The sequence below is a fragment of the Devosia subaequoris genome (assembly GCF_014197055.1).
Taxonomy (GTDB): Bacteria; Pseudomonadota; Alphaproteobacteria; order Rhizobiales; family Devosiaceae; genus Devosia; species Devosia subaequoris.
The window spans coordinates 284,069-339,055 of sequence record NZ_JACIEW010000005.1 but is presented as its reverse complement, the minus strand read 5'-3'; the positions used below and the strand labels follow the sequence as shown (position 1 = coordinate 339,055).

The window sequence follows — 54,987 nt, the reverse complement described above, 5'->3', positions numbered from 1 at the left end:
CATATCGGAGTCGCACAGGCCCGATCAAGCACGCGCCTGTGCGTAGCTGCATTGCAGCGGCAGACTAATTGCTGCCGTCATTCGGGCGCGATTTGCGCCCGCCGTCGCGGCGGTCTTCCTTGGTTTTGGCATCGCCCGGCGCCTGGCCGAAATGCGTGCCGCCCAGATGCCCACCAGTGCTGACATTTTCCAGCTTTTCGTCCACCGGCTTGTCGTCGGCTTGCTGATTTTGATCCTGCGTGTTTTCACTCATGGCTGTTCTCCTCTGTCAGGAAGCCAATGTGCGAGATGCACGATCGTTCCGTCCGCCCGCTATGCCGCTGGCGCGAAACGCAATGACAATCCATTGATGCAGTAGCGCAGCCCGGTAGGCGGCGGACCGTCTTCGAACACATGCCCCTGATGTCCACCGCAATTGGAGCAGTGCACCTCGATCCGGGTCATGAACAGCGAGTTGTCTTCCTTGGTGCCAATGGCACCTGGAATGAAATCCCAAAAGCTTGGCCAGCCGGTGCGGCTGTCATATTTCTTGTCGGCCTCGAACAAGGCCTGGTCACAGCCGGCGCAATGGAAAGTGCCGGCCCGCTTTTCGTCATTCAGGGGTGACGTATAGGGGCGCTCGGTATCTTCATGCCGCAACACCTGATACGCGGCGGGCGAGAGGCGCGCTTGCCACTCTTCATCGCTCAGCATGAAGGGAAAATCTCCCTCCACGGCGTTGGCCGTTCGTCCCAGCCCCAATGCAGCGCCAAGCGCCAGCAGCGAGCCGGAGAACAACATCGTGCGTCGATTTAGGGTCACGGCAACCTCCTTAAATCGGTAATGCCCGACAATCGCCGGGCAGTACCAAGTCAGCAAAAACGTGACCACAAACGCCCACGGGCGTCCATCGGGGTCACGTCAAGGTGAGGCTCCGCACATCGGGACGGGCGCGTGCGGAGCCCCTGTTCCTGCACTATTCGTAAACGTGCAGGGTTTGGTTACATCGCGGGAAGCAGAACCGCGTCGATGACGTGGATCACGCCGTTGGACTGGTCAACGTCTGCAATGGTCACAGTGGCCATGCCGCCATTGGCGTCGGTGATCTTGACCATCTCGCCATCAAGGCTGAAGGTCAGTTCGCCACCCTGCACGGTCGCAGCGCTGTATTCACCACCATTGTCGTTGATCATCTGCACTAGGTCGCCTGAGTGAATGTCACCGGCAATCACGTGATAGGTCAGGACAGCGGTCAGCTGATCCTTGGCTTCGGGAGCCAGCAGACCTTCAACCGTGCCTTCCGGCAGGGCTTCAAACGCAGCATTGACCGGTGCGAACACGGTGAACGGACCTTCGCTCGAAAGGGTCTCGACCAGGCCGGCGGCTTGAACGGCGGCGACGAGCGTGGTGTGGTCAGCCGAGTTTACGGCGTTCTCGATGATGTTGTTGGTGGCGGGCATGGCAGCGCCGCCGACCATCGGAGCGTCCTGGGCGATAACACCACCGGCGACCGAACCAAAAGCAAGTACGGCAGCGACGGAGAGGGCACGAATAGAAATGGTCATTATAAAGTTCCTTCCTGTGTAATTCTGTTCCCATTCATCTCGATGGGACACAGGAAGATACGGGCCCGCTCTCAACCCAGTTTCGCTGGTGTCGAAAAAACTCAAAAATCTTCACGGACTTGAATTACGTTGTTTATCAGCCACTTATAAGCTTTAAGGGCGCCGAACCTCGCCCTGCAAAAAAGAAATATCTGCGGTGATCCAACCGGATAGCGCGTGCGTAAAAGCGTCAATTTCGGTCCCGGTTCCTGCCGCAATAAAAAAATCCCTCCGACCAGCGGAGGGATTTCAATCAGGCTGCCAAAGAAAGCGGCGTCAGGTCCTCAGGCCCGACCAGGCCGGGTCCGAAGCATAAGTTTCCGTCGGCACGGTCTGAGCGGCGCGCCCCCAGATATCCACGCTCATCAGGCGCGGGCCGTCATTGCCGCCCGGATCCTGGTAGAACATGATCACCCGTCCATTGGGCGCCCAGGTCGGCCCCTCGGCATGATAGCCCGAATAGAGCAGGCGCTCTCCCGAACCATCCGGGTTCATGATGCCGATATGGAATTGCCCGCCCGACTGGCGGGTAAAGGCGATCAAGTCGCCATTGGGCGACCACACCGGCGTCGAATAGCTGCCTTGTCCGAAGCTGATGCGCTGGGCATTCCCGCCCCCGGCGCCCATCATGTAGATCTGCGGTGACCCGCCCCGATCACTCTCGAAAATGATCCGGCTGCCATCGGCTGAATAGGAGGGCGAGGTATCGATCGCTGCGCCCGAAGTAAGCTGTATGGGCTGACCGCCGCCGGTCGAGATCGCATAAAGGTTGGTGCTGCCGCCCTGCTCCACCGAAAAGGCTACCGTGCCGCCATCCGGGGAGAAGCGCGGCGCAAAGGTCATCGCACCGACATTGGCCAGGCGCTGCTGCTGACCGGTTGAAAGCTGCAACAGATAGACCTGCGGGTTGCCCTCGGCAAAGTTCATATAGGTAACCAGGTCGCCATTGGGCGAAAAGCGCGGCGTCAACGCCATGGTCTGCCCATCAGTGAGATAGCTCACATTGGCCCCGTCCTGGTCCATGATCGCCAGGCGCCGAACGCGATTTGCCTTGGGGCCACTCTCGGCGACGTAAAGGACGCGGGTATCGAAATACCCCGTGCCGCCCGAAAGCTGCGAATAGATCGCATCCGAAACCAGATGCCCGATACGACGCGCCGAACTGGGGTCGGTGGCATAGCTGTTGCCAACAACTTGCGCGGCCTGTTGCGTATCCCACACCCGCACCGAGGCGCTGATTTGCCCGCCCCGCTCCACGGCGCCCATTACCAACCCGTCGACATTGGCGGTGCGCCACACGTCGAAATCGGGCGTTGCATTCACATCGCCCACCGCGATTGGCAGCGAGGCCGGATCGAGCGGCAGGAACAGGCCGGAGCGCCGCAGATTGTTGCGCACAATATCGGCAATTTCCCGCCCAAAGGCCGGGTCCGAAGAGGCAAAGTCGGGAATGGCGATGGGCAGTGGCTGGAAATTGGCGCCCTCCACCACGATGCGCAATTGCGCAAGCGACATCGGGGCGGTGGCCAACATAGCGCCGCCGGCCAGGCCAAGCTTGAGCGCCGCGCGTCTAGTGAACAGGGTCATCGGTCCTATCTTACTCCGGTCTTGCCGTTTGGCCGCAGTTTGGCCAGCAAACTGGCAAATTCAAGGTCAGGGTCTTAGTTCCACTTCAATGGAACGCCATTGGTCGTAGGAATCGGCAGATAGATTGAACGGCCCGTCCTGCGAAGCTGCCATGACAGCCCGAACAGCGGCGCGTGCGATCTGGCCCCCAGCCGGCGACGGGTCGGCAGCAATGACCTGCGGTGTCCCCGCCAGCGTGCCATCGCGATTCATATTGATCCGCAATGTCACATTCATCCCGCTATTGAAGTCGCTCGGCAACAACTGCCAATTGTTCTTGATCCGCGAGATCAGCCCGTCGATCTCGTTCTGGCTCAACCGCGCCGACGTTCCCGTCGTGTCACCCAGAGTGGGTGAACCACCCTGCCCGGTGGTTGCGCCAGTGGTCGGAGCGTTGTTGATGATCGAGGAAATCTCGTCGGCCGTCTCCGAGCTGATTTCGGTTGGTGGGGCCCGCTCGGCAGCCGCAGCTGCAGCCTGCCGCTGACGTTCCTCTTCTTCCCGACGACGGCGCTCCGCAGCCAATGCCTGCTCACGCACCTGCGCCAGATCGCTCGGACGCGAGGTCGGCAAGGCAACATCGACCTGGGGTGGTGTCGGCTCGGGTTCGGGTTCGGGCTCAGGCTCCGGCTCAGGTTCCGGTGTCGGCTCCGGTTCCGGTGTCGGCGCCGGCTCCGGTTCGGGCTCCGGCTCTGGCGTTGGCTCGGGCACGGGTTCCGGTTCGGGAGCAGGTTGCGGTTCTGGATCCGGCGGCGGCGCCAGATCTTCTGGCCGCGTCTGCGGCAGGACGACCGGTGTCGGCGCTGGCTCGGGCGCTGGCTCGGGTTCCGGTGTTGGCTCCGGCTCAGGCTCAGGCGCTGGCTCTGCCTCGGGGGCGGGAGCAGTTTCGGTTACCGGAGCCGGCGTGGGCGCGTCGGCCGCCGAAGGTGTGACCTGATCCTGCTCGGTATTCCCCGTGGGCTGTGCCAGTTCGGCTGGTTCCTCGCTCTCGACGATTGACGGCGTATCGGTCTCCACCACCTCGCTGTCGAGCTGCCCCATTCGAATATTGGAATATTCCTCGATAGGCACCAGTTCGACCGCAATAGACTGCACGTTTGGCTGCAGCGGCTCGGTCAGTCCCAGATTGACCAGACCCAGCACCAACAGCAAAACATGAACAGAAGCCGATACGACCAGGCCCGTACGCATATGCCTGGCCTACCTCTCGCGCTCAGTGACGAGCCCGATCTTGGTATAGCCAGCCGCCGAAAGCATCCCCATGACCCTCATCACCGTGCCATAATTGACCGTGGTGTCGCCGCGCAGATAAATGCGGTCCTCCACCGTCGCCAGGTTGCTCATGGTAGACACCAGCTCCGTCTCGGCCACCGGCGCTTCGTCGACGAAGATCGCGCCCTCGGGCGACACGGAAACGGTGATTGGTCGCGTCTGGCTGGGCAGTTCGCTGGCCGCCGTACGCGGCAGGTCCACCGGCACTCCTGACGTCAGCATCGGCGCGGCCACCATCATGATGATCAGCAACACCAGCATGACGTCGACCATCGGCGTCACGTTGATTTCACTCATCACCGCGCTGCGCTTGCGCCGCCTTCGGCGCCCGCCGCCACTTCCGCCGCCCGATGCGACACCCATACCCATGTCAGCGGCCCCGCGCTTCGAGCTGACGGGACAGAATGGTCGAGAATTCGTCGGCAAAGCCTTCCAGCCGCCCGGTCAGCTTACCGGCATCTGAGGAAAGCTTGTTATAGGCAATCACCGCCGGAATAGCGGCCACCAGACCGATGGCGGTGGCAAACAGCGCCTCGGCGATCGGCCCGGCCACCACGGCCAGATTGGTGTCCGAAGACGCCGCAATATTGGTGAAGGCGTTCATGATGCCCCAAACGGTGCCGAACAGCCCGATAAAGGGGCCAGCCGAACCCACCGTGGCCAGAAAACCGAGACGCTTTTCGAGATATTCGCTTTCCCGCGCAATGGCGACGTCAAGCACCTTGTCCAGCCGCTGCTGCATGCCTACGAAACTGGCCGCATTCTGCTCGTGGCTGCGTTTCCATTCCTTCATGGCCGCAACGAACACCGAACCGAGCCCGCCCGAGGGTTTTTCCGCCTGCTGCTGATACAATTCCTCGAGCGACTGGCCCGACCAGAATGTGCGCTCGAACCGGTTCATCTCCGAATGGGCGCGCCGATAGGTGATGGTCTTGTCGATGATGATCGCCCAGCACCAGATCGATGCCGCCAACAGGCCCAACATCACCGATTTGACAACGAAGTCGGCAGCCCAGAACAGGCCCCAGATGGAGAGGTCCGCATGCGGAGCGACTGCTCCCACTGCATCCATGGCTTCCATGTCGTGATCCCTTTTGGCCGGCCCGTGCATCAGGCCCCATTGCTGCTGCGATGGGGATGAATTCTGTCAAAATTAAGAGAAATGCCCGCAATTCCGGGCGCAGGGTGGTCCGGCGCGGCGCAAATCTGCCAATGCGCCAATTATGGTCACCAAAGAGTTAAAAAAGAGAGTCCGACGCTATGCCCCTGGCACCAGCCGCGCCCGCAGATGAGCCGGTAAGCGCGCCGGGCCGCCGCTCATTTTGATCGCCACAACGGTCACCCGGGCCGATGTGATCACCTTGTCGTCACGCAGTATTGTCTGGTCCAGCACCAGCCGAACCCCGCCAGTATCTGCTACCTCGGTCGTCACCGTCAGCAGATCGTCGATCCGCGCAGCGGCCAGAAACTCGATCTCCATCGACCGAACGGCAAAGGCAACACCCTGCTCGGCCAGTTCCACGTGATGCACACCCAGATCGCGCAGCAGCTCGGTCCGTCCACGCTCGAAGAACTTCAGGTACGCCGCGTGATAGACATTGCCCGAAAAGTCGGTGTCTTCGTAATAGATGCGGACGGGTATGCGATGCGTGCTCATTGTGCCTTGTAGTCCAGGCCACGCGCTTTCACCGCCGGGTCCAGCTCGACAAAACTCTTCGGCCCGATACCGTGCAGCTTGGCGATATCCTCGCGTGGCCAACGCGCCAGATCGGCAAAGGTGAAGATCCCGGCTGCTGCCAGCGCCCGCTGAGCCGGGCGGCTCAACTTGATCGTCGCAGTAATGGAATCGTCTGCCGCGCTCATGTCTGCCCCCGTTCATCATGAGCCATATGAACGAGCCTCTCCGGCAAATCACGCAGGAATGCCGGCAACCAGCGTGGCATCAGATTGGCCGTCTCCAGCGCGTCTCCCGCCAGCGGCACCCAATCGAAACTCAGAATGTGCCCCTCATCGGGCCGCTGCAGCCAGGGCGAAGAACCATTCGGCGACTGCCCCGGCAGTTCGGCCGCATAGAAAAACCCCAGCTCGTGGAAATCCTCATCATCCCGGCGATAGAAGCTTTCTGAGGTCGCAATCATCGCCCCGACATTGGCAGGCATCGCCAATTCTTCTTCTATCTCCCGCTCCAGGCTCAGCGCACTCGGCTCGCCCAGCTCGATCCGCCCGCCGGGCAGCATGCAATAATTATCGTCATCCTCCCGGCATACCAAAACATGCCCATCGGCGATGATGATCCCGGCCACCCGAAAATTGAACCGCTGCCCGCCAATGGGGAAGCTGATGACATGTCGGTCACTCAATCCCCCTCCTCCTCGAACAGGCTCGATTGCAGCCCGACAAAGCCCTGTGGAACCACCTTGCCCATATGCTGAAAGGCAATCGAGGTCAGCATGCGGCCGCGTGGCGTGCGCTGGATAAAGCCTTGCTGCAGCAGATAGGGTTCGACAATTTCCTCGATGGCGTCACGCGGTTCGCTCAACGCCGCCGCGATGGTTTCGATACCCACCGGTCCGCCATTGTAGAAATCTGCGATCTGGGTGAGGTAGCGCCGGTCGAGCTGATCGAGTCCGCGCGCATCCACGTCGAGCCGCAACAGCGCCTTGTCTGCCACCGCGCGATTGACCTCGGTCACGCCATCCACCGTGGCAAAGTCGATCACCCGGCGCAGCAACCGGCCGGCAATGCGCGGCGTCCCGCGCGAGCGGCGCGCGATTTCCATTGCCCCGTCTGGCGCCATGGCCATGCCCAAAAGCCGCGCCCCACGGGTTACGATCTGCACCAGTTCCTCGGGGGTATAGAAATTGAGCCGCACCGGAATACCGAAACGATCGCGCAATGGCGTGGTCAAAAGGCCCGCACGCGTCGTTGCTCCCACCAGGGTGAACTTGGCCAGATCAATGCGCACGGAACGCGCCGCCGGCCCCTCCCCGATAATCAGGTCGAGCTGGAAATCCTCCATCGCCGGATAGAGCACTTCCTCGATGGCCGGGTTGAGCCGGTGGATTTCATCGATGAACAACACATCGCGTTCTTCCAGATTGGTCAGCAGCGCCGCAAGATCGCCCGCCTTGGCGATTACCGGGCCGGAAGTTGCGCGAAAACCCACCCCAAGTTCCTTGGCAATGATCTGCGCCAGTGTGGTCTTGCCCAGGCCCGGCGGTCCCACGAACAGCACATGGTCCAGCGCCGCCCCGCGCTTCTTGGCCGCCTCGATGAACACCTCGAGATTCGCCCGCGCGTCGGCCTGCCCGACAAAATCGGCAAAACCCGAGGGCCGGAGCGAAACGTCGAGATTGTCGTCACGTCCGGCATTTGGGGAAGTAAGATCGGTCACGCGAGAAGTTCCATTCCGGCAATGCGTTTGGCGGCGTTCTTGTCGAAGGTCACGACTTTGCTCGCTCCTGCGGCAATCGCGCTCAAGGCGATGAGGCTATCGGCGAGGTCGGAACCATGCTCATGGGCCGCCGATACGGCCGCTTGCACCATGTCTGCGTGTTCGATCTCGATATTTTCGCTTTCGAGTAGCGAATCGACGGCCACCAGGATGGCATTGTCATCGAACCCGTAGCTGCGCTTCAGCACCCAGGCCAATTCAACCAGCACGATCGTACCAACAAACGCCGGATTGTCCTGCGACAACCCGCTGAGAAGTTGCAGCGCCGCGCTGGTCTGTTCCGGCGCTTCGTCGACAAACACCCGCACCAGGACATTGGTGTCAATGCCGATCATCTGGTTGTCTTGCGCCGGAAACGGTCTGCGGCCTCATCGAGAACGGCCTCGTTCATCTCTTCGATACTTACGCGCCGGCCATTGGGCGGCTTGCCGAGCAGGCCCGCAAAATCCTCCAGCCGTTTGGTTTTGGCCGTCACGATCAGCACACCGTCCTTGAGCCTCCACCGCAATGGCGTGCCATCCTTGATCCCAAGAGCATCGCGAACCGACTTCGGTATCGTCGTTTGCCCCTTGCTCGTCACGGATGAGGACGCCTCAAGCTGGGTGATCTCATTCATCGGAATGACTCCACGAATTCCTTACCAAGTCAAAGTAGTAAGGAATCCTGTCTCAAACAAGGCTACTGGCTCAATTCCCTAAGTCCCAGCCGGATCAGCTTTTCGGTTGGCGTATCCTCGCCTTCCTTTGCCACCACTCGTGCCAGGGCAGATGATGCCTGCGCGCTCGAATAACCCAGATTGGTCAACGCAGAAACCGCGTCACTGACATTGGAGGACGCGACACCGTCACCCAGCGCGCTCTGCAGGCCCAGCGTTCCCGCATCGATGGCGCCAATGGCGGGCACCTTGCCCTTGAGCTCGGTTACGATGCGCACCGCCAGTTTCGGCCCCACGCCATTGGCCCGCCCGATCATCGCCTTGTCCTGCAGGGCAACCGCGCTCGACAACTCCGATGGCGAGAGCACCGAAAGGATAGCCAGCGCCACCCTGGCGCCGACCCCCTGCACGCTGGTCAGCAGCAGGAACCAGCTCTTTTCCGCCTCATTGGCAAAGCCATAAAGCTTGATGAAATCTTCGCGCACAATGGTCTCGACAAAGACCACGGCCGACTCGCCAACCCGGGGCAGGGCCTGCAGCGTCCGGCCCGAACAAAACACCTCGTAGCAAACCCCACCACAATCGATCAGCACGACATCGTCGCCAAAACTGTCGACCAGACCTTTGAGCTTGCCGATCATGCCAATGCTCCCATACGGCGCGCTGAGACACGGTGGTGCGCATGGCAAATCGCTACCGCGAGCGCGTCGGCGGCGTCCGCGCCCTTGACCACAGCCGAGGGCAACAGCGTTTTGACCATCAAGCCCACCTGGTTCTTGTCCGCATGCCCGGTCCCCACCACCGACTTCTTGACCAGATTAGTGGCATATTCGGCCACCACCAATCCGCGCAGCGCCGGCACCACCAGTGTTACCCCGCGCGCTTGGCCCAGGATCAGCGCGGAACGGGGCCCGGAATTGACGAAGGTTTCTTCCACCGCCGCTTCATCGGGCCGATGCAAATCCAGAACTTCCCCTAGCCCTTCGGCCAGTGCGGCAAGCCGATCAGCCAGTGCGCCTTCCGTTGGCGGCGTCAACGTTCCGCCCGCCACAAAGCTCAGCCGATTATCCACAGCTTCGATAATGCCCCAGCCACATCGCCGCAGCCCCGGATCGATCCCGATGATTCGAACAGCCCTTGTCATGGTCTTCCTTGTAAAGGCGAGACCCGACCTTACCAAGGGCGAAGTGAACAAATAGGCAACAAAATGCAGCAACTCGGATGGTTCGATAAACTTTTAGCGTTTCGGGAAACCACCTGTAGAGGGCCGAACTCTACCCTTGTGCACGGGAATGCATGGCAATGGGGCGCAAATGTCAGGGCTGAAACTTCGGTTGCCCCGCAGATCAATGCTGCGGATCTACCGCGTAACCGGAATTTTGACGGCTGTTTCTGTCATCGCTTCGGTTGTGGTCACCAATCTCATCATGGAAACCTTCTCGGCGGGGATCAATGTCCCGGGTCTGATGACGGCCATCATCATGCCCGTGCTATTGGGTACCCCGGCTCTTGGCATCATCATGTTCAAGCATGAGCAATTGCGCGTCGCCAACGAACAACTGCAGCTGTTGGCTGCCACCGACTGGCTTACCGGCTGCCTCAACCGCGGGGCATTCACGCGCCAGGTCTCCCAGGCGCTGGACGCTGCGACCGCCGGCGGAGCTCTGCTGATCATCGACATCGACCACTTCAAGACCATCAACGACAACCACGGTCACGATCAGGGTGACGACGCGCTCCGCCTGATCGCACATACCTTCACCTCGTTATGCGCTTCGCCAAATCTTGTGGGTCGCCTCGGGGGCGAAGAGTTCGGCATCTTCTTGCCTGGAGCCACGGAGACCGAGGCCGGCAATTGGGCAGAGACCATCCGCGACGCCGTCGCGCAATTGTCCTTTTGCGCCAACGGCAGCCATTGCCCTCTCTCCGTCAGTGTCGGCGTCGCCGGGTCCCAGGGGCGCACCGATTTCCGCACGCTCTATCGCCGCGCCGATACCGGCCTTTATCGAGCTAAATCCGCGGGACGGGATCGTATCGAGATAGCGGCCGCCGCTTGATCACTACCGTTTGCTGGCAGTGACAATCCACCTGCCATTTGAAACCGAGTTATTTGCAATGCTGCTTTTTAGGACCATCGCAATACCGGGTTTGTCCAGCGTCGGGCGCTGGACGATATTTGGCACGTTGGCCTGCGTCCTGGCCTCTCTCAGCCTGACCTGGCTGCTGATCCTGGACATCGACAGCACTTTGGCGCCTCGCATTCTTCTGGTCTCGACCACCCTTCCCATTCTGATCGGCGCGCCGCTTTTTTTCTTTTTCAGCCTCAAGCTGCGAGGCTTGGCTATTGCCAATAAGCGACTGGACCGCGTGGCGCGCACCGACAGCTTGACCGCCTGCCTCAATCGCCGCGCCTTCACCGCCCGGGTCAACGCCTGGCTGCAGGGGCCCTCTTCTCCGCCCTGCGGCGCCCTGCTGGTGATCGACGCCGACAATTTCAAATCGGTCAACGATGTATATGGCCACGAAAGCGGAGATGAAGCTCTTACCATCATCGCGCGCGCCATTCGTTCGGTGCTACGCGTCGACGATCTGGTCGGACGCATGGGTGGCGAGGAATTTGCCGTATTTCTCCCCGGTGTCACCTCGCGTCAGGCACAGACCGTCGCCGAACGCATACGGATGTCGGTGATTGTGGCTTGCTTCGCCCCCACCGGAGAGGCCTACCCGCTTTCGGTAAGCATCGGCGCCGCCAGCTTCACCGGAAAAACCAGCTTTCCTGACCTGTTCCGCACTGCTGACCAGCGGCTCTATCGTGCCAAGCGTGCCGGCCGCAACGCCGTCGTGGTGGCTGACGCGCCCGCCCATCCGGCCACTGGGCTGGAACGCGCTGGCGCAACGACAAAGGGCGGCCCAACGGACCGCCCTGATTTCTGCGTCAAGCAAGATAACGCCCGTCAGCCTTCGAGCTTGGCTGCGTCTTCATCGCTCATGTCGAAGTTCGAATAGACGTTCTGCACGTCATCGTCTTCTTCGAGCGTATTGAGCAGCTTCATCAGGGTCGCCCCCTTTTCCGCGTCAATCGGCGTCTCGTTCTGCGGCTTCCATATTGCCTTCACTGACTCGGCCTCGCCGAGCACCGCTTCGAGCGCCGTGGAAACTTCGGCCATGTTCTCGAAGGTGGTGTAGATATAGTGGTTATCCTCGTTGCTCTCGACGTCTTCGGCACCAGCTTCGATGGCCGCTTCCATCACCTTGTCTTCCGAGCCTACCGAGGCCGGATAGGTGATCTCGCCAACCCGGTCGAACATAAAGCCCACCGACCCGGTTTCGCCCAGCGCGCCACCATTTTTGGAAAAATACGAGCGCACATTGGACGCAGTGCGATTGCGATTGTCGGTCAGTGCCTCGACGATGACCGCCACGCCACCTGGGCCATAGCCCTCATAGCGAATCTCGTCATAGTTCTCCGCATCGCCGCCGGAGGCCTTTTTGACGGCCCGCTCGATATTGTCCTTGGGCATAGACTGGGCGCGGGCATTGGCAATGGCCAGACGCAGGCGCGGATTGAAGGCCGGGTCGGGCTGGCCCATCTTGGCTGCCACGGTGATTTCGCGCGCCAGCTTGGAAAAGATCTTGGACCGGATAGCGTCCGACTTGCCCTTGCGGTGCATGATGTTTTTGGCGTGGGAATGGCCAGCCATGAAGAACCTCGGATATGCAATTTGCGAATTTCGCGCTGCTTATAGGGGGCCGGAGCGCAAAAATAAAGCGCCCGCCCGGCGCTCGACCGGACAGGCGCTGCCAATCGGCCCTATCGATTAACCCGGATCGTGCTTGTTCCAGATGCTTTTGTCGATCTTGCCGCTGAGTTCAGGATAGTCCGCCGCATGGAACACCGGCTCCTTGCCGGCCTTGCGCTGGGCACGGTAATCTTTGGTCAGCTTGGCCACCGTGCCCGAAAGCAGCACAATGGCGATCAGGTTGACCGTGGCCATCAGCCCCATCGAGGCGTCCGCCGCATTGAACACCGTCGCCACGCTCTCATAGGCGCCCCAGATCACCATTGCCAGCACAGCCAGCCGCAACACGGTCAGCCCCGGCGTGTTTCCGACCTTGAGGAAGGTCATGGCGTTTTCGGCATATGAGTAATTGCCGATGATCGAGGTGAAGGCAAAGAACAGGATCGCAATGGCAATGAAATATTGCCCGGCCCCGCCGATGTGAACCGTCATCGCCGCCTGCGTCAGCGGCGTGCCGGTCAATTCGCTGCCCTCGACCATCACCCCTGAGAGCAGGATCATCAATGCCGTCGCCGTGCAGATCAGGATGGTGTCGATGAATACGCCCAAGGCCTGCACGAAACCCTGCGAAGAGGGATGGTGCGGATCAGGGGTCGCCACGGCCGCAATATTGGGCGCCGAGCCCATGCCGGCCTCATTTGAGAACAGCCCGCGCTTGACGCCGTTGAGCAGCGCCCCAGCCAGCCCGCCTCCAGCCGCATCGAGCCCAAAGGCGGACTGCACGATGTAGCCCAGCATGCCCGGCACTTCGCCGATATGGATCGCCACCACGTAAAGTGCCACCAAGAGGTAGAGCACGGCCATGAACGGCACGACAATTTCGGCGACGCGAGCAATCTGCCTGATACCTCCGAAAATCACGATGCCGGTCAGGATGGCCAGCGCCACCCCCACCCAGATTTTCTCGAACCCGAAGGCCCCCTGCATGGCATCGGCGATGGAATTGGCCTGCACCGCGTTGAACACCAGCCCGAAGGCTATGATCAGGCAGACCGAAAAGACAGCGCCCGCCCACGGCGCCCTGAGCCCCTTGGCGATATAGAAGGCCGGACCACCGCGATACTGGCCCTCATCATTCTTCGTCTTGTAAAGCTGAGCCAGCGTGGATTCCGAATAAGCCGTAGCCATCCCGACCAGCGCCACCATCCACATCCAGAAGATCGCACCGGGCCCGCCCAGATAAAGCGCCACGGCCACCCCGGCCAGATTGCCGGTGCCCACTCGGGAGGCCAGACTGATCGTCAGCGCCTGGAAGGGCGATATACCGGCGCTGTCACCCTGGCGAGAGCCTGTAACCACCCGGAACATTTCACCGAAATTGACGAACTGGATAAAGCCCAGCCGGATCGTGAAAAACAATCCGACCGCCAACAGGCCGTAGATGAGGACATAGCCCCAGAATATATCGTTGAGAAAATTGATGACCGGATCGAGCATGGCCCCACTCCTCGCATGCGTGGACGATTGATCGGCATTTCCTGCCGCGTCCGGGGCCCGTTATCGTGTCAGCCTGCCGTCTATTCTGCGCCCCAGGCGCAACATGTTGATCGGAACCCAATTTGCGAGATCCGGCAAGGGGGAAATCTACCGATCAGGGCTGATGGTCAGAAGTCCGGGATGACCTGCGCCAGTACGCCGCCAATCCGGAGCGGCGCAATCTTGGCGCAAAGCCCGGTCACCGGGTCGGTCTCCACCGCCACGCCGCATAAAGTCGCCTCGCCTTCCGAGGGCGTGAACCGTCCACCGGGAATACCGGTCAGAAACCGATTGAGCGGTTCGTCCGTGTCCGTGCCGATAATGCTGTCGAAATCGCCGCACATGCCTGCATCGGCCATGAAGCCGGTACCGCCCTTGAGCACGCGATGATCGGCCGTGGGGATATGGGTATGAGTGCCCACCACCAGCGTCGCCCTGCCATCGAGATAGTGACCCATGGCCTGGATTTCTGAGGTCGCCTCGGTATGAAAATCCACGATCACCGCATCGGCCACATCGCCCAGCGGACAATCGGCAATCGCGGCTTCCACCGCCCGGAACGGATCGTCGATCGGCGGCATGAAGACCCGGCCCTGCGCATTGACCACCAGCACGCGATGGCCCCTGCGGCTTTCTACCAGCATGGCCCCGCGCCCCGGCGTGCCGGGCGGGTAGTTCAGCGGACGAATGAGATGGGGCTCGCGCTCGATATAACTCAGGGCCTCGCGCTGATCGAAGGCATGATCCCCCAATGTGACGATATCGGCACCAGCATCGCGCAAAGCATTGTAGTGGTTTTCGATCAGCCCTTTGCCGTGACTGGCGTTCTCGCCATTGACGACGACGAAATCGAAGCCGTGATCAGCAATCAGCCCCGGCAGACGTTCGCTCACCGCGTCCCGGCCGGAGCGGCCCATCACATCGCCCAGAAACAGTAATCTCATGCGTCCGCGCCAAAAAAGCGGATGCCCGCCTCGGTAATCACCATGTCGAGCGGCACGTCATGGGCGTCACGCGGGATGTGCGCCAGTTCCTGGGCGGCAAAGGCCAGGCCGACCAGCAACGGCTTTTTCGGCAGTACCGCCAGGGTCCGGTCATAATAGCCGCCGCCATAACCGAGCCGCGTGCCCTCATTGTCGAAGCCCAACAGCGGCATGAGCACCAGGTCCGGCACCGCGCGCGGCGCCAGATCCGACGGCGCCAGCGTGCCAAACCCCGCCTCGTATAGGGGCGCATCGGCCTCCCACACCCGCATGTCGAGCGGCTCATCATCGCCCTGCACGACCGGCAGCAGCACCTTCTGGCCGCTATCCATCAACCGCACCAATATGGGCTGACAGTTCAGTTCATCCCTGATGCGCCAATATCCGGCGATCACATCGCCGGGTCCGAAGGCAACCGATTCAAAGAAATGTTCCGCCACCGCCTTGGCCGCCTCGGCACGGTCCTCACTGGACAGAGCCGCGCGGGCGGCATGAGCCTCCGTCCGCAGCGCGGCCTTTTCCTCTTCGAATGCCTGGTCCGCCATTAGCCCTCATCACCAACAAATTCAGTGCCGCCCTGGCCGTGGGTCTACTGATCCCGGGAACCTACTTACGTAGGTGGGCGCCGTATGTCCGAGCCCACGGGCCCGGTCAGGGACAGCTCCCTTAGGATCGATTAAGGCCCCGGGGATATGTGAGTCCTCACGCGCCGGGCAGCGAGACGAGATATAGGCGCATGCGGGCGCCAGTGCAAAGCGACAATGCGCTCTTTTTCAATCTCGTGAACGCGCCCCGCCTAGGGCAGCGGCACCGCCCCATCCAGCGTCTCGGCGACATCCTCGAGCGCCTCGGCCGCTTCGTCCAGTTTCCGGGCAAACCGGGCCTCGGTGCTTTCCAGTTCCTCGGCGATATCCTGTCCTGCCTGCGTCAGTTCGGCCACCTGCGCTTCAAGCGCCTTGACCTTGCGCTCAGCTTCAGAAAGCTCGTCGAGCACCGCAATACCGGCCATGACTGTCAGCCTGTTGTCACCAATTTCGCCAACCGCCCCCTTGAGCCCTTCGACCTGGGTATTGAAACGCTCGGCCAGCCCGATCAAATGCGCCTGCTGCCCCTCTTCGCAGGCCATGCGATATTTGCGGCCATTGATTTCGACATTCACCTCGGGCACGCGATCACTCCGCCTTTGCCAGCACAGAACGCACGGTTTCCATCGCCTCGACCAGGCGCCTTGAAACTTCATGCGCACTATCGTCGAGCCGTTTGGCGCGGGCAGCGGTCTTGTCGAGCTCGGTGGCCAGACGCGCGCGCTCCTGCACCAGCCGCTGTGTATCCACTTCCATGCGCTGCTGACGCTGCAGCCGGGTGTTGAGATCGCGGGTACTCGTGGCCAATCGCGCCAAAGCCCGGTCGAACCGGGCCGAGGCCGAGCTCAGTCCATCTTCAAGTTCCGTCTCACTCATGGCCGCTACTGCCCTCAAGACGCGACGATTCCAACTTGTGCCAGCCTGCCCCAGCCCTTGTGTCAATGCAACTGCATTGCGGGGCGAACCCCCGGAATTCCGGCCTCGGACCGAACGCTTACGGCCCTTGGTGACATTGACAGGCAAAACGAACCTGTTATGCCTCAACCCCGCCTTTGGGAGGGGGGCGCCCAGCGCCCGCTCCCGCCAGTTTCAAGCCTTTTTTAAGCGAGCGGTCCCATGACGAACACAGCCCAGCAGAACGATTTGGCCAATGCGATCCGGTCGCTCAGCATGGATGCGGTCGAGAAAGCCAATTCCGGCCATCCCGGCCTGCCCATGGGCTGCGCCGACATTGCCACCGTGCTGTTTACCAAGGTGATGAAGTTCGACCCCGCTGACAGCAATTGGGCTGACCGCGACCGCTTCGTCCTCTCGGCCGGCCACGGCTCGATGCTGCTCTACTCCTCGCTCTATCTGCTGGGCTACGAGGACATGACCATCGAGGAAGTGAAAAACTTCCGCCAGCTTGACTCCAAGACCGCCGGTCACCCCGAATATGGTTTTGCCAAGGGCATCGAAACGACCACTGGTCCGCTGGGTCAGGGCATTGGCAATGCCGTTGGCATGGCCATCGCCGAAGCCAAGCTGGCCGCTGAGTTCGGCTCTGACATTGTTGATCACTACACCTGGTGCCTGGCAGGCGACGGATGCCTGATGGAAGGCATCTCCCAGGAAGCCATCGCGTTGGCCGGCCACCTCAAGCTGAGCAAGCTGGTGGTGATCTGGGACAACAACAGCATCACCATCGATGGCGCTGTCTCCAACGCCGACAGTACCGACCAGATCGCGCGTTTCCAGGCATCGGGCTGGAACACCATCGAGATCGACGGGCACGATCAGGTCGCCATCGAAAAGGCGCTGCTCGACGCCAAGAAATCCGACAAGCCGACCATGATCGCCGCCAAGACCACCATTGGTTTCGGCGCCCCGAAAAAGGCAGGCACCAATAAGGTCCACGGCTCCCCGCTTGGCGCTGAGGAACTGGCGGGCGCCAAAGAGGCGCTCGGCATCACCTATCCGGCATTCGAAGTGCCCGGCGAAACGCTCGAAGCATGGCGCGCCGCTGGCCGCCGCTCGCAGAATGTGCGCGGAGAATGGCTGTCCCGTCTCGGGGCGTCGGCCAACAAGGCCGAGTTCGAGCGCCGCATGGCTGGTGATCTGCCCGCCGGTTTTGCCGACGCGATGAACGACTACAAGCAGCAGCTCAGCGCCGACAAGCCCAAGGTCGCCAGCCGCAAGGCCAGCCAGATGGCGCTCGAAATCATCAACGCCATTGTGCCCGAAACCCAGGGTGGATCGGCCGACCTCACCGGGTCGAACCTGACCAACACCAAGGAAACCCTGCCCTTCCAGGCCGACAATTACTCCGGCCGCTATATGATGTACGGCATTCGCGAACACGCCATGGCTGCCGCCATGAACGGTATCGCGCTGCATGGCGGCTTGATCCCCTATGGCGGCACATTCATGTGCTTCACCGATTATGCCCGCCCCGCAATCCGTCTCTCGGCTCTCATGCACCAGCGCGTCATCTATGTGATGACCCATGACTCGATCGGCCTGGGCGAAGACGGTCCGACCCACCAGCCGGTCGAGCACATGTCCGCCATGCGCGCCATCCCCAACCTGCTGGTTTTCCGTCCGGCCGACGCTGTGGAAACCGCCGAGTGCTGGCAGTTGGCGCTGGAAGCCGACAGCACGCCGTCCATTCTCGCCCTGTCGCGCCAGAACCTGCCGACCGTGCGCACCGAACACACCGCCGAAAACCTCTCGGCCAAGGGCGCGTATACCCTGGTCGGCCCCGCCGACGCCGATGCGGTGATCTTCGCCACTGGTTCGGAAGTCGCCATTGCCGTCGAGGCCCAGCAGGAGCTGACCGAGAAGGGAATTTCCGCCCGCGTCGTCTCGGTGCCCTCCATGGAGCTCTTCAACAAGCAGTCCGATGCCTACAGGGCCGAAGTGCTCGGTTCGGCCAAGGCACGTGTCGCGGTTGAAGCCGGCATCGAGATGAGCTGGAACAAGCTGCTGGGCGACAAGGGTCGCTTTGTCGGCATGAACTCGTTCGGCGCTTCGGGCAAGATCGATGACCTCTATGCCCACTTTGGCATTACGTCCGATGCCGTTGTTGAAGCCGTCACCAGTCAGTTGTAAGAGAGCCGCGCCTCCCTTTTCTCCTCCCCTCCCGCTAGGAGCACAAAAACATGGCAGTTCGCGTCGCCATCAATGGATTTGGTCGTATCGGCCGCAATGTCCTCCGGGCCATCATCGAGTCGGGCCGCACCGACATCGAAGTGGTGGCCATCAACGATCTCGGCCCGGTCGAAACCAATGCCCACCTTTTGCGCTTCGATAGCGTGCACGGTCGTTTCCCGCACAAGGTAACCGTCGAAGGCGACACCATCGACGTCGGCCGCGGCCCCATCAAGGTCACTGCCGTCCGCGATCCGGCTGAACTGCCGCACGGTGAGATGGGCGTCGACATCGCGCTGGAATGCACCGGCATCTTCACCTCCAAGGAAAAGGCCAGCGCGCACCTCAAGGCCGGCGCCAAGAAGGTGGTCATTTCGGCGCCCGGGGACGGCGCAGACAAGACCATCGTCTATGGCATCAACCATGCCAGCCTCACCAAGGATGACGTGGTCATCTCCAACGCCTCGTGCACCACCAACTGCCTGGCCCCGCTGGCCTATGTGCTGCACAAGGAGTTCGGCATCGAAAAGGGAATGATGACCACCATCCATTCCTATACCGGTGACCAGCCCACCCTCGACACCATGCACAAGGATCTCTATCGCGGCCGCGCGGCTGCGCTCTCGCAGATCCCGACCTCGACCGGCGCTGCCAAGGCCATCGGCCTGGTGCTCCCCGAACTCAAGGGCAAGCTCGACGGCGTCTCCATCCGCGTGCCGACCCCCAACGTCTCCTGCGTCGACTTCAAGTTCATCGCCAAGCGCGATGTGACCGCCGAAGAAATCAATGCTGCGATCAAGAAGTACGCCGATAGTGAACTCAAGGGCGTGCTCGGCTACACCGAGTTCCCCAACGTCTCCATCGACTTCAACCACGACCCTCACTCCTCCACCATGGCGCTGGATCAGACCAAGGTAATGGACGGAAACTTCGTCTCGGTCCTGAGCTGGTATGACAATGAATGGGGCTTCTCCAACCGCATGGCCGATACTGCCGTCGCGCTGGGCAAGACGCTCTGAGCGGGTTGCGAAGCTGACTTGGAAAGGGCGTCCCAAGGGGCGCCCTTTTTGTTGACCCGGCCTATCCTCAACCAATGTCACCCCGGCCTTAAGCCGGGGCCCAACCGGAGATCTCAATTTGGATCCGGGCTCAGGGCCCGGGATGACAGCCGGCAGGTGCTGATGCAATGTGCCTGAAGAGCGGATCACCCTGTGGTGCCAAATGATTCTCAACCGATCCATCCGCTGGCGCGGCCTTGATTTCGAAACCCTCGAGCATTGCCACATCATCGCCAATGGCCGCGACACCCGCATTCGCGGCACGATAATCGGGCCCGATTTCGGCCTGTTCTATCGCCTCAAGCTCGATGAGAACGGCCACGCCCGCACGGTCAGGATTGAGCGTGCAGACGGCAAGTCCCTCGAATTGTTCGCCGATGGCGCCGGTGGCTGGTCCGACGACCGCGCCGAACCCATCCCGGCCCTGCGCGGCTGCGTCGATGTCGACATCTGGCCCACCCCTCTAACCAATTCACTACCCATCTGGCGCGGTGACTGGGCGGACAACAAACCGCTCTCCTTCACCATGGCCTGGATCGACGCCACCGACTTTTCCTTCAAACGCTCCGAGCAGATCTACACCCGCCTCGACGCAAGCCATTTCCGCTACCAATCTGCCAGCTTCGAGGCCGTGCTTGAGATCGAGGCGGACGGCCTCGTGACGAACTATCCCGGCCTCTTCACGCAAATCTGATTCACGCCCTTGTCACCAAATCGGCCTAATGGCTGCACTGTGTCGGCAACGGAGCAATGAATAATGTTCCTCCTCACCAAGCGCATCTCGGCGACCTTGCCCCTGATCTGGCTCTTGCTCGGCATGATGCAGATGCCCTGGCTGATCCCGCTGCCCGCGGTTCTCATGCTGGGCTTTCTGACCTGGCGCCACCGCCGCATTCTCACCCAGGTCGGCTCCGCGCCCCTCGCCAGCGATGGTTTCGCCAAGCATGTCATGGTCGACGATCTATTGCGGCTGGGCGGGCAGATGCTGATCTCGCCCTTGCTCTACATGGCGGGCGCCGCACTCGTTTCGCCCTTGGCTGGATAGCCTGCCGGGGACAAAAGGCATTTCTTTGTCGTCACGAGTTCTTCGACTTATCCCCGTTCCAAATATCTCCCGCATACTCCCCCCATCCCCGTCACGCACGCGGCCCCGACGCAGGGCCGGACGGGGAGGCCGGGAAGAGGGGCGCCTCTTTACGCGGGTAGAAGCTCGGCAGCCGGACCTGCAAGAACGGTACCGCCTGAATCCGGACCCGTGGAAAATCCGTGTTTCCGTGACGAACGGCCAGTGGCTCTTGCACTTGAACGTTCATCTTTCTGGGCCACTGGCCGTTCGTTACCGTGTATCCGCAAGCCGAAGGGCCGGGCGGCTTCGAACCATGCCCGACTGGCGGACGCCATGCCTTAAGAGAAATTTGCTGTCCCTGCTTCCGCCAAACGTGGCACTCTGCTACCCACGGCGCGAAAAGAACTGACCCGGAGGCAGCACCATGAGCATCAGCTTCAAGACCCTGGACGAACTCGATCTGACGGGCAAGCGCGTGCTCCTGCGGGCCGACCTCAATGTCCCTGTCGCCGACGGCAAGGTCACCGATGCCACCCGCATCGAGCGGCTGGTGCCCACCATCCGCGAAATCGTCAAGAAGGACGGCAAGGTCATCCTGCTGAGCCATTTCGGACGTCCCAAGGGCCAGGTGAACCCCGAATTCTCGCTCGAACAGGTTTGTTCGGCCGTCGCCCAACAAACCGGCCATCCGGTCGGCTTCGTTGCCACCGACTGGATTGATGTCAGTGCGGCCCAGGCCGCTATCGACGAAGCGCCCGCCGGCTCGGTGCTGGTCATGGAAAACACCCGCTTCCATCCGGGTGAAGAAGCCAATGATGTAGAACTGGCCCGGCGCATGGCGAGCCTGGGCGATGTATACGTCAACAACGCCTTCTCGGCCGCTCACCGCGCCCATGCCTCGACCGAGGCGCTGGCGCACCTGCTGCCTGCCGCAGCGGGCCTTGCCATGCAGGCCGAACTCGAAGCCCTGGAATCCGGGCTCGGCAAGCCGAAAAAGCCCGTCGTCGCCATTGTCGGCGGCGCCAAGGTATCCTCCAAGATCGACCTGCTCGAAAACCTGGTCACCAAGGTGGATGGCCTGGTCATCGGCGGCGGCATGGCCAACACCTTCCTCTTCGCCCAGGGCTATGGCGTGGGCAAATCGCTTTGCGAAAAGGATCTGGCCGACACCGCCCGCCGCATCATGGACAAGGCCGACAAGGCCAATTGCGCCATCATCCTGCCCATCGACGCTGTGGTCTCCTGGCACTTAAAGGCCAATTCGCCCACCCGCCTCTATGGCGTGGATGCCATCGACCCCGATGGCATGATCCTCGATATCGGCCCGTCCTCCATCGAGCGCATCAACGCCGCCATTGACGACGCCCACACCGTGGTCTGGAACGGCCCGGTCGGCGCCTTCGAAATGCAGCCCTTCGATGCCGGCACCGTCGCCATCGCCAAACACGTCGCCAAGCGCACCCATGACGACCTGCTGGTCTCGGTCGCCGGCGGCGGCGACACTGTCGGCGCGCTGGCCCATGCCGGCGTCAAGGACAAGCTCAGCTATGTCTCGACCGCTGGCGGCGCCTTCCTTGAATGGATGGAAGGCAAGCCCCTTCCGGGCGTCGAAGCGCTGAAGAAGTAATCAAAAAAAGGCCGGGTCACCCCGGCCTTTTCATTTTCTAGAACGTCGCCGACATCGGGTCCGAGCCGATCCGGCCATCGGCAGTATCAAGCCCGGCAATCGCCGCCTTGTCTTCCTCGCTGAGCGCAAAGTCGAACACCTCGAAATTCTCGACGATACGGCTTGGGGTCGCCGATTTGGGGATCACCACCAGACCCAGATCGAGATGCCAACGGATGATCACCTGGGCCGGGCTCTTGCCGTGCCGCTTTGCGATCTCGCCGATCACCGGATCGGCCAGCACATTGCCCTGCCCCAGCGGGCTCCAGCTTTCCGTCACCACGCCCAGACCAGCATGCTTGTCGCGCATCGCCTGCTGCTGGAAACGCGGATGGAGCTGGATCTGATTGATTGCGGGGGTAACTCCGGTTTCGCGGATCAGGTCGTCGATATAGGTGCCCTCAAAGTTCGACACGCCAATGGATTTGACCTTACCCTCTTCGCGCAGACGGATCAGCGCCTTCCAGGTCTCGATATATTTACCCCGGAAAGCTGACGGCCAGTGAATCAGATAGAGATCGACATAATCGGTCCCCAGCCGTTTAAGGCTCGCATCCATAGCCCTGAGCGTTTCGTCAAACCCCTGGTCCTCGTTCCACACTTTGGTGGTCAGAAAGATATCCCCCCGGTCTATCCCAGAGGCGACAATGCCCTTGCCGACACCTTCCTCGTTTTTATAGACGGCAGCGGTGTCGATATGCCGATAGCCGGTTTTAAGCGCAGTGCTCACGATCTCGACGGCAACATCGTCCGGGGTCTGCCAGACGCCCAGCCCCAGTTGCGGGATTGAGCGGCCGTCATTGAAGCTCACATGCGGTTGCGTGCCCATTATTATATCCTGACTTTATGTGATTTTCGGCGCCCGGGACGCCTGGGAGATATCGGCAATTTACGATGAACAGCGGTAATCGCCAACCCCTGCAACAGGTTCCATCCCCAACTTCCATACAAGATTAGCCTTTCGTCTCATATCCGGAGGTCTAATCGAATCCCGGCCAACGAAAGTCTAATCTCCAAGGCAGTTCACATCCGAGGTTTCACTGCCATGACCAAGTCGCTCAATGCCATTGCCCAGAAATTGATGACCCCCGGCATGGGCATCCTGGCCGCCGATGAATCCGAAGGCACCATCGGTAAGCGCTTCGACAAGATCAACCTGCCCAACACGCTCGAATTGCGCCGCGATTACCGCGAAATGCTGTTCGGCGCCTCCGAGGCGATGAAATCCTACATCTCCGGCGTCATCCTCACCGAGGAAACCCTCAAGCAGGAGGCCGCTGACGGCACGCCCTTCCGCGCCATCCTCGCCGATGCCGATTGCATCCCCGGCATCAAGGTCGATCGCGGTGCGTTTCCAATGCCCGGAGAAGGCGGCGAGAAGATCACCGAAGGGCTAGACGGCCTGCGCCAGCGCCTGGCTCACTACGCCGAATTGGGCGCCGGTTTCGCCAAATGGCGCGCTGTCATAACCATCAATGACATCGCCCCCACCCGCAACAATATCCGTGCCAATGCCCATGTCCTGGCGCGCTATGCCATGCTTTGCCAGGAAGCAGGCATTGTCCCCATCGTTGAGCCCGAAGTGGTCGGCGATGGTGAACCGGGTAATCACTCTATCGAGCGCTGCGCCACGGTCACCGGCGATGTGCTGGAAAATGTGTTCAAGGAACTGCGCCTGGCTGGCGTCGATTTGGCTGGCATGCTTCTCAAGCCCAACATGATCCTGCCCGGCATCAATTCGCGCGAGCGGCCCAGCGTCGAAGAGGTCGCCCGCCGCACCGTTGAAGTGCTCAAGGAACATGTCCCCGCCGCCGTCCCAGGCATCGCCTTCCTTTCCGGCGGCCAGACCGACGAGGAAGCTACAGCGCATCTCTCGGCCATGAACCGCATTGCTGGCAAGCCCTGGCCGATGACCTTCTCTTATGGCCGGGCCCTGCAAAATGTCGCCTTGCGCACCTGGGCTGGTCGTCGCGAGAACTTCCAGGCCGCACGCCAGGCCTTCACCCACCGGGCTCACATGAACTCCCTCGCTGCCACTGGCGAATGGACCAATGATGTGGATCGGGCCGCTTAGCCCCTTCCTTCTTGCCGCGAACCCAACGTCGTGGCTGGCGCGCACTCCCTCCCGGGGTGCGCGCCTTTTATCTCCGGTGGAGCGCCATTGCCTATGATGGGGTCAATCCCCTATTGAGGCATGTCCCTTTCTTGCCAAAATGGCACCTTAGGGACCACGCCGCGAATATCGGGAACATCATGGCTCCGCAGCTCTATCTCATCACACCGGAAAATCCGCAGCTTGAGCAGTTTCCGCGCCAGCTCATGAGCGTGCTGTCCGGCCCGGAAATCGCAGCCCTCCTGGTGCGGCGCGCTGGCCAGGACGATGCCGGATACACCGCCCTTGCCGAGCGCGTCATCCAGATCGGCCAGGCCGCTGGCGCCGCCGTCCTGCTTGAGGATGACGCCGAACTCGCTCGGCGCCTCGGTGCCGATGGCGTGCATGTCACCAGCGGTGGTACCGAGGCCATCCGCGAAGCCATCTCGCTGCTCAAGCCCGAGGGAATAGTCGGGGTCGGCAATGTCCGCTCGCGCCACGACGCCATGAGCTTTGGCGAACTCGACGTCGACTACGTCATGTTTGGCCCGCTGGGCGGCAAGCCGGATTCCGCCGCAGCAGATCTGGCGGCATGGTGGGCCGAAACCTTCGAAGTCCCGGCAATCTATTCCGATCCGCAGATCGAAGCTGGCGCCCTCGACCAGACCGGGGCCGAGTTTGTCGCCCTCTCCGATTGCATCTGGGCGGCCGACGATCCAGCCGCAGCGCTCAGCGCCATCGACGCGGCCGCCAGGGCAGACACATGAAGCACGCGCCTATCCTGCTCGCATTGATGATGGCTGGCGCGGTAGTGCCCGCCTTGGCGCAGAACAATGTGGCCGACCAGATCAACGATTCTGTGTTCGGCCCTCGCGCGCCCACCGACTATGCCTTCGGCGCCTATCAGCGCGGCTATTTTCTGACTGCGCTGGAGCTGGCCCTGCCGCGGGCCGAGCAGGGTGATGCTGCCGCCCAGACTTTGATCGCGGAAATCTATGCCCGAGGCCTGGGCGTGGCGCAGAATACCGAGCGCGCAGCCGGCTGGTATCAGTTGGCATCCAATAATGGCGACCGGCTTGCCACCTTTGAATTGGGCATGCTGTATCAGGACGGCGTCGGCGTCCCTCGCAACCGCCAGCGCGCTGCCGAATTGTTCACGGCCTCAGCGGAGGCTGGCTATATCCCGGCCAAGTACAATCTGGCCCTGCTCCACGTCGAAGGGGTTTATGCCGACCCGAACCTGACGCGTGCAGCCGAGTTGATGAAGCAAGCGGCAGACGCCGAACTGCCCGAGGCCCTTTATGATTATGGCGCCATGCTGCTCGAAGGCGCGGGCCTTGCTCCCGATATCGAACAGGGCGCCGACTACATCCGCCGCGCCGCCGAAGCGGGTTTGGCTGATGCGCAGGTCGATTATGCAACCCTGCTTTATCTCGGCCAGGGCGTCGAGCAGGACATCGAGGCCGCCGCTTTCTGGTATGGCGTTGCCGCGAGCGCAGGCAATGTCGTGGCCCAGAACCGCTATGCCAAGCTTCTCGCCGTAGGCGAAGGCGTCACCCTTGATCTTGAAGAAGCGGCCATGTGGCGCGCGCTGGCGCGTCGGCAAGGCCTCACCGACCCCGATCTCGATCGCCTGCTGGTATCAATCCCTGCCCAAGCGCTGGAACGCGCCGAAGAACGCGCCCGCTTCTGGCCATCCACCCCGCTCAGTATAGAAACTGTCGCCACCGTGCCGACCGTGGAAGGGCCCGTTCTGCCCAGCCCCACGGACGCCGACAATGCTCCCACCCAGGTGGTCGATCCCAATCCCGCGTCCCCGGACGCATCCGAAACCGGAACCTCCGCTGAGGGCACGGAAACGCAAGCCCCTTGAACCAGCCTCGGTTCTGGGGCAATAAGCGCGCCACACTTCAATCCAGCGGCGGGGCATCTGCCCCTTGGCCGGCCGGCAGACCGCTCTGCCCGCCCCGGTCGACCCGCATGAGCTAGCGAGCAATCCACGTCATGGCCCGTTCCGCCCTTCTCAACGTCATGGTCAGTGCGGCCATCAAGGCCGGCAAGTCGCTGGCACGCGATTTCAACGAAGTCGAGAACCTGCAGGTCTCTCGCAAGGGCCCCGCCGATTTCGTCTCCAAGGCCGATCTGCGCGCCGAGCAGATCGTCTATGACGAACTGCGCAAGGCCCGCCCGACCTACGCGTTTCTCATGGAAGAGGGCGGCGAGGTTGCCGGCACCGACGGTCAGCACACCTGGATCATCGATCCGCTCGATGGCACCACCAATTTCCTGCATTCCATTCCCCTGTTCGCCGTCGCGATCGCCCTGCAGCGCGGCGACGAGATTGTTGCCTCGGTGATCTACAATCCGATCATGGACGAGCTCTACACCGCCGAAAGGGGCGGCGGTGCCTGGCTGGCCGACACCAAGCGCCTGCGCGTCGCCGGTCGCCGGCATCTGTCCGATGCAGTGGTCACCACCGGCATCAAGACCCAGGGCACCAGCAATGACACGCTGCAATTGCGCCAGCTCGCCACGATCAATCCTGCTGTCGCCGGCATTCGTCGCTCCGGCTCGATCGCGGTCGACATGGCCTGGCTTGCCGCCGGGCGGTTCGATGCGCTCTGGGAAGCGGGGCTGAAACCCTGGGACGTCGCGCCGGGCCTGCTGATGGTCAAGGAAGCCGGTGGCCTTGTGACCGACTTTGCGGGCCAGCCCGGCTCTGTCTGGAACGGCCAGATCGTGGCTGGCAACGAGACGTTGCAGGGTGCATTGCTCAAATCCTTGCGCAAGGTCCAGTAGCGCTGCCGCATTCCTGTCACTGCGTGCCGCTAACCTTTTTAATTGTCACGCCTTTCCACCGCCTCTAGACTCAGGGGCGGTTGATTTGCGCGCGCGAGGGGCAAAGGTTCGGGACAGATGACGCAGACTTACGACCCCTATCACCTCTCCAGCCCGACCGTTTATCTGGTCAAAATCGTCATTTTTCTGGTGCTGGTGGGGCTGGTCGCCGCCATTCTGGCTACCAACATCGTTTCGTTCTTCTGGGCCAACCCGTTCATCAATTCGATGATCTTCTTTGCCCTGTTCATCGGCATTTTCCTCAGCTTCCGGCAGATTTTCCGACTGTTCCCGGAAGTCAAATGGGTCAATTCCCTGCAGGATGGCGATGCCAGTTCGGCCCGCCCGCCCGTGCTGCTGGCGCCGGTCGCCGGCATTCTGCGCGAACGGATCGGCGAAGCCATCATCACCCCGGCCTCCATGCGCTCCATTCTCGACTCGGTGGGCAACCGGCTCGACGAGGCCAAGGACACATCACGCTATCTGACAGGCCTGCTGGTCTTCCTCGGCCTCATGGGCACGTTCTACGGCCTGCTCGAAACCGTGAGCTCGGTCGCCGGTGTCATCAATGCGCTCGACGTTACCTCGGCTGATAGCGCAGCCCTGTTCGCCAACCTCAAGGAAGGCCTTGCCGCACCGCTGGGCGGCATGGGCACGGCCTTCTCGTCCTCCCTGTTTGGCCTCGCCGGATCGCTGATCCTCGGCTTTCTCGACCTCCAGACCAGCCAGGCGCAGAACGCCTTTTATACCGATCTTGAGGATTGGATGACCTCGATGACGGAGCTGGATCATCCGGTCACCGCTATGCAGGCCAATTCCATGGGCGTCGCCGGTGCCGACATGCAGGCCATGATCGAGCGCATGGGCGCCAATATGCAGAACCAGAATTCCTCGCAGAACGCCATTCGCGCCATGGCTGAACTGGCCCGTGGCATTGACGGACTGGTCAAGCATATCCGCACCGAGCAGGAGGATTTGCGCCGCTACATCACCGAGCAGGGCGAAACCAACCAGAAGCTGCGCGACCTGATCCAGGCCATGCTCGACGAAGCCGACAACGAGCGCCGGAACTAGCCCATGCCCGCCGCGCGCGCCCGCCGCAGACAGGAAGCCAATTACTGGCCCGGCTTTGTCGATGCGCTGTCGAGCCTGCTGCTCGTCATCATCTTCATGCTTTCGCTGTTCATGCTGACCCAGTTTTTCCTCGGCCAGGAGATTCAGGGACGCGACACGGCGCTGGCCCGGCTCAACAGCCAGATTGCCGAGCTGACCGAATTGCTGCAACTCGAACGCGCCAATTCCGACGACCTCAATGCCCAGTTGGCCACCCTGACCGCGACCCTGGCCGGAGCCCAGTCGGAAAACGAAGCCCTGTCAGATCGGCTCGCCGGCATCGGCGCGGGGCTTGGCGATCGCGACGACACCATCGCGGCGCTGGAATCGGACCTGCTGCAGGCCGAACAGCTTTCCGATGAGGCCAATGCCCAGGTGGCCCTGCTCAACCAGCAATTGGCGGCGCTACGGTCCCAGATCGGCGCGCTTGAGGCTGCCCTGGAGGCCTCTGAAGCCCGTGATGCCGAGTCCCGCACCCAGATTGCCGACCTGGGCCGCCGCCTCAATCTGGCACTGGCCCAGCGTGTGCAGGACCTGACCCGCTACCGCTCCGACTTCTTCGGGCGCCTCCGCGAAATTCTGGAAGGCCGCGCCGATGTCACCGTGGTCGGCGACCGCTTCGTGTTCCAGTCCGAGGTGCTGTTCGACGCCGGCCAGGCCGAGGTCAATCCGGCCGCCCTGCCCCAGCTCGATTCACTGGCCGACGCCATATTGCAGCTTGAGACCGAGATCCCGCCAGACATCAATTGGGTGCTGCGCATCGACGGTCATACCGATAGCCGCCCGATCTCCAACGCGAGATTCCCGTCCAACTGGGAACTCTCAGCGGCCCGCGCCATCTCTGTGGCGCAATATCTGGTCACCCAGGGCGTCTCGCCCAACCGCCTCGTGGCGGCCGGCTTCGGCGAATTCACGCCGCTCGATCCCGCCGAGACCGACGAAGCCTACCGCCGCAACCGTCGTATCGAATTCAAGCTGACGGAAGGGTGATGCCTGGCGCGCCGTAACCGGCTGGACGCACCCGCTGGGGATCGGCCGGATTTCAAAGCCTGCTCTTAACCCTGTCGACCAATACCGCCTCCCCTGTTGCGCCGCGGCAACGCCACAAAAAAGCCAGGATTCCCGCCACATCCGCGCCCCATTAGCTGGCGATTAACCACTCTGGCACACCCGGTTTTAAGAATAAGCGCGGTAAATGCTGTCCTTAAGATTGAAGCCTTTCCCTTAGGAGCCTCCCGTGGTCATCCCCGCACCCATCAATTCCGCCCTGCGCGCCGCAGCCATGCTGCTGTTCGTAGTGGTCATCGCCGCCTGTTCGCGCAGCGCCACCGACAATGTCGGCCTGACCGGCGTCGGCAATACCGGAGCCGGCGCTCCGGGCAGCCAGCAGGAATTCATTGTCACCGTCGGTGACCGCGTTTTCTTTGAAACCGACTCCAGCTCGCTGACCAGCGAAGCCATGGCCACGCTCGACAAGCAGGCCCAGTGGCTCAACCAATACGCCAATTACCGCATCATGATCGAAGGCCATGCCGACGAACGCGGCACCCGTGAATACAATATTGCCCTGGGCGCTCGCCGCGCGTCGGTGGTGGTGAACTATCTGGTCAGCCGCGGCGTCAACGCTCAGCGCATCACCAGCCAGTCTTTCGGCAAGGAACGCCCGGTGGCGATCTGTAATGACATCTCCTGCTGGAGCCAGAACCGCCGCGCGGTCACTGTCGTCCAATAGGCATCGGATCCAGTGAAAACTGGAGGCAAGAGCGCCCGGAACCAGAAAATGGTCCGGGCGCTTTCTTTTGACCAAAATTGCTCTTTATCCGCGGACGCAGAATCCCCATCTTGGCCAGCATTGGCAGCATTTCGGAGGCAGGCGTGACGCTTAGGAATTTCAAGAAACTTGGCCGCGCGGCGCTATGTGCGCTTGGCATCGGTCTCTGCGCCCCGGCAGTGCAGGCCCAGACCACGCTGCCACCGGGCGAATTGAGCGGCCTCAGCTTCAACAATGACGGCGGCCGCATTCTGGTCGCCCAGGCCGACAATGCCCAGCTCATGGTGCGCATCCAGCAGCTTGAAGAGCAGATCCGCGTGCTCAATGGCCAGGTCGAGGGCTTGACCTTCCAGCTCACCCAGCTGCAGGAAATTCTCAACCGTTTTCAGGAAGACGCCGAATTCCGCTTTCAGGCACTGGAAGGCGGTGGCCCGGGAAACGGTGAGGCGGCAACACCAGCGGGCGGCGCCACCCAGCCCGAGGCGTTGCCGCAGAACCCTGCCGCCACCGAATCCGAAGTGCCACTGACCGATATTCCCGAGCAGGGGGTGCAGCCCCTGCCCGGCGAAATCGAATTCGATCCCACCTTTGACGATGGCAGTGCGCCCATGGACGATCTGGGCCAATCGGGCGACCCCCTGGTTGGTACTGGCCTGGCTGGTGGCATCGACCTGATCACGGGCGAGCCGCTGAATTTGAGCTACGACCCGGCGGCCGACCAGACCGGCAATCCGGATGCGGACGCCCAGTTCCGGGCCGGGTATGAGGCGATGCTGGCCGGAGATTATGCGTTCGCCGAACAGCAATTCAGCCAGTTCATCGAGCTCTATCCGGACAATCCACAGGTGGTGGACGCCGGAAACTGGCTGGGCGAAGCCATGCTGGCCCGATCTGCCTATGCCGAGGCTGCCGACGTGCTGGTGGATGCCTACCAGCAGAACCCCGATCACGAGCGGGCGCCCGACATCCTGCTCAAGCTGGGCGTGTCCCTCGCCGGCGTCGGGGAGCGGGAAACTGCATGCCGCACGTTCGGCGAGGTCTCGACACGTTATCCTGACACCATCCCGGCCTTCCAGGCCCGTCTCGCTGAGGAAAAGGCAAAGGCCGAATGTCCACCGGCCTGACACCCGACCTGGGTGATCCGGAAGTTTTAGCGCGCCTTTTCGCACCGGCGGCAGATCAGGCGGCGATCGGGCTTGCCGTCTCCGGCGGACCCGACAGCCTCGCCCTGATGCTGTTGGCCCAGCGCTGGGCCAGGGCGCTCGACACGCCCCCCAGGCTGATCGTCTACAGCCTCGACCACGGCCTGCGCCCCGAAGCAGCGAGCGAAGTGCAGATGGTATTGCGCGAAGCCGAAAAGCTGGGGCTGGACGCGCAAGGGCTGCGCTGGACCGGCGAGAAACCCCCAACGGGTCTGCAGGAAGCCGCGCGGCAGGCGCGCTACCGCATCATCGGCGAGGCGATGCAGGCCGATGGCGCAAGTTTGCTGCTGACCGCCCACCATCGCGCCGACCAGGCCGAGACAGTGCTGATGCGCTTGGCCCATGGCAGCGGCATAGAGGGGCTCAAGGGCATGACTTCGCTGAGCCAGGTCGAGAATATCACGGTGTTCCGGCCCTTGCTCGATGTTGAACCGGCCAGCATGGCTTTGCTGGTCGAAGAGGCCGGTCTCACCCCTGTGAGCGATCCATCCAACAAAGACAGCGCCTATGAGCGTGTGCGTTGGCGCAAGCGCTTGCCGCAACTGGCCGAAGACGGCCTGGACAGCGCCACCCTTTCCCGTTTTGCCAACCGGATGGCCGAGGCCGACTTGGCCCTCACCCAGATGGCCGATGCCGCCTTTGACGAGCTGGTGACACTGGATGGCTTCGGCGCCGCCAGCCTGCCTCAGGACGCATTTCACGCCCTCAGCCCGGCCATCGGCCGGCGCGTGCTGGCGCGCACGCTCAACATTGTCGGCGGCCGGCAAAAGCCGCGGGCACTGGGCCAAATTGAAAAACTCTACGATCAGATCGCCATGGGAGATCTGCCGCGCGCCGCAACGCTGCTGGGCGCCGTGGTGCGTTTGAAGGGAAAAGGATTGACCGTCTCCCGGGAGCCGGGCCGAGCCCTGCCGGAACCCTGCGCCCTGGGGGCGCATCAAAAACTGGTCTGGGATCAACGCTTCATGATCACCAATCTTTCAGGCGCGACGGGCCTGATCGCTGGCGCCACCGACTTCATGCCGCGTCATAGGCTCGAGCATTTTCTGGGATTCAAGGTGACCACTCCGGCCGAAGCCATCCGCACCGCGCCTCTGGTGCGCGACGCCGAGGGCGAAATTCTCTCCTTGGGCGGCTGGTCCTTCGACGACAGGATCGCCGTGGAACTGCTGGTCGATTAGATCTGGTGCACTTCGCCCAGGGCCACAACCGGACCGGTCGCCTTGCCTTCGGGCGCACCGCCCTTGGGCTCGAGCGTAATCGCCAGCACCGAGCCCTCACCCCATCCAGTTCGGACCTCTTCGCTCAGTGGTACCACAGAGCGCTCATTGACCGGGATGACGCCCATGGAAATGGCGTCCTGCTCGCCCTGGATCGCCCACAGTTCCAGATCGCGATCCGAGGGAACCTCGCCCGAAAGCGCAGTCAGCCGTACCGCTCCGGCGCCGTCGTAGAGAGCCAGGAAGCGCACATCGCTTCCCTCGGCTTCGAGCGCTGCCACAAGCTGGGTGGTTAGGCTGTTGACGCTTGTCGCTGGCTGCATCAGATTCAATCCAATGGCCGCTACAGCGACGGCCAGGGCGCCCGCGGTAATGCCGCGCCAGAGTGCCAGGCTGTTCCAGATCGAGGCCTTTTGCGCATGACCGAACAGCCGCGTTTCGACCCGGTCGAGCACATGGGCCGGCGCTGCCACCTCGGCAAATTCGTTATCCAGTGCGGCAAAGCGGGCTGCCCAGAAATCGCGTTCCGCCTGCAAGGTAGGGTTGGACGCTATCAGAGCTTCCACCCGAGCATGCTCGGCTGGTCCCAACAGGCCCAGGACGTATTCAGCTACCAGCGCGCCGCGCTCGTCACCGCCAGTACTCTCCTGTTGTTCACTCATGCCGTCAGACACTCTCTCAGTTTGATCAGGCTGCGTCGCAGCCAGGTTCGCATTGTATTGAGTGGCACGGAAAAGCGCTGCGCCAACTCATCATAACTATAGCCGTCCAGATAAGCGCCGCGTACCGCATCGGCCCGATCAGCTTCCAGCTTGGACAAACACGCTTCAATGCGCGCGCCCTCCTGGCTCGACTGCGTCAACCGCTCGGGACTGGGTCCAGCATCGGCAATTTCCATCGCCGTATCCAGGTCGTCACCCGCCGGTCGCCGTGCCCGCACCATGTCGAGCGCATGATTGCGCGCGATGGCCACCAGCCAGCTTATCGGCGAATACTGCCCCGCGACATAGCGATCCGAACGTTGCCAGACCTTGATATAGACCTCCTGTATGGCTTCTTCGGCCTCGGCTCTGTTTCTCAAGATACGCAGCACCACACCGAACAGTTTCGCGCTCGTGCGCTGATAAAGCGTACGAAAGGCCTGCCGGTCGCGCAGCGAACAGCGCGCGATCAGATCCGCAATCTCGGCGGTTCCCGTGTGATTTGCCATGGGCTTGGGCCCTCCCGTCCTCGCGGCCGTGCCGCGGCCTGTATCTGTGGAACGCGGCCAAGGGATAAATGGATCACTACTCTTCAAAAAAGCTGGGCAATGGCGTTTCATAGCACCGCAAAATGCAATAGACCCTTCACCCTGATGAAGGCCACGCCAGGGAGCCGCCCGCCACCATGACCGATCAAGCCTCCGAAACCGACCGGTTCAGCCACGATGCCGGCATCCTCGCCCAGGCCTTGCCCTATATGCAGCGTTATGAGGGCAAGACGGTCGTGGTCAAATATGGCGGCCATGCCATGGGCGATCTCAAGCTCGGCCAGGCCTTCGCCCGCGACATCGCACTGCTCAAGCAGTCCAAGGTCAACCCGATCGTGGTGCATGGCGGTGGGCCGCAAATCGCCCTGATGCTGAAAAATCTCGGCATTGAATCCAAATTCGAGGGCGGATTGCGCGTCACCGATGCCCGGACCATGGAAGTGGTCGAGATGGTCCTGGCCGGCTCGATCAACAAGGAAATCGTGGCGCTGATCAATGCTGAGGGCGAATGGGCGATCGGCCTGTGCGGCAAGGACGGCAACATGGTCTTTGCCAAAAAAGCCGAAAAGACCATCAAGGACCCCGGCTCCAATATTGAGCGCGTGCTTGATCTGGGTTTCGTCGGCGAACCCATCGAAGTCGACCGCACCCTGCTCGATCTGTTGGCGCGCTCCGAGCTGATTCCGGTGATCGCCCCGGTCGCACCCGGCCGCGATGGCAATACCTACAACATCAATGCCGATACATTTGCCGGCGCCATTGCCGGTTCGCTCGGCGCCAAACGCCTGCTGTTCCTTACCGACGTACCTGGCGTGCTCGACAAGGACGGTAAGCTGATCCCCGAGCTGACCGTGAGCGACGCCAAGGCGCTGATTGCCGATGGCACCATCTCCGGCGGCATGATCCCCAAGGTTGAGACCTGCCTTGAGGCACTCGACAACGGCGTCGAGGGCGTCGTCATCCTCAATGGCAAACAGCCCCATGTGGTGCTGGTGGAACTCTTCACCGAGTTCGGCGCCGGCACGTTGATCGTACGTTAGCGGCAATCAAGGTAAACCGTTTCCAATCCCTGCCCGCGAACGCAATGGCGTCGCGCAAAATACCCTATTAAGATGGTAGAGTATCGCGGTAGCCTCCCCCATCGGATGAGGGAGGCGGTATTGGCTTCAGAGTTCCTGGTTTTTGCCATTGTGGGCTTTTTGGCTCAGATCGTCGATGGCGCGCTCGGCATGGCCTATGGCGTCGTCAGCACGACCATGCTGCTCAGCTTTGGGCTCCCGCCTGCCGCGGCGTCGGCCAGCGTCCACACGGCCGAAATGTTCACCACGGCAGCCTCGGCCACCAGCCATATCAGCCAGCGCAATGTGAACTGGCATCTTTTCTGGCGTCTGGCTCCCGCCGGCATCGCCGGTGGCATATTGGGCACTTACGTCCTGACCTCCATAGACGGCACTGTGCTGCGTCCCTTTGTGACCGTCTATCTCGGTCTTTTGGGCGTCTATATATTGTTCAGAGCCTTCAGGGCCCGCGCGCCCTATCGCGAGCACGGGACTGCCTATATTGCCCCGCTCGGCGTGGCCGGGGGATTTGTCGACGCGGCAGGCGGGGGCGGCTGGGGGCCAATTGTCACCTCCAGCCTTATCGGCTCGGGCGGAGCGCCGCGCTATGTCGTCGGCACGGTCAATACGGTTGAGTTCTTCGTCACCACCGCGGTTTCCGTCGCGTTCGTCACCGCACTTTTCACCGGCCATTGGCAACAGACGGGTGGCCTTTATGGTCACATCTGGTCCGTCGCCGGTCTGGTTGCCGGCGGGGTGCTGGCAGCGCCGCTGGCCGGTTTCGTGGTTCGGATGATCCCCGCCAGAGCATTGATGCTCCTTGTGGGCGGACTTGTTACTGTTCTTGCGGCCTACCAAACTTGGCAATTATTGGCCTGATCCAGGCAGAACGAGCGCTCGCATCATGACTCCGGCAGTGAGTCACACCTCTGCGACAGCCGGCTTGGCCCCGCCCTGCCCCTCGGCCACCCGACTATTGCCCTTGAAGACAAATGCCAGCGCCAGCACAAGGGCGAAGGATACCACTTGATACCACATCGCCAGGGCGGCGGCGTCGCCAAAGGCAGCTTGCGGCCCATTCCCGGCTTCCAGGTTGTTTGCGAGTTGGGAGAAGAAGATCTGTCCGACCAGCGCCACGCCAAGCGCGCCGCCGACCTGCTGAAAGGCCTGCAAGGCGCCGGAACCGGCCCCGGCATCACGCGGCGGCACATTGCGCAGGACTAGTTGAAACAGTGAGGAAAAGCCGCCGCCCAGGCCAATGCCCGCTATAAGCAGGGGCACCAGGAAGCTCCAGGGATCGATGCTTTCGCCCGCACCCGCGACCACAAAATGCAGCCAGCCAATACCGAAGCTCACCATCCCAGCAGCCACGGCGAGGCGGCTGCGCAGATAGTGCGCTCCGAAGCGCGCCACGATAAAGGACGCGATCAGCACGCCCGCCGAGAAGGGCAGATTGGTCAGGCCCGATTGCAGCGGCGAGAAGCCGAAACCCGATTGCAGCAAAAGCGAAATCACCAGGAAAAAGCCGGGAACGCCAGAGGCAAAAACCGTGACGATAAAGGCTCCGAACATATAGTCGCGATTGGACAGAAGGTCGAAATTGAGCAATTGCGGCTGCCCCACATGCGCCCGCCGCTTCTGCCAGAAATAGAACAGCGCGAGCAGCGCAAGACCCGCCACCATCATGGCAAAGCTCCAGGCCGGCCAGTCCAGCGCCCGCCCCTCGATGATCGGGAAGATCACCGCAACCATTCCCAGGCCGAACAGGACAATGCCGACATAGTCATTGCGCAGCGCCGAATGCCCCGGCAGCCGCGGGATAAGGAACCACCCGGCAATAATGGCGGCGATGCCGATCGGTATATTGACCAGAAAGATTGGCTGCCAGTCGAGGCCGAATAGCTGCGCATCGATCAGCAGGCCCCCGAGCACCGGCCCGCAGACCGAGGCCAGTCCGGCGGAGAGGCCGAACAGCGAGAACGCCTGACCACGCTCGTGCGGTGGAAAAGTCACTGTGGCAATGGCCAGCACTTGCGGCGTCATCATTGCCCCGCCCAGCCCTTGCAGCACGCGCGCGCCAATCAGCATTTCAATGGAAGGCGCCATGCCGCACAGCGCCGAGGCCACGGTGAAGGCCGCCACGCCGAACAGAAACATGCGGCTGCGTCCCACAATGTCGCCAAGTCGTCCGAAGGGCAGCAGGCCCAGGGCAAAAGCCAGGACATAGGCAGCCACGACCCATTCGATCTGCGCGTTGCTGGCGCCCAGGCTATCCCGCATGGACGGCAGTGCCACATTGACGATCGTCACATCGATCAGATTCATGAAATTGGCAATGAGCAGGATGCTCAGCGCCAACCACCGACGGGGATCGGCGGGCGCAGCGGCTCCGGGCTCATTGGTCGTCATACGCAGAAATCCTCAAAACAAAGCAACGGGCCCGAACGACCCATTCCGTCGATCAAAAAATGCGCCCCACCTGATAGCGCAGCAACTCAGTCAGCCACACCTTCGGGCAGATTGCCCGCCTTGAACAGCACCTTGGGCTCGTCATAGGTGTCCGCCTCGACGTCCACCTCGGCCGAATAGGCCCACACCCCGGCTCGCATCGGGGCAATGCGTTCAGCCGCCGCAATCGCCGCCTCCGCTGATTTGGACTGCTGCGGCTGGTCAGGCTCCAACTTACGGCCCTTCTGTCGAAAACCCTGCACATAATAAAGCGTTGCCACTGTTCTGATCCCTAGATTGACCAGCAGCGGCAGACTCGCCATGCCGGTGCACACCGACACCGTTTACGACACAATCGGGCGCGTGTCGCAGAACATGTTCAGCCTCGACCCACTCGTCGCGACGCTGTGGACACCGATAACCTCCCGCGCCAGTATCGCCCGAGGTTGACATCTGGTGTCAGCAGGCGTCCCTCACCGCCATCATCAAGAGCCTCGAGACCGACCGATGACCGACTATGTCCGTAAAATCCTGACTTCCTCGGTCTATGAGGTGGCTGTCCAGACGCCGCTCGAAAAAATGGACCTTCTGTCCGCGCGGCTGGGTCAAGACATCCTGGTCAAGCGTGAGGATTTGCAGCCGGTCTTTTCTTTCAAGATCCGCGGCGCCCACAATCGCATTGTCCATCTGAGTGCCGAGGAACGCGCCCGCGGCGTGATCTGCGCCTCGGCCGGCAATCATGCCCAGGGCGTAGCGCTTTCCGCGACCCGGCTGGGCATCCGCGCCATTGTGGTGATGCCCACCACCACGCCGATCATCAAGGTCAATGCGGTCAAGCGCCTTGGCGGCGAAGTTGTCTTGTTCGGCGACGGGTTCGACGCAGCGCGGGCCCATGCGGCAGGCCTGGCGGAAAAACACGGCCACGTGTTCGTACATCCTTTCGACGACCCGGATGTGATCGCCGGACAAGGCACGGTCGGGCTGGAAATCATGCGCCAGCACCCCGAGCCCATCGGCGCCATCTATGTCCCCGTTGGCGGCGGCGGCCTTGCGGCGGGCATTGCCAGCTTCGTCAAATTCCTCCGCCCCGAAATCCGCGTCATTGGCGTGGAACCGGATGAAGCTGCCAGCATGAAGGCGGCCATCGCCGCTGGCAAACCGGTGCCGCTCGACCGGGTCGGACTGTTTGCCGACGGGGTGGCGGTGCGCCAGGTTGGCGATGAAACCTTCCGCCTGTGCCGCGATCTGCTCGACGATATCGTCACTGTCTCGGCCGACGAAATCTGCGCCGCCATCAAGGATATTTTCGATGATCACCGCGCCATCACCGAGCCGGCGGGCGCCCTGGCGCTGGCGGGGCTGCGGCGTGACATCGAAGACGGCACTGCGCCAAAGGACGGGGCACTGATCGCCATCAATTCCGGCGCCAATGTCAATTTCGACCGGCTCCGCTATGTGGCCGAGCGCGCCGAAATCGGCGAACGGGCCGAGGCGTTGATGGCCGTTACCATTCCCGAACGCCCGGGCAGTTACCGGGCCTTCATTCGCCTGATCGGCAATCGCGCTATCACCGAATTCAACTACCGCTATCGCGCCGGGGACAGCGCCCGCATCTTTGTCGGCGTGAAGCTCGCCCGCGGCGATGCCGAAAAGCGCGAGATCATTGAGCTCTTGCAGAACAACGAACTCGCGGTGACCGATCTGACCGACAATGAAGTGGCCAAGCTCCATGTCCGGCACATGGTCGGCGGACGCGCGGCGGGGCTGACCGACGAGCAGGTGTTCCGCTTCCAGTTTCCCGAGCGGCCCGGCGCCCTGCTCAAATTCCTTGAGGGACTGAACGACGCCTGGAACATCACCCTGTTCCATTATCGCAATCACGGCTCCGACTATGGCCGTGTGCTGGTGGGGGTGCAGGTGCCGGCCGAGACGCGCGCAGACTTCTTCGCGCATATCGACGCTATCGGCTTTCCCTATTGGGACGAAACCCAAAACCCGGCCTATCGCCAGTTCCTGCACATGGATTGAGCGAACCGACCGACATTAGGTTGAAATAAACCGCATTTAAAGCGGGCTGACCTATTTCCGCCATGCCGACATTGCATTTGCCAGAGCAAGGGGCAATCTGTCGACACTTTGGCAAACTGGACCATACCAGCACGCGCATAACTATAAGAGGGACATGAATACGATGATCAGAACGATCAAGACCACCAGCCTGATGACCGCCACCGGGCTTGCCGCCTTCGCTTTCATGCAGCCCGCTATGGCGCTCGATGCTCAGACCTTCCTTGACCGCATCGAGGCCGTTTACGCGGTCATGGGCTATGATATGAGCTTTGGTGAGGCCAGTCTGTCCGGCGACACCATTACGGTCGATGGCGTGACCATCAACATGGCCGGCATGGATCCCATGGCCCTCGATGCAGAACTGACCTTTTCCGGTGTCGTCGAGAATGACGATGGCAGCTATTTCGCCGACAGCCTGACCACGCCCGATCTCGACCTCGAATTCGGCGACGAACATACCGGGCAGCTGACCCTGGTGGATATGGTCGCTGAGGATCTCTGGCTGCCGCCGGAAGGCGATACCAGCGCTGAAGCGCTGGTGCAACTGATTGGCCGCATGGCAACCGGTCCGCTGACCGTGACGCGCGATGGCGCCGAAGTCATCAAGATCGCCGGCATGGAAGCAGTCTCCGAATTTGCCTATGACGCTGACGAGACACTGGAATCGATCAATTCCGACGTTGCCATCACCGATATCTGGGCGGACCTGTCGACACTGGGCGAAGAGGAGCCGGAAGCCGGCGCCATCGTCGAAGCACTGGGGCTCACCAGGATTTCAGGCAACATCACCCAGTCGGTGAACTGGTCCATGGCCGATGGGCGAATGGTATTCGAGGAGAGCAAGCTCGATTTTGCCGATATTGGTGCCCTCAATTTCACTGCCGACATTTCCGGCTTCACCCTCGACATGCTCGACAAGATCTACGCCATGCAGGCCTCCGATCTCGATCCGATGAGCGAAGAGGCCCAGGCCCAGCAGATGATGGCCGGCATGGAAATCGCCCAGGCGCTCTCCATTGGCGCGACATCGCTCCGCTATGACGATGCGGGCCTGGCACCTAAGCTGCTCGACCTGTTTGCTGCACAGTCGGGCGTCGAACGGGCCGAGTTCGTAGACAGCCTCAAGGCCATGCTGCCGGCCATGATCGCCGAAAGCGGGATGTCCGCCCTCAATGACGTCGTGGTACCGCCCGTTTCGGCCTTCCTTGAGGATCCGCAGAACCTGGAAGTAGCGATCAACCCGCCCTCCCCCACCTCGGTTCTGGTGTTGGCGGCCGCCGCCGCCAACCCGGCGGGCCTGATCCAGGCACTGGGGCTGACCGTGACAGCCAACAGCAAGACCAAATAAAGTCAATGTGGGGCCTTCGGGCCCCGCAACTCTTCTGCGCTGATGCAGGCTGCATCCTTTTGTGACATGATGGGCCAATGACCCCACTACGCCGTCCCCACGAAAATCTCGACCATGTCACCGACTGGGTTTTCGATCTCGACAACACGCTCTATCCGCGTGAGTGCAATCTGTTTGCGCAGATCGACACGTTGATCACCCGGTATGTGATGGATGTGACCCGCCTGGATTTCGCCAGGGCCCGTGCCTTGCAGAAGGACTATTATCGCGATTTCGGTACCACGCTGAACGGGCTGATGCACAAGCACGACATCGACCCCGACCACTTTCTCAATACCGTGCACGCCATCGACTATTCGCCGGTCGATCCGCATCCTGATCTGGTGGAAGCCATCGCCGACCTGCCGGGGCGAAAGTTCATCCTGACCAATGGCGATACCGGCCACGCCCGCTCGGTGCTCAGGCGCCTGGGCGGCGATCATCTTTTCGAACATGTGCACGATATCCGCGCCATGACCTTCGTGCCCAAGCCACACAAGAAGGCCTATGAGGGGTTCTTTGCCAACCATGGCATTGATCCGACACGGGCCATCATGTTCGATGATCTCGAAAAGAATCTGGTGGTGCCCCACGATCAGGGCATGGCTACGGTGCAGGTGGTGGCAAGCGACGATTTCAGCCATGAGCAGGTCGAGGCTTGGGAGCTGGGCCGCTCCACCGGGCCACATGTGCACCACGTCACCAGCGACCTTGCAGGCTTTCTGCGCAATTTGCCATGATGCGGACAATTCTGTCCAAAAGGTAATGGGCTCAGGGCTTTGTCCCTATTCCCGATTGGCTGGGAAGCCGGTACATTGCCGCCATGAGTGACCTGCCCGGGCGCCGTCGGCCGCCCATTCCCGAAACCAGCCCGACCCTTCGCGACCAGCTCGATAACCTCGCGCATCTGGGACGATTGATCGCGCAGATTTGGCGCACCAGCAAGGGACTGACCACAGCCAGCATTGTCCTGCGCCTGCTGGCGGCCGTGCAGCCGGTGGCCGTGCTTTATGCCGCCAAGCTGATTGTCGATGAAGTGGTACGGCTCACATCGATCACCCCACCCGGCCCCCACATTCTCGACTGGTTCAACGCTGGCGCGCTCAACGGGATTATCGGCTTCCTCCTGCTCGAACTGGCACTGGTGCTGGCCAATGATTTGGTCGCGCGGGCCACGGGCCTGGTGGATTCGGTGCTTTCCGAGCTCCATTCCAACCAGGTGAGCGTCGAATTGATGGAGCATGCCGCCCGGCTCGATCTGCAGCACTTTGAGAGCGCTGAATATCAGGACAGGCTGGAACGCGCGCGCCGCCAGGCCGCCGGGCGCAATGCGCTATTGAGCCAGATTTTTGGGCAGGCGCAGGACATCATCACCGTCTTCACCCTGGCCGCCGGTCTGTTCTTCTATGCGCCCTGGCTGATCCTGCTGCTGCCGCTGAGTTTTATCCCCTCGGTGTGGGGCGAGGCCCGCTTCAATTCGCTGGCCTACATGCTGAGCCGCTGGCGCACGCCCGAGCGGCGCGAACTGGAATATCTCCGTCATATCGGGGCCAGCGCCGAGACCGCCAACGAGGTCAAGCTGTTCGGGCTGGGCGGCTATCTCGTTACCCGCTTCAAGAAGCTGGCCCAACAGATCTTCATTGAGAACCGCCGCGTTGCCACGCTACGCGCCAGCTGGGGTGCCCTCTTTTCCGCCATCGCCAGCCTGGCCTATTACGCCGCCTATGGCTTCATCGTCTGGCGCACCATTACCGGTGCTTTCACCCTGGGCGATCTGGCCTTTCTTTCCGGTTCCTTCCTCAGGCTCAACGGCCTATTTCAGCGCATCCTGCTCGGCTTCACCCAGATTGCGGGGCAATCCATGTATCTGGACGACCTGTTCTCCTTCTTCGAAATCGAACCCACGGTGCTGGCCCCGGCCGACGCCAAGCCCTTTCCGGCGCCGATCCGCACCGGCATTGTCTTTGACAATGTAGGCTTCAAATATCCCGAGACCGACACCTGGGTGGTGCGCAACCTCTCCTTCGTACTGCCGGCCGGCGAAACACTGGCACTGGTGGGCGAGAATGGCGCTGGCAAGACCACCATCGTCAAGCTGCTGACCCGGCTCTACGACCCCAGCGAGGGGCGCATCACCATCGATGGGATCGATCTCAGGGACATGGCGCCGGTCGATATCCATACCCATGTCGGGGTGATTTTTCAGGACTTTATCCGCTACAGCTTTTCCGCCCGCGACAATATTGGGGTCGGCCGCATCGAGGCGCGCGAGGATCAACCCCGCATCGACACCGCCGCCGAGCAGAGCCTGGCCGACGGCGTCATTGCCAAGCTGCCCAAGGGCTATGACCAGCAATTGGGCCGCCTGTTCCGCCAGGGCCGCGATCTTTCCGGCGGCGAATGGCAAAAGGTGGCCATCGCCCGCGCCTATATGCGCGACGCCGAACTGATCATTTTGGACGAACCCACCGCCGCGCTGGACGCCAAGGCGGAAGCCGAAGTTTTTGCCCGCTTCAAGGGCCTGGCGGCTGGCAAGTCCGCCGTCATCATCTCCCACCGCTTTTCGACCGTGCGCATGGCCGACCGCATTCTGGTCCTCGACAATGGCGCCATACTCGAAGCTGGCACCCATGCACAACTCGTGGCCCTCAAGGGCCGCTACGCCGAACTGTTCGAGCTACAGGCGGCGGGCTACCGCTAAGGGCTCTGGGTCAACTCGCTTCCCCCTGTCTTGCAATCGTCATAATACATCGATAAATCTCGATATATGGATGATTCAGCAATCATAGATGCGCTTTCTGCCCTGGCGCAGCCCACGCGGTTGTCCGCCTTTCGCCTCGCGGTCGAACACGAACCGCACGGCCTGCCCGCCGGCGAGATCGCGAGACAGCTCGACGTGCCGCAAAACACCATGTCTACCCATCTCGCCCATCTGGCCCGCGCCGGCTTGCTGGTGGCCGAGAAGCAGGGCCGCACCATCACCTATCGCGCCCAGATCGATCACATGCGCGCTGTCATGGGCTATCTGGTCAATGATTGTTGTGGCGGTCGCCCCGAACTGTGCGCGCCACTGATCGAGGACATCACCCCCTGTTGCGCGCCCGAGGAGCTTCGCCAATGACCGATCAACAGTTCGACCGCGTCTATAATGTACTGTTCCTGTGCACCGGCAATTCCGCCCGCTCCATTCTGGGCGAAGCGCTGATGAATGCCCTGCCCGGCGGCAAGTTCCGCGCCTTTTCCGCCGGCAGCCAGCCCAAGGGCGAAGTCCATCCGCTGGCCCTGCATACACTCAAGGAAATGGACTTGCCGACGGACGGCTTTCGCTCCAAGTCCTGGGACGAATTCGCCACCCCCGACGCACCCCGGCTCGATTTCATCTTCACCGTCTGCGACAATGCGGCGGGCGAAGCTTGCCCCTTCTGGCCCGGCCAGCCCATGACCGCCCATTGGGGCGTCGAAGATCCGGCCGCCGTGGAGGGAAGCGAAATCGACAAGCTGACCGCCTTCCGCAATGCGGCCAACTATCTTCGTCGCCGCATCGAAGTCTTTGCCGCCCTGCCGCTGGCCACCATCGATCGCATGGCCTTGCAGAACAAGCTCAAGGATATCGGCAAGCTTGAAGGCGCCACGGACCAGGCAAGCAATGACTGATCGCCTGCGCAACCTCGCTGCCGAGGCGCTTGGCACCGGCATTCTGGTCGCCACCGTGGTCGGCTCGGGCATCATGGCGCAACGCCTGACCGATGACATTGCCCTGGCCCTGCTCGGCAATACCATCGCCACCGGGGCCATCCTCGTGGTGCTGATCGGCGTGCTCGGCCCGATCTCCGGCGCCCATTTCAACCCGGCGGTGACTCTGGTCATGGCGTTGCGTCGGCAATTGAGCGCGGCAGATGCCGGGCTCTATGTCGTCGCGCAGATCTGCGGCGCCATGCTCGGCACGCTGCTGGCGCATCTGATGTTCGACCTGCCGCTGGTTTCGGCCTATGCTGACCCGCGTAACGGCGCCAGCCAGTGGCTGAGCGAGGCGGTGGCGACATTCGGGCTGGTCCTGACCATTCTCGTCTCGCTCAGATACGCGCCCGAGCAGATTGCCATGCGCGTCGGGCTCTATATCACCGCCGCCTATTGGTTCACCGCCTCGACTTCCTATGCCAATCCCGCCGTGACCATTGGCCGGGCACTGACCGCGAGCTTTGCCGGTATCGGCCCGGCCGACGTGCCCGGTTTCATCATCGCCCAGATCCTGGGCGCCCTTCTGGCCATGGCGCTGAGCGCCTGGCTGTTGCGTCCACAAACGGAGCGATCCGCATGAGTGTCACCATTTATCACAACCCCGATTGCGGCACCTCGCGCAACACGCTGGCCATGATCCGGGGCGCCGGCATCGAGCCACAAGTGATTCTCTACCGAGAAGCGCCGCCCAGCCGGCAGCGATTGGAAGAACTGATCGCGCGGGCGGGCCTGAAAGTGCGCGATGCCATCCGCGTCAAGGACACTCCCTATTTCGAGCTCGGCCTCGACAACGAAGGCCTGTCCGATGAAGAGCTGATCCAGGCCATGCTCGCCAACCCGATCCTGATCAATCGCCCCTTTGTCGAAACCGAGCATGGCGTGCGTCTTTGCCGACCTTCCGAAGTGGTGCTCGATATCCTGCCCGAGGCGCTCGGCATTCCCTTCACCAAGGAAGACGGCGGCGTGGTCATCGACGCCGATGGCCAGCGGGTGTGAAGCCGACTAGGCCGGTCAGGCACCCGAAGCATCCTGACTATTGGCCATTGAGCCAATGAGAAGCGCCGTGCCCCTGCCAGCAGACCACCACCTGACCGTCATCGCCGAGACCTACCGCCTGCCCCGCGTCCTTCCTGGCCCGAGCGGCCTTTGCCGTCTGGCGGCTAGGACCGGTGGCCCACCTTTCGCCAGGCGTCGATGACTGCGTCTGCTGAGAGATCAATGTCCTCTTCTGTCGTCGCTCCGGATGTCACCGAGATACGCATCACCCAGTCATCTCGCCACATTGCACCTGCCACATAGCAGACCCCATCGTGCAGAACCTGCGCGATGACGGCTTCGGTGTGCAACCGGCGTTCTGCAGGGTCGCCATCTCCAAAATTCACTATGAGCTGATTGATAATTGGTCTGCTGACCACATGAATTCCTGGCTCGGCGGCAAGGCGGTCAGCGAACCGGACTGCCAGGCTGCAGTGGCGCTCGACCAAGTCGGCCATACCTTGGCGCCCAAGCGTTTTCAGCATGGCGTAGACGGGGATTCCGCGGGCGCGACGAGAAAGCTCTGGAACGTAGTTTGAAGGGATACGGTCACCTTCCGCAATTGACGGGAGATAACTCGACCACTGTGACATTGCCCCTAGCAGTGCATCTCTATCTCTAACGATTGCGAAGCCGCAATCATAAGGGGCCTGCAACCATTTGTGTCCATCTGTTGCCCAGCTATCGCCGCCTTCGATGCCATTGGTGAGGTGCTTGTGGCTCGGGGTCGCTCTGGCCCACAGTCCAAAGGCGCCGTCCACGTGCACCCACGCATCGTGTTGTCGGCCAATGTCGACGATTTCGTCGAACGGATCAAAAGCGCCGGTGTTGATCTGGCCAGCCTGGGCGATGATGATCTTGGGGCCGCTGAGATTAGCAATCGCCCGCTCCAGCGCCGCTGGGATCATGCGTCCCACCTCGTCTGTGTCGAGAGATATGACGCGCCTTCTTCCAAGCCCGACCAGTTGCAACGACGAATACACCGACGAGTGCGCATCGTTGCCGATGAGCACATGGATCGGAGGGGCGCCAAACAAGCCGTCAGCATCAGGATCCCAACCCACCGCCATCAGCGTCTTGGTTCTGGCCGCGGCCAGGCAGATGCCGTTTGCGACAGTGGCCCCGGTGGCAAATCCGATACCGCTCGTATGGGGTAAATCCAATATTTCGAGCAACCACCGCTCAGCCACTTCCTCGATAGCGGCCCCCGATGGGGATGTTGATTGATAGCCTGCGTTCTGCCCCCAGGCGCTGACAAGAAAATCCGCAGCAACACCAGTGGGATGTGAGCCTCCCATGACCCAGGCAAAAAACCTTGGCCCCGTCGTAGGCATGAGCCCTTGCTCCGCCACCGCGACCAGTTGATCGAGCACCTCAACCGGATCCGCGCCGACCAAGGGCAGTGGTGCGTCAAACCGATCTCGCATCGAATGGTAGTCCGCGAGCGGCTTGGCCGGTTTGCTGCCCAGTTCAGATCTGTATCGCGTGGCGTGTTCAGCGGCGCGACCAAGCAGATGATCCAGAGTTGTCATGCTACCTCCCAGAACAAGGCCAGGTCGCCGAACAAATTTGGAGCCCGGTCTCCCCATTCGCGCAGCACTCTGGGCCCCATTCCCAAACCACGCAAGGCAAAGCGGCTAGCATCGCAATCTCTCTGGCAATCGAGAGGTCGTGGAGAACGGCCAACGTCCCTGTTGGAGTCGCGTGCCCACTCCAGTTACCGACAGATCAACGTTTGCGCCGGAATGCCCCGCCGCTACCACCCAGCGCTAATAGGTCGCCCGTCCGCCCGAAAGGTCGAAGACGCTGGCGGTGGTAAAGCTGTTTTCGCGGCTCACCAGCCAGGCGACCATGGCAGCGGCCTCTTCCACCTCGAGGAAACGCCCGCGCGGAATACGCGAGAGCATATAGGTGATGAACTCTTCGGTCAGGCTGTCGAGAATCCGCGTCTTGGCCGTCGCCGGGGTGATGGCGTTGACGGCAATATCGAAGCTGGCCAGTTCCTTGCCCAGCGATTTGGTCAGGCCGATCACCCCGGCCTTGGCCGCCGAATAGGCCGAGGCGGTCGGATTGCCCTCCTTGCCGGCAATCGAGGCGATATTGACGATGCGCCCGTAATTGCGCGCCTTCATTCCCGGCACCACCACGCGATTGACGTAGAAAGTGCCGTTGAGATTGATTTCGATGACCCGCCGCCATTCGTCCGGATCATATTCGTCCAGCGTCGCGTTGTTCCCCGCGATGCCGGCCGAATGCACCAGGATCGACACTGGTCCTGCCTCGGCTTCCGTCGCTGCATGGGCGCGTTCGAGCGCTTGGAGATCGGTAACATCGGCGCTCTGCTGCGACGCACCGGCCCCCAGCGCGGCAACCGCCCTTTCAAGCAATGCGCTATCCTTGTCCCAAAGGCTTACCTTGGCACCGGAGGCCAGCAGCCGATGGGCAATGGCAAAGCCAAGCCCCTGCGCCCCGCCCGTGACCACCGCCACCTGCCCCTCAAGATCGATCGAATTCATTGGCTTCCCCTCTGCCTGCAAATTCTACTGCCGCCCGCCCCGCTGCCCGACCGGTGGCGAAACAGGCCGTCAGCAGATAGCCGCCCGTCGGCGCCTCCCAGTCCAGCATCTCACCAGCCACGAAAACGCCGGGCAAGGCCTTGAGCATAAAGTTTTCATCCACGCCGTCCCAGGCAATGCCGCCAGCCACCGAAATCGCCTCGGCGATTGGCCGGGGCCGCTGCACGTCAAGCCGCACCGATTTGATAGCCGCTGCCAGTGCATTGGGCGTTAGAATTGCAATGTTGTGCACACATTCGCGCAGCAGGCCCTGCTTGGCCCCATCCAACCCCGCACCCTTGCGCAGACGATTGGAAAGGCTGGCCTTGGCCGGTTGCCGCGCTAGATCATGCGTCAGGCGTTCAATGCTTCGTCCCGGCGCCAGATCCAGCTCGAGACTGGCAGCGCCATCTCGTTCCAACCCATCGCGCAATGCCGCCGCATGCGCATAGACCAGGCTGCCTTCAACGCCCCAGCGCGTGACGACAAATTCGCCTGCAGTCGTATCGGCACTGCTGCGGGCAACCACCGCCTTGATGGGTTCACCGGCAAAGCGCTCGATCATCAACGCGGACCAGTCCACCTCAAACCCGCAATTGGCCGGGCGGAACGCCGACACCGCCACGCCACGTTTTTCCAAACTGGACACCCAGGTCGCGTCTGAGCCCAGCCGGGGCCAGCTCGCGCCGCCCAGCGCAAGCACCACTGCATCAAAATGCTCGACCACTTGGCCCGCCGGCGTGTCAAAGACGACACCCCCCGCGGCAAACCCGGTCCAGCGGTGCCGTGTGCGTATCTCCACCCCCTGCACCACGAGGCGGGCGAGCCAGGCGCGCAAGAGGGGCGACGCCTTCATGGCGCTGGGAAACACCCGCCCCGACGATCCGACAAAAGTCTCGACGCCCAGTTCCGCGCACCAGGCGCGCAATTCGGTCGCAGAGAATGTATCGAGCGCGGCCTGCAATTGGGCCTGGGCTCCGCCATAACGCGTATCAAACGCGCTCTTGTCCTCGGCGTGCGTGATATTGAGGCCCGACTTGCCGGCCATCAGCAATTTGCGCCCGACGGTGGGCATGGCCTCGAAGATAACGACGCGTGCGCCCTGCTTCGCTGCCTGCTCGGCAGCCATCAGCCCGGCCGGTCCGCCCCCAATTACCGCGATCCGCCTCGCCACCATGTTCGCCCATCTGCTTGAATGCGTCAGTACACTGCTAACCAATAGAGCAAACCATTGCCACGTCCCGATTCCTGTTAAGCTTCACCTAATCGTGCCGCTCATATGGTTGGCGCAATTCGGGCGGGGGCCGCAATACAATGCGAATGCTGATCGTCGATGATAGCCGCTCCAGCCTCGCGCTGATCGGCAGCATCGTCAAAGAAGCAGTGACGGGCGAGATTGAGCTCTGTCTCAATCCACTCCAAGCACTGGACAAGTGCCAAGACTATCAGTTCGACCTTATCATCGTCGACCATATCATGCCCGAAATGGATGGTGTTGCCTTCACCGCCGCGCTGCGTTCGCAGCCGTCCTATCGCATCGTCCCCATCATCATGGTGACCTCCGACCTCGACAAGACCGTGCGCATCGAGGCCATTAAGGCCGGCGCGACGGATTTCCTGCACAAGCCCTTCGATCCGATCGAGCTGCAGGCGCGCGTGTCCAACCTGCTGGCACTGCGCCAGGCCCAGGTCGAACTGGCCGACCGCGCCCAATGGCTCACCCGTGAAGTGGAACGGGCAACCGCCCATCTGCTGGCGCGCGAAGAAGAGATCATTTACCGGCTGGCGCGGGCCATCGAGTATCGCGACGGCGGTACCGGCGAACACGTCTCGCGCGTTGCTCTGATCAGTCAGATGATCGGCGAAGGTATCGGCCTGCCACCCGAGCGCTGCCGCATGATCTATCTTTCGGCGCCCCTGCACGATATCGGCAAGATCGGCATCGCCGACGCCATTCTCTCCAAGCCGGGCCGGCTGACCGACGAGGAAATGGCGATCATGCGCGAGCATGTCACTATCGGCGCACGCATTCTGGAACGCGGCGGGTCCGAGCTGATCCGCACCGCCGAACTGATTACGCAGAGCCACCACGAGAAATGGGACGGGACCGGCTATCCCGACCGCCTCTCTGGCACCGACATCCCAATCGAAGCGCGCATTGTGGCCATCGCCGATGTTTTTGACGCCCTGTGCTCCGAGCGCCCCTATAAGTCCGCCTGGCCTATCGACAAGGCCTATGCCGAAATCATCCGCTGCAGCGGCAGCCACTTCGACCCGCAATGCGTCGCCGCCTTCCGCGCCAAATGGCCCAAGATCTGCGCCATCATGCAGCCCAATGAGCCCGCGCACGCCGTCGGCTTCTAAAACGTTCAATCGACCGCTCTTGGTATATGGGCCGACACCTTCTGGTGGGTGCGCGAACCTGCACGCGAACGGCTGGCGACAAGCCAAGTGAATCAAAAAGCACCAACATCCGAGTTATTGGAACTCAACTCTGAATCGATCGTGTTCGATTCACACGCAAACCCCAAAGACTCAGCGTGATTCATTGCAGGACAAGATATACACATTGATTAAAGACGATACTATCCAAAGTAATATTTAGAAAACACAGTACAATTCTTCAATTCCATGGGATCGGTAACCATCAGTTAAGCGAAAAATGCAAGTTTAGTATCAAGCCGGATGGGAATACGGCGGACAGATTGGCAATAGAAACAGCATAGCGAGCACCGCACCGGTATCAGTCCTTTTCGCCTACCGATTTCCCGGCCTCCTTTCGCGGTAGAGAGACAGAATGTCATCTTCAGTATTTTGCATACGGTCATGCCCATGACCGATGAACGAACACACATGCTCGTATTGACGGGCGATGCAGGCATCAAGAACGCGACCGAAGTCGCCGCAAACCTGCGCAACACCATTGAAAACCATGCAGCCGTCGCCATCGACACCCAGGCATTGTCCGCGGCCGATGTGACCACCGTGCAATCCCTGCTCGCCGCCCGGGTCAGCGCCCGCGCGCTCGGCAAGGACTTGACCATGCTCGCGCCCTTGGGAGGGCCGCTGCAGGCCGTGCTGAATGACGCCGGCTTCCTCACCCCCGGACAGGAACATGCCGCCTTCTGGTCCGACCAACCGACAAGCCAGCAGGACACTGAGCGATGACCAAGACCATTCTGACGATCGACGACAGCGCCTCCATTCGCCAGATGGTGGCCATGACGCTGACCGGCGCGGGGCTGGACGTGCTCGAGGCCGGCAACGGCCAGGAGGGTTATGACGTTGCGACCGCCAATACGGTTCACGCCATTCTGACCGACCTCAATATGCCGGTACTCAACGGCATCGAGTTCATCCGGAAATACCGCCAGCACCCCTCCTCCAAAGGCATTCCGATCATCCTGCTCACCACCGAATCCGACGATGAGCTCAAGCGCGAGGCCAAGGAGGCCGGCGCCACCGGCTGGATCGTCAAGCCCTTCAAGCAGGACCAGTTGCTGGCCATTATCAAGAAGGTCACCGGGGCATGAACATTTCCGACCCCACTGAAACCTTCCGCCAGGAAGCGCGCGAACTGCTCGACGAGCTCGAAGCGGGGCTGCTCGATCTTGAGCAGGATCCATCCAATACCGACCTGGTCAACTCCACCTTTCGGGCCTTGCACACCATCAAGGGTTCGGGGGCCATGTTCGGCTTCACCGCCGTGGCCGAATTCGTGCACGAGTTCGAAACCGCCTTTGACCAGGTACGCAAGGGGCAGACCCAGGCCAATGCAGCCCTGATCGGTGTGGCGCTCGACGCCAAGGACCATATTCATCTGTTGATCGAAACGCCTGACGCCAGGATTTCAGGCGGCGATGTAATCCTGGCCAATCTGCGCGCCATCGTGAACGGCGAGACCAGCGCACCGCAAGCACCCATGGCCGAGCCGGAACCGGAACCGGTCAGCGCGAAATCTGCAGAACCGGCCCCCAAGGCCGAAAAGACCATCTGGCGGTTGGACTTCTACCTGCCTTCCGACGCGCTTATCTACGGCACCAACCCAGTACTGCTGCTCGAAGAGTTGGCCGAAATCGGACCGGCGACGATCACCGCCCTGACCGATCGGGTTCCTGACCTAGCCGTGCTCGACCCCGAAACGCCCCATATTGGCTGGCGGGTCGATATCGACGCGGACGATCCCACTGCGGCGATCGACGATGTTTTCCTGTTCCTGCGCAACAATATGGAATTGAGCCTGGTCCAGCTGAATGCGACAGATTTGCTTGCTCAGGAAGCTGAAACTGCCGAGGAGCCGGTCGCTGCCGAGCTTGAAGACCAACCGGGTCCCGCCGCGGCTCCCACCACGCCTCAGTCTCCCGCTCCGCGCGCCAAATCGGCGGCCGCAACCGACACCGCTGAACGGACCGCAGCCTCCTCCCTGCGCGTCCCGGCCGAGCGGTTGGACGAGTTGATGGATCGCGTCGGCGAGCTCGTGATCGCCCAGGCCCGCCTGAGCCAGATTGCCGGTCTGAGCTCAGACACCGCACTCAAGACCATTGCCGAAGAGCTCGAACGCCTATCCTCGGGGCTGCGAGACACCACAATGGGCATTCGCATGGTGCCCATCGGCACCCTGTTCAGCCGCTTCCGCCGTCTGATTCATGATCTCTCGGGTGAATTGGGCAAGCCCATTGAGTTCATCACCACCGGCGAAGACACCGAGCTGGACAAGACCATGATCGAGCGCCTGGCCGATCCGCTGGTACATCTGATCCGCAACTCGATCGATCATGGCCTGGAAAGCGCCGACAAGCGCGCCGCGGCCGGTAAGCCGGCCAAGGGCGTGGTGCGGCTCTCTGCTGTCTATTCGGGTGCCGAAGTCGCCATTTCGATTACCGATGACGGCGCCGGGCTCGATGCCGCGCGCATCCGCGCCAAGGCCGAAGAAAACGGCTTGATCACGCCGGATACCAAACTGACCGACCAGGAACTCTATCACCTGATCTTTGCGCCGGGTTTCTCCACCGCCAAAGAAGTGACGTCCCTCTCGGGCCGCGGCGTCGGGATGGATGTGGTCAAGCGCACCATTGACGGGCTGCGCGGCACCATCGATGTCACCTCCCGCCCCGGTGAAGGCTCGACCATGACCCTCAGGCTCCCACTGACCCTGGCCATTATCGATGGCATGCTCGTGCGGGTTGGCAAAGGACGTTACACCATCCCCCTGGCTGCCGTGGAAGAATGCGTGGAACTGCCCGAGGGCATCGAAGCCCATGCCAAAGGCCGCAACTTCCTCGATATCCGCGGTGCGCTGGTACCCTATCTGCGGCTGCGCGAAGTCTTCGGCACCAAGGGCGAGAGTGAGCCACACCAGAAGGTAGTGATTGTCTCTTCCGGCGAGGGCCGGGTGGGCCTGGTGGTCGACCAGATCATCGGCAACAACCAGACCGTCATCAAGCAGCTCTCAAAGCTCCACTCGGGCATCAAGTCCTTCTCGGGCGCCACCATTCTGGGCGACGGCTCCGTGGCCCTGATCCTGGACACCGCTCATCTGGTGGCCGCCGGCCAGGGCTATGTGGATCGCAATCTCACCGGGAGGGCTGCATGAGTCAGGCCATGAAACTGGTCGAACTGGCCCAAACCGCGCCGGTCGACGCGATGAACGCGCTCACCATCCGCCTAGATGACGAGCTGTTTGCCGTCGAGGCCCATCATGTGCGCGAAATTCTCGAGCTGGTGCCGATCACCGAAGTGCCCAATGCTCCCGAATTCGTCGGCGGGCTGATCAACGTGCGGGGCCGTGTCGTGCCGCTGGCCGATCTTCGGGTCATGTTCGGCATGAACCGGGCCGAGCCGGATGAGGACACCCGGATTGTCGTGATGGAAGTCGACATGGATGGCGAGCCCGCCATTGTCGGCATCCTGGCCGACAAGGTGCACGACGTCACCGATATCGAGGCCGCTTCCATAGAGGAGGCCCCCAAGGTCGGCATGCGCTGGCGCCCTGAATTCATCAAGGGCATCGGCAAGCGCAATGGCGGCTTCATCATCATTCCGAACATGGAACGCATTTTCGAAATCTCGGGCGCAAGAACCGCACCCGTCGCAGCTTCAGAAGAAAGGTCTGCATCGTGAGACTGACTATCAAGACAAAATTGGCGGCCGTCTTCGGCGTGGTCGTCGCCCTCTCGGCGGGGAGCATGTTCATTGCCCTGCAGAATTTGGGGCAGCTGAACCAGGAACTGGAGACCATCGTCGAGGTTCGCGCGGCCAACTTGATCCGCTCCTCGCAGATGCAGACCAGCCTGGAAAGCCTTGGATCGCGCGTGCGTGCCCAGATCATCACCAAGGATCAGGCTGAAAAGGAAAGCTATGTCGCCTCGCTGCGTGAGGACTATGACGAACTGATCCAGGGACACGCCTTCCTCGAAGGCAATACGATGGATGCCACCATTAAGGGACAACTGCCGGAGTTCATCACGAAGGTGAACGAGCTTTGGGCCGCAGTTGAACGCGGACAGGAGCAGACGCTCAAAAACTCTGATGCCAACGCCCTGGCCATCAGCCGCAGCGAAGGCAGCGGATCGCTCGGTGTCTTCGAAGAAACCATGGGCGCCCTGCGCGCATCCCTGCAGCGCAAGGTTGATGCCGGCGATCTCTCCGCATTTCCCGCCTATCGTGCCGCCACCGAGATGTTCCTGACCGGTTCTGACATGTTCCGCCAGCAGCGCAATGTATTGCTTGCCGCTACCCAGGACCGTGCCCTGCAGGAAACCTGGAACAGCGACTATTTGACCGGCGTCGAGGCCAATGCCGTCCGCCTGCCGCAACTGCAGCGCACCATGCCCGCATCCGACATGGCCCTCTTCAACGA

The 54,987-nt window shown here is 61.7% G+C and carries 61 protein-coding genes and 1 other RNA gene (1 of these 62 running past the window's edge); 32 read left to right on the top strand and 30 right to left on the bottom strand.

The features are described from left to right. Positions 1–64 precede the first annotated feature (64 nt). The 15 genes from GGR20_RS12315 to ruvC all read right to left on the bottom strand — a co-directional run bounded on the left by GGR20_RS12315 (position 65) and on the right by ruvC (position 9,734). Positions 65–253, bottom strand: a complete 189-nt coding sequence (locus tag GGR20_RS12315; RefSeq protein WP_183311648.1) for a hypothetical protein — start codon at positions 251–253, stop codon at positions 65–67. Between the two features lie 59 nt (positions 254–312). After that, positions 313–801 (bottom strand): peptide-methionine (R)-S-oxide reductase MsrB, encoded by a 489-nt coding sequence (msrB, locus tag GGR20_RS12310; RefSeq protein WP_253560187.1) that lies wholly within the window; start codon positions 799–801, stop codon positions 313–315. A gap of 179 nt (positions 802–980) precedes the next feature. Beyond that, positions 981–1,544: a fasciclin domain-containing protein gene (locus GGR20_RS12305; RefSeq protein WP_183311647.1), complete on the bottom strand. Its 564-nt coding sequence runs from the start codon at positions 1,542–1,544 to the stop codon at positions 981–983. Positions 1,545–1,859: 315 nt separating this feature from the next. Beyond that, complete coding sequence (tolB, locus tag GGR20_RS12300; RefSeq protein WP_183311646.1) at positions 1,860–3,170, bottom strand: Tol-Pal system beta propeller repeat protein TolB; 1,311 nt, start codon at positions 3,168–3,170, stop codon at positions 1,860–1,862. 66 nt (positions 3,171–3,236) lie between these two features. Continuing rightward, positions 3,237–4,400: a cell envelope integrity protein TolA gene (locus GGR20_RS12295; RefSeq protein ID WP_183311645.1), complete on the bottom strand. Its 1,164-nt coding sequence runs from the start codon at positions 4,398–4,400 to the stop codon at positions 3,237–3,239. Between the two features lie 9 nt (positions 4,401–4,409). Next, the gene (locus tag GGR20_RS12290; RefSeq protein ID WP_420827445.1) at positions 4,410–4,850 is read right to left on the bottom strand and encodes an ExbD/TolR family protein; all 441 of its coding nucleotides are present in this window, start codon (positions 4,848–4,850) and stop codon (positions 4,410–4,412) included. A 1-nt stretch (position 4,851) separates the two neighbouring features. Beyond that, positions 4,852–5,553: a protein TolQ gene (gene tolQ, locus GGR20_RS12285; protein WP_183311684.1), complete on the bottom strand. Its 702-nt coding sequence runs from the start codon at positions 5,551–5,553 to the stop codon at positions 4,852–4,854. 186 nt (positions 5,554–5,739) lie between these two features. Then, positions 5,740–6,138: a tol-pal system-associated acyl-CoA thioesterase gene (gene ybgC, locus GGR20_RS12280; protein WP_183311644.1), complete on the bottom strand. Its 399-nt coding sequence runs from the start codon at positions 6,136–6,138 to the stop codon at positions 5,740–5,742. Next, a complete protein-coding gene (locus GGR20_RS12275; RefSeq protein WP_183311643.1) occupies positions 6,135–6,344 on the bottom strand; it encodes a helix-hairpin-helix domain-containing protein in 210 nt (69 codons plus the stop codon). Before GGR20_RS12275 ends, ybgC begins: the two co-directional genes overlap by 4 nt. Next, positions 6,341–6,841: an NUDIX hydrolase gene (locus tag GGR20_RS12270; RefSeq protein WP_183311642.1), complete on the bottom strand. Its 501-nt coding sequence runs from the start codon at positions 6,839–6,841 to the stop codon at positions 6,341–6,343. Before GGR20_RS12270 ends, GGR20_RS12275 begins: the two co-directional genes overlap by 4 nt. Next, positions 6,838–7,875, bottom strand: coding sequence for a Holliday junction branch migration DNA helicase RuvB (ruvB, locus tag GGR20_RS12265; RefSeq protein ID WP_183311641.1), 1,038 nt, complete (start codon positions 7,873–7,875; stop codon positions 6,838–6,840). Before ruvB ends, GGR20_RS12270 begins: the two co-directional genes overlap by 4 nt. Then, the gene (locus tag GGR20_RS12260) at positions 7,872–8,270 is read right to left on the bottom strand and encodes a type II toxin-antitoxin system VapC family toxin (RefSeq protein WP_183311640.1); all 399 of its coding nucleotides are present in this window, start codon (positions 8,268–8,270) and stop codon (positions 7,872–7,874) included. The genes ruvB and GGR20_RS12260 overlap by 4 nt, the downstream gene beginning before the upstream one ends. Continuing rightward, entirely contained in the window at positions 8,267–8,551 is a 285-nt protein-coding gene (locus GGR20_RS12255) for an AbrB/MazE/SpoVT family DNA-binding domain-containing protein (protein ID WP_116590102.1), read from the bottom strand. Before GGR20_RS12255 ends, GGR20_RS12260 begins: the two co-directional genes overlap by 4 nt. A gap of 62 nt (positions 8,552–8,613) precedes the next feature. Then, entirely contained in the window at positions 8,614–9,231 is a 618-nt protein-coding gene (gene ruvA / locus GGR20_RS12250) for a Holliday junction branch migration protein RuvA (RefSeq protein ID WP_183311639.1), read from the bottom strand. Next, positions 9,228–9,734, bottom strand: a complete 507-nt coding sequence (gene ruvC / locus GGR20_RS12245) for a crossover junction endodeoxyribonuclease RuvC (protein ID WP_183311638.1) — start codon at positions 9,732–9,734, stop codon at positions 9,228–9,230. Before ruvC ends, ruvA begins: the two co-directional genes overlap by 4 nt. Before the next feature lie 205 nt (positions 9,735–9,939). Here ruvC and GGR20_RS12240 point away from each other — a divergent pair, with 205 nt between their 5' ends. Further along, positions 9,940–10,647, top strand: coding sequence for a GGDEF domain-containing protein (locus tag GGR20_RS12240; RefSeq protein ID WP_183311637.1), 708 nt, complete (start codon positions 9,940–9,942; stop codon positions 10,645–10,647). A gap of 58 nt (positions 10,648–10,705) precedes the next feature. Further along, positions 10,706–11,596: a GGDEF domain-containing protein gene (locus tag GGR20_RS12235; RefSeq protein WP_183311636.1), complete on the top strand. Its 891-nt coding sequence runs from the start codon at positions 10,706–10,708 to the stop codon at positions 11,594–11,596. Here the strand turns inward: GGR20_RS12235 and GGR20_RS12230 are convergent. The 7 genes from GGR20_RS12230 to GGR20_RS12200 form a co-directional block, all read right to left on the bottom strand. Further along, positions 11,545–12,291, bottom strand: coding sequence for a YebC/PmpR family DNA-binding transcriptional regulator (locus GGR20_RS12230; protein WP_183311635.1), 747 nt, complete (start codon positions 12,289–12,291; stop codon positions 11,545–11,547). The genes GGR20_RS12235 and GGR20_RS12230 overlap by 52 nt on opposite strands. Before the next feature lie 117 nt (positions 12,292–12,408). Continuing rightward, the gene (locus tag GGR20_RS12225) at positions 12,409–13,827 is read right to left on the bottom strand and encodes an alanine/glycine:cation symporter family protein (RefSeq protein ID WP_183311634.1); all 1,419 of its coding nucleotides are present in this window, start codon (positions 13,825–13,827) and stop codon (positions 12,409–12,411) included. A 167-nt stretch (positions 13,828–13,994) separates the two neighbouring features. Beyond that, positions 13,995–14,810, bottom strand: a complete 816-nt coding sequence (locus GGR20_RS12220; RefSeq protein WP_183311633.1) for a TIGR00282 family metallophosphoesterase — start codon at positions 14,808–14,810, stop codon at positions 13,995–13,997. Continuing rightward, positions 14,807–15,394: a 5-formyltetrahydrofolate cyclo-ligase gene (locus GGR20_RS12215; protein ID WP_183311632.1), complete on the bottom strand. Its 588-nt coding sequence runs from the start codon at positions 15,392–15,394 to the stop codon at positions 14,807–14,809. The genes GGR20_RS12220 and GGR20_RS12215 overlap by 4 nt, the downstream gene beginning before the upstream one ends. Before the next feature lie 20 nt (positions 15,395–15,414). Next, a non-coding RNA gene (gene ssrS, locus GGR20_RS12210) (6S RNA) lies at positions 15,415–15,572 on the bottom strand. 73 nt (positions 15,573–15,645) lie between these two features. After that, positions 15,646–16,017, bottom strand: a complete 372-nt coding sequence (locus GGR20_RS12205) for a cell division protein ZapA (RefSeq protein WP_183311631.1) — start codon at positions 16,015–16,017, stop codon at positions 15,646–15,648. 4 nt (positions 16,018–16,021) lie between these two features. Further along, on the bottom strand, positions 16,022–16,309 hold the full coding sequence (locus tag GGR20_RS12200; protein ID WP_183311630.1) for a DUF4164 family protein: 288 nt from the start codon (positions 16,307–16,309) through the stop codon (positions 16,022–16,024). Between the two features lie 240 nt (positions 16,310–16,549). Between GGR20_RS12200 and tkt the strand changes: the two genes are divergently transcribed. The 5 genes from tkt (at position 16,550) to GGR20_RS12175 (ending at position 22,313) form a co-directional block, all read left to right on the top strand. Then, positions 16,550–18,523, top strand: coding sequence for a transketolase (gene tkt, locus GGR20_RS12195; protein WP_183311629.1), 1,974 nt, complete (start codon positions 16,550–16,552; stop codon positions 18,521–18,523). A gap of 50 nt (positions 18,524–18,573) precedes the next feature. Beyond that, positions 18,574–19,581 (top strand): type I glyceraldehyde-3-phosphate dehydrogenase, encoded by a 1,008-nt coding sequence (gene gap, locus GGR20_RS12190; RefSeq protein ID WP_183311628.1) that lies wholly within the window; start codon positions 18,574–18,576, stop codon positions 19,579–19,581. 202 nt (positions 19,582–19,783) lie between these two features. After that, on the top strand, positions 19,784–20,314 hold the full coding sequence (locus GGR20_RS12185; protein WP_183311627.1) for a putative glycolipid-binding domain-containing protein: 531 nt from the start codon (positions 19,784–19,786) through the stop codon (positions 20,312–20,314). Between the two features lie 63 nt (positions 20,315–20,377). Further along, positions 20,378–20,665, top strand: coding sequence for a hypothetical protein (locus tag GGR20_RS12180; protein WP_183311626.1), 288 nt, complete (start codon positions 20,378–20,380; stop codon positions 20,663–20,665). Between the two features lie 445 nt (positions 20,666–21,110). After that, positions 21,111–22,313 carry a phosphoglycerate kinase gene (locus GGR20_RS12175; protein ID WP_183311625.1) on the top strand — a complete coding sequence of 401 codons (1,203 nt, stop codon included), beginning with the start codon at positions 21,111–21,113 and terminating at the stop codon, positions 22,311–22,313. A gap of 37 nt (positions 22,314–22,350) precedes the next feature. Here the strand turns inward: GGR20_RS12175 and GGR20_RS12170 are convergent, their stop codons facing one another. Next, entirely contained in the window at positions 22,351–23,181 is an 831-nt protein-coding gene (locus tag GGR20_RS12170; RefSeq protein WP_183311624.1) for an aldo/keto reductase, read from the bottom strand. Between the two features lie 216 nt (positions 23,182–23,397). On the opposite strand from GGR20_RS12170, the gene GGR20_RS12165 reads away from it, so the two are divergent. From GGR20_RS12165 to tilS, 9 genes are all read left to right on the top strand, one after another. Further along, positions 23,398–24,426 carry a class I fructose-bisphosphate aldolase gene (locus GGR20_RS12165; protein WP_183311623.1) on the top strand — a complete coding sequence of 343 codons (1,029 nt, stop codon included), beginning with the start codon at positions 23,398–23,400 and terminating at the stop codon, positions 24,424–24,426. 179 nt (positions 24,427–24,605) lie between these two features. Then, complete coding sequence (locus tag GGR20_RS12160) at positions 24,606–25,211, top strand: thiamine phosphate synthase (protein ID WP_183311622.1); 606 nt, start codon at positions 24,606–24,608, stop codon at positions 25,209–25,211. Continuing rightward, positions 25,208–26,317 (top strand): tetratricopeptide repeat protein, encoded by a 1,110-nt coding sequence (locus GGR20_RS12155; RefSeq protein ID WP_183311621.1) that lies wholly within the window; start codon positions 25,208–25,210, stop codon positions 26,315–26,317. The genes GGR20_RS12160 and GGR20_RS12155 overlap by 4 nt, the downstream gene beginning before the upstream one ends. Positions 26,318–26,448: 131 nt before the next feature. Next, on the top strand, positions 26,449–27,243 hold the full coding sequence (locus GGR20_RS12150; protein ID WP_183311620.1) for an inositol monophosphatase family protein: 795 nt from the start codon (positions 26,449–26,451) through the stop codon (positions 27,241–27,243). A gap of 117 nt (positions 27,244–27,360) precedes the next feature. After that, a complete protein-coding gene (locus GGR20_RS12145; protein WP_183311619.1) occupies positions 27,361–28,356 on the top strand; it encodes a flagellar motor protein MotA in 996 nt (331 codons plus the stop codon). A 3-nt stretch (positions 28,357–28,359) separates the two neighbouring features. Beyond that, positions 28,360–29,385 (top strand): peptidoglycan -binding protein, encoded by a 1,026-nt coding sequence (locus tag GGR20_RS12140; protein ID WP_183311618.1) that lies wholly within the window; start codon positions 28,360–28,362, stop codon positions 29,383–29,385. A gap of 292 nt (positions 29,386–29,677) precedes the next feature. Continuing rightward, complete coding sequence (gene pal / locus GGR20_RS12135; RefSeq protein ID WP_104894906.1) at positions 29,678–30,127, top strand: peptidoglycan-associated lipoprotein Pal; 450 nt, start codon at positions 29,678–29,680, stop codon at positions 30,125–30,127. Between the two features lie 143 nt (positions 30,128–30,270). After that, on the top strand, positions 30,271–31,290 hold the full coding sequence (gene ybgF, locus GGR20_RS19105; RefSeq protein ID WP_183311617.1) for a tol-pal system protein YbgF: 1,020 nt from the start codon (positions 30,271–30,273) through the stop codon (positions 31,288–31,290). Continuing rightward, the gene (tilS, locus tag GGR20_RS12125; protein ID WP_183311616.1) at positions 31,275–32,549 is read left to right on the top strand and encodes a tRNA lysidine(34) synthetase TilS; all 1,275 of its coding nucleotides are present in this window, start codon (positions 31,275–31,277) and stop codon (positions 32,547–32,549) included. The genes ybgF and tilS overlap by 16 nt, the downstream gene beginning before the upstream one ends. On the opposite strand, the gene GGR20_RS12120 is transcribed toward tilS, so the two are convergent. After that, a complete protein-coding gene (locus GGR20_RS12120) occupies positions 32,546–33,250 on the bottom strand; it encodes an anti-sigma factor (RefSeq protein WP_183311615.1) in 705 nt (234 codons plus the stop codon). The genes tilS and GGR20_RS12120 overlap by 4 nt on opposite strands. Continuing rightward, positions 33,247–33,798, bottom strand: coding sequence for a sigma-70 family RNA polymerase sigma factor (locus tag GGR20_RS12115; protein WP_183311614.1), 552 nt, complete (start codon positions 33,796–33,798; stop codon positions 33,247–33,249). The genes GGR20_RS12120 and GGR20_RS12115 overlap by 4 nt, the downstream gene beginning before the upstream one ends. A 176-nt stretch (positions 33,799–33,974) precedes the next feature. On the opposite strand from GGR20_RS12115, the gene argB reads away from it, so the two are divergent. Both argB and GGR20_RS12105 read left to right on the top strand, forming a co-directional pair. Further along, positions 33,975–34,877, top strand: a complete 903-nt coding sequence (gene argB, locus GGR20_RS12110; protein ID WP_183311603.1) for an acetylglutamate kinase — start codon at positions 33,975–33,977, stop codon at positions 34,875–34,877. A gap of 120 nt (positions 34,878–34,997) precedes the next feature. Then, a complete protein-coding gene (locus GGR20_RS12105; RefSeq protein ID WP_246349566.1) occupies positions 34,998–35,774 on the top strand; it encodes a sulfite exporter TauE/SafE family protein in 777 nt (258 codons plus the stop codon). Between the two features lie 42 nt (positions 35,775–35,816). On the opposite strand, the gene GGR20_RS12100 is transcribed toward GGR20_RS12105, so the two are convergent. Both GGR20_RS12100 and GGR20_RS12095 read right to left on the bottom strand, forming a co-directional pair. Beyond that, positions 35,817–37,304 carry an MFS transporter gene (locus tag GGR20_RS12100; protein ID WP_183311599.1) on the bottom strand — a complete coding sequence of 496 codons (1,488 nt, stop codon included), beginning with the start codon at positions 37,302–37,304 and terminating at the stop codon, positions 35,817–35,819. An 86-nt stretch (positions 37,305–37,390) separates the two neighbouring features. Beyond that, positions 37,391–37,666 (bottom strand): hypothetical protein, encoded by a 276-nt coding sequence (locus GGR20_RS12095; RefSeq protein WP_183311597.1) that lies wholly within the window; start codon positions 37,664–37,666, stop codon positions 37,391–37,393. Positions 37,667–37,850: 184 nt separating this feature from the next. Here GGR20_RS12095 and ilvA point away from each other — a divergent pair, with 184 nt between their 5' ends. The 8 genes from ilvA to arsC all read left to right on the top strand — a co-directional run bounded on the left by ilvA (position 37,851) and on the right by arsC (position 45,534). After that, a complete protein-coding gene (gene ilvA, locus GGR20_RS12090) occupies positions 37,851–39,371 on the top strand; it encodes a threonine ammonia-lyase, biosynthetic (protein WP_183311596.1) in 1,521 nt (506 codons plus the stop codon). A 163-nt stretch (positions 39,372–39,534) separates the two neighbouring features. Continuing rightward, positions 39,535–40,761 carry an aq_1923 C-terminal domain gene (locus tag GGR20_RS12085; protein WP_183311594.1) on the top strand — a complete coding sequence of 409 codons (1,227 nt, stop codon included), beginning with the start codon at positions 39,535–39,537 and terminating at the stop codon, positions 40,759–40,761. A gap of 77 nt (positions 40,762–40,838) precedes the next feature. Further along, a complete protein-coding gene (locus GGR20_RS12080; RefSeq protein ID WP_183311592.1) occupies positions 40,839–41,540 on the top strand; it encodes a pyrimidine 5'-nucleotidase in 702 nt (233 codons plus the stop codon). A gap of 83 nt (positions 41,541–41,623) precedes the next feature. Then, positions 41,624–43,501 carry an ABC transporter ATP-binding protein gene (locus GGR20_RS12075; protein ID WP_183311590.1) on the top strand — a complete coding sequence of 626 codons (1,878 nt, stop codon included), beginning with the start codon at positions 41,624–41,626 and terminating at the stop codon, positions 43,499–43,501. A gap of 66 nt (positions 43,502–43,567) precedes the next feature. Then, positions 43,568–43,921 carry an ArsR/SmtB family transcription factor gene (locus GGR20_RS12070; RefSeq protein ID WP_183311588.1) on the top strand — a complete coding sequence of 118 codons (354 nt, stop codon included), beginning with the start codon at positions 43,568–43,570 and terminating at the stop codon, positions 43,919–43,921. After that, positions 43,918–44,454: an arsenate reductase ArsC gene (locus tag GGR20_RS12065; protein WP_183311586.1), complete on the top strand. Its 537-nt coding sequence runs from the start codon at positions 43,918–43,920 to the stop codon at positions 44,452–44,454. The genes GGR20_RS12070 and GGR20_RS12065 overlap by 4 nt, the downstream gene beginning before the upstream one ends. Then, complete coding sequence (locus GGR20_RS12060) at positions 44,447–45,118, top strand: MIP/aquaporin family protein (RefSeq protein ID WP_183311585.1); 672 nt, start codon at positions 44,447–44,449, stop codon at positions 45,116–45,118. Before GGR20_RS12065 ends, GGR20_RS12060 begins: the two co-directional genes overlap by 8 nt. Next, positions 45,115–45,534, top strand: coding sequence for an arsenate reductase (glutaredoxin) (gene arsC / locus GGR20_RS12055; protein WP_183311583.1), 420 nt, complete (start codon positions 45,115–45,117; stop codon positions 45,532–45,534). The genes GGR20_RS12060 and arsC overlap by 4 nt, the downstream gene beginning before the upstream one ends. Positions 45,535–45,698: 164 nt before the next feature. Here the strand turns inward: arsC and GGR20_RS12050 are convergent, their stop codons facing one another. From GGR20_RS12050 to GGR20_RS12040, 3 genes are all read right to left on the bottom strand, one after another. Further along, positions 45,699–47,105 carry a pyridoxal phosphate-dependent decarboxylase family protein gene (locus GGR20_RS12050; protein ID WP_183311581.1) on the bottom strand — a complete coding sequence of 469 codons (1,407 nt, stop codon included), beginning with the start codon at positions 47,103–47,105 and terminating at the stop codon, positions 45,699–45,701. Positions 47,106–47,342: 237 nt separating this feature from the next. Next, positions 47,343–48,089 carry an SDR family NAD(P)-dependent oxidoreductase gene (locus tag GGR20_RS12045; RefSeq protein ID WP_183311579.1) on the bottom strand — a complete coding sequence of 249 codons (747 nt, stop codon included), beginning with the start codon at positions 48,087–48,089 and terminating at the stop codon, positions 47,343–47,345. Continuing rightward, complete coding sequence (locus GGR20_RS12040; RefSeq protein WP_183311578.1) at positions 48,070–49,305, bottom strand: TIGR03862 family flavoprotein; 1,236 nt, start codon at positions 49,303–49,305, stop codon at positions 48,070–48,072. Before GGR20_RS12040 ends, GGR20_RS12045 begins: the two co-directional genes overlap by 20 nt. A gap of 137 nt (positions 49,306–49,442) precedes the next feature. Between GGR20_RS12040 and GGR20_RS12035 the strand changes: the two genes are divergently transcribed. The 6 genes from GGR20_RS12035 to GGR20_RS12010 form a co-directional block, all read left to right on the top strand. Beyond that, complete coding sequence (locus tag GGR20_RS12035) at positions 49,443–50,492, top strand: HD domain-containing phosphohydrolase (protein ID WP_183311576.1); 1,050 nt, start codon at positions 49,443–49,445, stop codon at positions 50,490–50,492. A 468-nt stretch (positions 50,493–50,960) separates the two neighbouring features. Next, the gene (locus tag GGR20_RS12030; protein WP_183311574.1) at positions 50,961–51,296 is read left to right on the top strand and encodes an STAS domain-containing protein; all 336 of its coding nucleotides are present in this window, start codon (positions 50,961–50,963) and stop codon (positions 51,294–51,296) included. After that, positions 51,293–51,661 carry a response regulator gene (locus GGR20_RS12025; RefSeq protein WP_183311573.1) on the top strand — a complete coding sequence of 123 codons (369 nt, stop codon included), beginning with the start codon at positions 51,293–51,295 and terminating at the stop codon, positions 51,659–51,661. Before GGR20_RS12030 ends, GGR20_RS12025 begins: the two co-directional genes overlap by 4 nt. After that, positions 51,658–53,721 carry a chemotaxis protein CheA gene (locus GGR20_RS12020; RefSeq protein WP_183311571.1) on the top strand — a complete coding sequence of 688 codons (2,064 nt, stop codon included), beginning with the start codon at positions 51,658–51,660 and terminating at the stop codon, positions 53,719–53,721. The genes GGR20_RS12025 and GGR20_RS12020 overlap by 4 nt, the downstream gene beginning before the upstream one ends. Next, on the top strand, positions 53,718–54,248 hold the full coding sequence (locus tag GGR20_RS12015) for a chemotaxis protein CheW (protein ID WP_246349565.1): 531 nt from the start codon (positions 53,718–53,720) through the stop codon (positions 54,246–54,248). The genes GGR20_RS12020 and GGR20_RS12015 overlap by 4 nt, the downstream gene beginning before the upstream one ends. Continuing rightward, positions 54,245–54,987 carry the 5' portion of a methyl-accepting chemotaxis protein gene (locus GGR20_RS12010; protein WP_183311569.1) on the top strand. It continues 1,354 nt past the right edge of the window, so the window shows 743 of its 2,097 coding nt (coding positions 1–743); the start codon lies at positions 54,245–54,247; its stop codon lies beyond the right edge, outside the window. The genes GGR20_RS12015 and GGR20_RS12010 overlap by 4 nt, the downstream gene beginning before the upstream one ends.

What these genes read in the sequence shown, in the direction of transcription:
- GGR20_RS12305 (WP_183311647.1), bottom strand. Translation starts at nt 1,544, where the DNA reads ATGACCATTTCTATTCGTGCCCTCTCCGTCGCTGCCGTACTTGCTTTT.
- GGR20_RS12200 (WP_183311630.1), bottom strand. Translation starts at nt 16,309, where the DNA reads ATGAGTGAGACGGAACTTGAAGATGGACTGAGCTCGGCCTCGGCCCGG.
- GGR20_RS12085 (WP_183311594.1), top strand. Translation starts at nt 39,535, where the DNA reads ATGATCAGAACGATCAAGACCACCAGCCTGATGACCGCCACCGGGCTT.
- GGR20_RS12160 (WP_183311622.1), top strand. Translation starts at nt 24,606, where the DNA reads ATGGCTCCGCAGCTCTATCTCATCACACCGGAAAATCCGCAGCTTGAG.
- GGR20_RS12215 (WP_183311632.1), bottom strand. Translation starts at nt 15,394, where the DNA reads ATGGCGGACCAGGCATTCGAAGAGGAAAAGGCCGCGCTGCGGACGGAG.
- GGR20_RS12165 (WP_183311623.1), top strand. Translation starts at nt 23,398, where the DNA reads ATGACCAAGTCGCTCAATGCCATTGCCCAGAAATTGATGACCCCCGGC.
- GGR20_RS12290 (WP_420827445.1), bottom strand. Translation starts at nt 4,850, where the DNA reads ATGGGTATGGGTGTCGCATCGGGCGGCGGAAGTGGCGGCGGGCGCCGA.
- GGR20_RS12115 (WP_183311614.1), bottom strand. Translation starts at nt 33,798, where the DNA reads ATGGCAAATCACACGGGAACCGCCGAGATTGCGGATCTGATCGCGCGC.
- GGR20_RS12230 (WP_183311635.1), bottom strand. Translation starts at nt 12,291, where the DNA reads ATGGCTGGCCATTCCCACGCCAAAAACATCATGCACCGCAAGGGCAAG.
- GGR20_RS12040 (WP_183311578.1), bottom strand. Translation starts at nt 49,305, where the DNA reads ATGGTGGCGAGGCGGATCGCGGTAATTGGGGGCGGACCGGCCGGGCTG.
- GGR20_RS12275 (WP_183311643.1), bottom strand. Translation starts at nt 6,344, where the DNA reads ATGAGCGCGGCAGACGATTCCATTACTGCGACGATCAAGTTGAGCCGC.
- GGR20_RS12095 (WP_183311597.1), bottom strand. Translation starts at nt 37,666, where the DNA reads ATGGCGAGTCTGCCGCTGCTGGTCAATCTAGGGATCAGAACAGTGGCA.
- GGR20_RS12315 (WP_183311648.1), bottom strand. Translation starts at nt 253, where the DNA reads ATGAGTGAAAACACGCAGGATCAAAATCAGCAAGCCGACGACAAGCCG.
- GGR20_RS12100 (WP_183311599.1), bottom strand. Translation starts at nt 37,304, where the DNA reads ATGACGACCAATGAGCCCGGAGCCGCTGCGCCCGCCGATCCCCGTCGG.
- GGR20_RS12075 (WP_183311590.1), top strand. Translation starts at nt 41,624, where the DNA reads ATGAGTGACCTGCCCGGGCGCCGTCGGCCGCCCATTCCCGAAACCAGC.
- GGR20_RS12045 (WP_183311579.1), bottom strand. Translation starts at nt 48,089, where the DNA reads ATGAATTCGATCGATCTTGAGGGGCAGGTGGCGGTGGTCACGGGCGGG.
- GGR20_RS12120 (WP_183311615.1), bottom strand. Translation starts at nt 33,250, where the DNA reads ATGAGTGAACAACAGGAGAGTACTGGCGGTGACGAGCGCGGCGCGCTG.
- GGR20_RS12150 (WP_183311620.1), top strand. Translation starts at nt 26,449, where the DNA reads ATGGCCCGTTCCGCCCTTCTCAACGTCATGGTCAGTGCGGCCATCAAG.
- GGR20_RS12140 (WP_183311618.1), top strand. Translation starts at nt 28,360, where the DNA reads ATGCCCGCCGCGCGCGCCCGCCGCAGACAGGAAGCCAATTACTGGCCC.
- GGR20_RS12035 (WP_183311576.1), top strand. Translation starts at nt 49,443, where the DNA reads ATGCGAATGCTGATCGTCGATGATAGCCGCTCCAGCCTCGCGCTGATC.
- GGR20_RS12025 (WP_183311573.1), top strand. Translation starts at nt 51,293, where the DNA reads ATGACCAAGACCATTCTGACGATCGACGACAGCGCCTCCATTCGCCAG.
- GGR20_RS12145 (WP_183311619.1), top strand. Translation starts at nt 27,361, where the DNA reads ATGACGCAGACTTACGACCCCTATCACCTCTCCAGCCCGACCGTTTAT.
- GGR20_RS12020 (WP_183311571.1), top strand. Translation starts at nt 51,658, where the DNA reads ATGAACATTTCCGACCCCACTGAAACCTTCCGCCAGGAAGCGCGCGAA.
- tkt (WP_183311629.1), top strand. Translation starts at nt 16,550, where the DNA reads ATGACGAACACAGCCCAGCAGAACGATTTGGCCAATGCGATCCGGTCG.
- GGR20_RS12235 (WP_183311636.1), top strand. Translation starts at nt 10,706, where the DNA reads ATGCTGCTTTTTAGGACCATCGCAATACCGGGTTTGTCCAGCGTCGGG.
- GGR20_RS12070 (WP_183311588.1), top strand. Translation starts at nt 43,568, where the DNA reads ATGGATGATTCAGCAATCATAGATGCGCTTTCTGCCCTGGCGCAGCCC.
- GGR20_RS12080 (WP_183311592.1), top strand. Translation starts at nt 40,839, where the DNA reads ATGACCCCACTACGCCGTCCCCACGAAAATCTCGACCATGTCACCGAC.
- GGR20_RS12220 (WP_183311633.1), bottom strand. Translation starts at nt 14,810, where the DNA reads ATGAGATTACTGTTTCTGGGCGATGTGATGGGCCGCTCCGGCCGGGAC.
- ybgC (WP_183311644.1), bottom strand. Translation starts at nt 6,138, where the DNA reads ATGAGCACGCATCGCATACCCGTCCGCATCTATTACGAAGACACCGAC.
- GGR20_RS12260 (WP_183311640.1), bottom strand. Translation starts at nt 8,270, where the DNA reads ATGATCGGCATTGACACCAATGTCCTGGTGCGGGTGTTTGTCGACGAA.
- argB (WP_183311603.1), top strand. Translation starts at nt 33,975, where the DNA reads ATGACCGATCAAGCCTCCGAAACCGACCGGTTCAGCCACGATGCCGGC.
- pal (WP_104894906.1), top strand. Translation starts at nt 29,678, where the DNA reads ATGCTGCTGTTCGTAGTGGTCATCGCCGCCTGTTCGCGCAGCGCCACC.
- GGR20_RS12180 (WP_183311626.1), top strand. Translation starts at nt 20,378, where the DNA reads ATGTTCCTCCTCACCAAGCGCATCTCGGCGACCTTGCCCCTGATCTGG.
- ilvA (WP_183311596.1), top strand. Translation starts at nt 37,851, where the DNA reads ATGACCGACTATGTCCGTAAAATCCTGACTTCCTCGGTCTATGAGGTG.
- GGR20_RS12060 (WP_183311585.1), top strand. Translation starts at nt 44,447, where the DNA reads ATGACTGATCGCCTGCGCAACCTCGCTGCCGAGGCGCTTGGCACCGGC.
- GGR20_RS12175 (WP_183311625.1), top strand. Translation starts at nt 21,111, where the DNA reads ATGAGCATCAGCTTCAAGACCCTGGACGAACTCGATCTGACGGGCAAG.
- GGR20_RS12155 (WP_183311621.1), top strand. Translation starts at nt 25,208, where the DNA reads ATGAAGCACGCGCCTATCCTGCTCGCATTGATGATGGCTGGCGCGGTA.
- ruvC (WP_183311638.1), bottom strand. Translation starts at nt 9,734, where the DNA reads ATGACAAGGGCTGTTCGAATCATCGGGATCGATCCGGGGCTGCGGCGA.
- GGR20_RS12030 (WP_183311574.1), top strand. Translation starts at nt 50,961, where the DNA reads ATGACCGATGAACGAACACACATGCTCGTATTGACGGGCGATGCAGGC.
- GGR20_RS12225 (WP_183311634.1), bottom strand. Translation starts at nt 13,827, where the DNA reads ATGCTCGATCCGGTCATCAATTTTCTCAACGATATATTCTGGGGCTAT.
- GGR20_RS12065 (WP_183311586.1), top strand. Translation starts at nt 43,918, where the DNA reads ATGACCGATCAACAGTTCGACCGCGTCTATAATGTACTGTTCCTGTGC.
- GGR20_RS12015 (WP_246349565.1), top strand. Translation starts at nt 53,718, where the DNA reads ATGAGTCAGGCCATGAAACTGGTCGAACTGGCCCAAACCGCGCCGGTC.
- arsC (WP_183311583.1), top strand. Translation starts at nt 45,115, where the DNA reads ATGAGTGTCACCATTTATCACAACCCCGATTGCGGCACCTCGCGCAAC.
- tolQ (WP_183311684.1), bottom strand. Translation starts at nt 5,553, where the DNA reads ATGGATGCAGTGGGAGCAGTCGCTCCGCATGCGGACCTCTCCATCTGG.
- GGR20_RS12050 (WP_183311581.1), bottom strand. Translation starts at nt 47,105, where the DNA reads ATGACAACTCTGGATCATCTGCTTGGTCGCGCCGCTGAACACGCCACG.
- GGR20_RS12240 (WP_183311637.1), top strand. Translation starts at nt 9,940, where the DNA reads ATGCTGCGGATCTACCGCGTAACCGGAATTTTGACGGCTGTTTCTGTC.
- GGR20_RS12295 (WP_183311645.1), bottom strand. Translation starts at nt 4,400, where the DNA reads ATGCGTACGGGCCTGGTCGTATCGGCTTCTGTTCATGTTTTGCTGTTG.
- GGR20_RS12255 (WP_116590102.1), bottom strand. Translation starts at nt 8,551, where the DNA reads ATGAATGAGATCACCCAGCTTGAGGCGTCCTCATCCGTGACGAGCAAG.
- ruvA (WP_183311639.1), bottom strand. Translation starts at nt 9,231, where the DNA reads ATGATCGGCAAGCTCAAAGGTCTGGTCGACAGTTTTGGCGACGATGTC.
- gap (WP_183311628.1), top strand. Translation starts at nt 18,574, where the DNA reads ATGGCAGTTCGCGTCGCCATCAATGGATTTGGTCGTATCGGCCGCAAT.
- tilS (WP_183311616.1), top strand. Translation starts at nt 31,275, where the DNA reads ATGTCCACCGGCCTGACACCCGACCTGGGTGATCCGGAAGTTTTAGCG.
- GGR20_RS12185 (WP_183311627.1), top strand. Translation starts at nt 19,784, where the DNA reads ATGATTCTCAACCGATCCATCCGCTGGCGCGGCCTTGATTTCGAAACC.
- GGR20_RS12170 (WP_183311624.1), bottom strand. Translation starts at nt 23,181, where the DNA reads ATGGGCACGCAACCGCATGTGAGCTTCAATGACGGCCGCTCAATCCCG.
- tolB (WP_183311646.1), bottom strand. Translation starts at nt 3,170, where the DNA reads ATGACCCTGTTCACTAGACGCGCGGCGCTCAAGCTTGGCCTGGCCGGC.